Genomic DNA, 57,671 nt, shown 5'->3' with positions numbered 1-57,671 from the left:
CATTGCACCTTCTCCGCCAGGAACAGCTTCTTCCATATATTCCCCACGTTTCCTTACAGCATATACTGCCTCTTCAAAAGTTATTGCACCCGCCGCTACAAGAGCGCTATATTCACCTAAACTATGCCCTGCGACAAAGTCTGGTGTAATATCATACTCTTTTAAAGCTGTCAAAATAGCAAAACTCGTTGTTAATAAAGCCGGTTGCGCATTTGTCGTTAACGTAAGCTTGTCTTGCGGCCCTTCAAAAATCACTTCCGAAAGTGAATCTTGCAATACCTCATCTGCTTTTGCAAATACATTTGCAACCTCTTTATTATTCTCTGCTAACTGTTTACCCATTCCAACTGCCTGTGAACCTTGGCCCGGAAAAAGAAATGCTAGTTTTCCCATTTCAAATCCTCCTCTTATTGGAGTGGCTCTTTCTCCATTACGCTTGAAATAGTAGGAATAACTTCTTTCGCTACCATTTCTCTCGTCTGACGAATCGCACTAAATATCGATTGGTCATTGGAAGAACCGTGAGCCTTAATGACAGGAGCCTTCAATCCAAATAATGCCGCTCCTCCATACTCCGAATAATCCATTTTATCTTTTAATACCATAAGTTTTGGCTTTAATACCGCTGCTGCTAATTTGCTCGTAAACGAGCTCATTAACTGTTCTTTTAACATAGAGAATAATGCAAGCGCTGTTCCTTCTAATGATTTCAGTGCTACATTCCCTGTAAAACCATCACATACTACAACATCTGCTACACCTTGCAATAAATCTCTTGATTCAACGTTCCCAACGAAATTAATTGGGGCATCCTTAAGCATTGCAAAGACTTGTTTTGAAAGCTCGTTACCTTTGCCATCTTCTGTTCCAACGTTTAAAAGTCCAACGCGAGGATTTTTAATTCCTCTTACTTTCTCAGCATATACAGATCCCATTACTGCATATTGATATAAATGAATTGGTTTTGCATCAACGTTCGCTCCAACATCTAACATAACAAAACCTTCTCCATCAACAGTTGGCATTGTAGGGGATAAAGCTGGTCGCTCAATTCCTTCCATACGACCTACAACAAACAATCCAGCCGCCATTAAAGCTCCTGTGCTACCAGCTGATATACAAGCATCCGCTACACCGTCTTTCACTTGCTGTGCTGCTAGTACCATTGAAGCTTGTTTTTTTCGACGAACCGCTCTTACTGGTTCATCTGTCGATTCTATTTTTTCCTCTGTATGAAGTATAGTAATTCGTTCTTCACTCGTTAAGTATTGACGAATTTCCTCTTCTTTCCCTACTAACGTAATATGTAAATCAGAATATTCCTTAATAGCTTTCATTGCTCCTAGTACGACAGCCTTTGGAGCATGATCGCCGCCCATTGCATCTATTGCGATTTTCATAAGTTGTTACCTTCCTCACTATAATTACTAGATCGATACATTTCAAAAGTGCCTGTGAAAACAAGTTCTTCTCCAACAAAGCTACGCACTTTGACAACCGTCCGTCCTTTATCATTCTCTACATCTTCAACGCGCGCTTTCGCAACGACACGCTCTCCTAATTTTACAGGACGAATGTACCGAATGGTAGACTTTGCAGTTAATGCTAATTCTTCATCAATAACTGCAACAGCTAGTGAGTTTGCTTGTGCAAACAAATGATGCCCACGAGCAATTTGATTTCTTTTAAATACGTGTTCTACCTTCACTTCAAAAATAGAAATCGCATGTCTATCTAATTCTATATCGATAATTTCTCCGACAACCTCTTCTAACGGTAAAGATTTCACATCTTCTTCATGTTGCTTTGTAGCTACATGTTTAATTCTTTCTCTTAATTCAGGAATAGATAATTCCATACGATCAAGACGTACGGTTTGTATACTCACCTGAAATTTTTCTGCTAAATCTTCATCCGTAATAAAAGGATTCGTTTCTATAGTTTGTTGTAATAATTCTTGTCTTTCTTTTTTACTTCTTCTTTTTTTCATACCGCACCATCCATTTTTATGACTAGGTACTAACAGTAGTATATAATCATTAAAAGTAGAATGCAACAAAAACTTTCGTTGCCTCCCTTTAATCGAGCTTCTCTCCCTGGAACACACCTGTCCCGTCAAGATACTTACGCAGCGACGCATATTGATCATTATGCCAAAATGCTTCTGAATCTACTAGTAACGCCGCATCTTGTCTAGCTGTTTCTAACGCTCGATAATCATGTACCATATCAGCAACCTTGAATTCTGGTAAACCACTTTGCTTACTTCCAAAGAAATCTCCAGGACCTCTTAACTCTAAATCTTTTTCTGACAATACAAATCCATCATTCGTTTCGGTCATAATACGCATTCGCTCTTTTCCTGTTTCCGATTTCGGATCTGCGATTAATAAACAATACGATTGTTCACTACCACGACCAACACGCCCTCTCAGCTGATGCAGCTGCGATAAACCGAAACGCTCGGCGTCATAAATAACCATTACAGTCGCATTCGGTACGTTCACACCTACTTCAACAACTGTTGTCGATACAAGAATTTGCACGTTATTTTCACTAAATTGCCCCATTATCTCTTCTTTTTCCTGAGATGATAATCTTCCATGCATTAATCCGACTTGACATTTCCCTTGATAATGATGAGTCAACATACTATGTAAGTCGATTGCATTTTGTACATCCAGTTTCTCAGATTCTTCAATAAGAGGACAAATAACATATGCTTGTCTTCCTTTTTTTATCTCTTTCTCTACAAAACCTAGAACACGGTCTAACATATCATGTTTTGCCCAGTATGTTTCAATTACCTTCCTACCAGCTGGCATCTCATCGATTATAGAAACATCCATCTCCCCAAATGCGGTAATTGCTAGCGTACGCGGAATTGGTGTTGCTGTCATAAATAATACGTCTGGACTTTCACCTTTCTCCCTTAAAACTCGTCGCTGCGCTACACCAAATCGATGTTGTTCATCAGTAATCACGAGACCTAACCTATGAAAAATAACTTCATCTTGAATTAAAGCATGTGTTCCAACAAGGATATCTATTTCTCCTTGCTCTAATTTCGCCAAAATCTCTCGACGTCTCGCGCCTTTAACTGAACTTGTTAATAATTCAACTTTCATACCAAAGTGCGAGAACGTCTCTGCGAGCGATTGATAATGTTGTTCTGCTAAAATTTCTGTAGGAACCATTAAAGCACCTTGATAATGTGCTAATTTCGCTGCATAAAGACCAATTGCTGCAACCACCGTTTTACCAGAACCTACATCACCTTGCAACAGACGATTCATTCGATAAGGAGATGTCATATCTTTCATAATTTCATCCACAACACGGCGTTGCGCGCCAGTTAACGGAAACGGAAGTGCATCGATAAACTCTTGCAATTCTGCTGAAGGAATTTCTTTTTTCGTCCCTTTCGAATTTTCTCTCTCCATTTTCCGTAATGTTTGCATTTTAAGCTGGAATAAGAAAAACTCCTCATATACAAAACGGCGACGCGCTTGCTTTAAATCTTCCTGTCCTGCCGGAAAATGCAACGCCCGAAGCGCTTCATAACGTGGCAACAATTTATATCGACTTAGCAATCCATCAGGCAACACTTCGACTATAGAATCTCCGTACTCCTTTAGCGCTTGTGCAATAAAACGGCGCATCTGTTTCACTGTAAGCTTCCCTTTCACTGAGTATACCGGTTCTACTTCTTGTTGACGTACAACTGGTCCAAAGTGAAGTTCTGATACTGCAATCGTTTGACGATGCTGATCCCATTTACCAGTAATCGTTACCGTTTCATCTAAAGTTAACTTCTGCTTATAGTACGGCCTATTAAAACATACAGCTGTAATTAAATAGCGACCAACGAGGACACGAACCGTAAGACGCGATTTTTTCTTCCCATAATATTGTAATAAAGGAGCACTATGAACTTTCCCCTCAACTGTTACACGTTCATCATGCTTTACTTCAGCAAGATCTTTCATCGCATAATCTTCATAACGGTACGGAAAATGCTCTAATAGATGAGAAACTGTATAAATTCCCATCTCGTGTAGTAATTCAGATGTTTCTCCTCCGATTCCCTTTACATCCGTAACAGGAACTTGTACAACTTCATTCAAGATTCTCACGCTCCGTCACATTATTTTCTTTCATTCATTATCCATTAACGCGATTAACATCTGTAATCGCTCTCTTTCACCTTATATATTCTATCATAGGCATTCTAAGAGAAACTACTCAAATCCCTCATAAGCAACACGAAAGAAAAGAGCCTCACTATTAGCAGCAAGGCTCTTTTTTATCTACAATATGCTAGCCTTTTGAATAAAAACTAGTAATAAACTTCATATTACTACTTATTATCCATTAGCAAGTAAATAATCCATTTATTTTCAAAACGAATTTTTTCTTATTCTACAGAGAAGATGAAAGAATACACCGGTTGGTTTCCAGCATGTACTTCTACTTCTGCATCTTCAAAGTTCTCTTCTACAAATTCAACTAACTCAGCTACTTCTTCATCAGTTGCATCTTCACCTTGTAGAATCGTTACGATTTCAGAATCTTCATCAATAAGCGCTTCTAGTAATTGCTTTGCAGCTCCTACTTTTTCAGCATTTGTTGATACGATTTTTCCATCTGCAATACACATGAAGTCATCTTTTTGAATTGCCACACCATCAATTTCCGTATCACGTACAGCATACGTAATTTGACCAGTTTTCACATGAGATAAAGCTTCTTTCATGTTTTCTTCATTTTCTTCTAACGTTCCAACTGGGTTAAATGCTAACATTGCAGCCATACCTTGAGGAACTGTTTTTGAACGAACTACAATTACTTCTTGATCGACAACTGACGCTGCTTGTTCTGCTGCCATCACGATATTCCCGTTATTCGGTAAAATAATGATTTTTTCAGCGTTCGCTTCTTCAATCGCCTTCACAATATCCTCCGTACTTGGATTCATTGTTTGGCCACCTTCGATAACTTTCGTTGCGCCAATGCTCTCAAATAAAGTTTTAATACCAGATCCCATAGCTACAGTTACGATACCGTATGGTTGCTTCTCTTTAGACTGGCTAATTGGCTCAGGCATCATAGCAGGCTCATCTAATAAAGCAGTATGCTGTTCACGCATATTCTCTACTTTGATCTTGATTAAACTACCGTAACGTTGTCCATAGTTCATAGCGTCTCCAGGATGCTCTGCATGAATATGAACTTTTACAATCTCATCATCAGATACAACTAGTAAAGAATCACCATATACACTAATATCTTCACGGAATTTTTGTTCAGAGAAATTATGTTCTTTCACTTTTTCAGCTTCTAATTTCACCATGAACTCCGTACAATATCCATACTTAATATCTTCTGTACTCAATTGGCTTTGTACACTACGGTGATGTTCTGCGCGTACCATTTCATTCATAGACGGTTGCGTCGGCGCATCAGAAGAAATTGTTTCTCCTTTTAAGTCAGCTAAAAATCCTTCGTATACAACAACAAGACCTTTACCACCGCTATCTACAACGCCAACTTGTTTTAATACAGGTAATAAATCCGGCGTACGATTTAACGATGCATTTGCTTCTTTCACAACGTCTTCCATAAACAAAACAAAGTCGCGCTGTTTTTTCGCAACTGTTACTGCATATTTACCCGTTTCTCTAGCAACCGTTAAAATCGTTCCTTCAATCGGTTTCATAACCGCTTTGTAAGCCGCTTCTACTCCAGCTTCTAAAGCTTCAGCAAAATCAACTGTTGTTAATTCTTCTTTTTGCTCAATTGATTTTGAGAAACCACGGAATAACTGAGATAAAATAACTCCAGAGTTACCACGAGCTCCCATTAATAATCCTTTGGCTAAACTTACGCCGACTTTACCAGCATGTTGTGAAGGATTTGCTTTCACTTCACGTGCGCCTGAAGTCATAGATAAGTTCATGTTTGTACCGGTATCGCCATCTGGAACTGGAAATACGTTTAATGCATCAACAAGCTGAACATTATTTGTTAAATTATTCGCTCCTTGAATGATCATTTGTGATAAACGTTTTCCATCAATTTTTTGAATTGACACAGATTTTCCTCCTTAATGCACATTACAAGTTTATTACTTTAACTCCTTGTACGTAGATGTTTACAGAATCTACTGCTAGTCCTACAGTTTGATCTAATGTATATTTCACTTTCGTCTGCACGTTATGTGCTACTTCTGAAATTTTCGTACCATAGCTCACAATAATATACATATCAATATGTACTTCATCTTCATCTTTACGAACGATAACACCTCTAGTGAAGTTTTCTTTTCGTAAAATGTCTGTTAATCCATCTTTTAACTGATTTTTTGATGCCATACCTACGATACCGTAGCAATCTACCGCGGCACCTCCAGCAATTGTTGCAATTACATCTGTACTAATATCAATTTGACCGTACTTCGTTTTAATTTCAATTGACATCTCGTTTTCCCCCTTCATAAATGGTGAAAGTGAGTTAGACTACTTTAGTTACTATCATATAATCTTTTTAAAGAAAATTCCATCGTTCTTTCTTTTCACTCTCATATTTTATGTTTTAAATCACATTTTTTATGATGAGCAAAATAGTCCATTGTTATTATACAACATGTACCACTATAATATGTCAAGCAATTTTTCTTGATTTCAACTTTTCTTCATTGATATGTAGTGTCAAGTAATTTTTCTTGATTTCTTTTTTCTACAGTGTTGCATTCTCTATTTAGTTGTGTTAAATTATAGTAGTGTTTTTAGCATCGCATAAAAGACTAACATTGAAAAATTACGTATGGTAAGGTATCAAGGGAGGGAAATATAAATGGCTCGTGTTTGTGCTATTACTGGAAGAAAAGCTCGTTCTGGTAACTCTCGTTCTCACGCAATGAACGCTACAAAACGTAAGTGGGGCGCTAACCTTCAAAAAGTTCGCGTACGCATCGACGGAAAAGTTCAACGTGTTTACGTTTCTGCTAGAGCATTAAAATCTGGCAAAATCGAACGTGTTTAATAATAAAAAAAAGAGCCGATAGGCTCTTTTTTTACTATACCAATGAAAAAAGCACCGGTAATAGGTGCTTTTTTTAATCTTTTTTGAAGGTATTTAACATGGCACGAACAATTCCACCAAGAAATTTAGGTAACTTAATTGTATAAAATCTCATGGTTTCCCTCCTAATCCCCATTACTCCACTTGTTCACTATATGATGTAAGGAGCAAAATTGTTTCTTTAATCAGTGCTTCTTATCACCATTAATATGCCAGAAGTAAATGAAAAAGTACCTTTTTCCTCAACGAGTTCATTACTAATACAAAGTGTCGATCCCCACTCTATTGTTTTATTTGTTAGAGGATACTTAAAACCAAGTAATGTAATCCCTTCCACTATTTCAGTAACCGGTACAAAAGATACATAAGGGAAATTTTTATTTTCTTCAATTATATGTGTACCCACTTTTTTTACGCTTATTTCATTTTTATTGTCTACAATGCACATTTCTATTCCTACTTCTACCCCTTTTAAAAGCATCTGTATATTTGCTAAACCGTGATCCAACCTTCCGCCGGTAGCACCAAAAATACGAATTAATGCTGGATTTTGTTCTAACGCCCAGTTAATCGCAATTTCTAAATCTGTTTGATCTTTTTCACGAGGAACAATATGTAAGTCATTTGTTTGCTGTCCCATCCATTCTAATTCCTCTTCAGTAACCGAATCGTAATCTCCAAACGCAACAGCTGGAGTAATCCCTCCTTTTAACAAACGATATACTCCTCTATCAACTGCCACCCACACTACTTTCTCATTTTCATATCGAGAAAAATCTGCACAATATTCCGCAGGTCCTCCCGCTAAAATATGAATAATCATGTTTCCTTCCCCTTCTATTGTAAAAAGGCAATCTGCCATTCGGTAGATTGCCTTTTTACATATTTTTTCTCTATCCTTTATAAATAGTGAAAACCTAGTACACTAGAAGATTCACTAGGATAAAGACTCGTTCATTCATTATCCACGAATGACACGAATTGCTTCACCGCGGTCTTTTTGATTGTATACAGCTGATCCAGCTACAAGTACATTTGCTCCTGCTTCCACACAAAGTCTTGCTGTTTCAGCGTTTACACCACCATCAACTTCAATTTCTACGTCTAGATTGCGCTCTTTAACCATGTCTGCAACTTGTTTAATTTTTGGTAATACGGAATGGATAAATTTCTGTCCACCAAATCCAGGGTTTACTGTCATAAGTAATACCATATCGATATCTTCTAATACATGCTCAATCACTGAAACTGGCGTATGCGGATTTAATACAACTCCCGCTTTAATGCCATGAGATTTAATTAACTGAATTGTACGATGTAAATGAGGGCACGCCTCTACATGAACAGTAATAATATCCGCTCCCGCTTTTGCGAAAGTCGGGATATAGTTATCAGGATTTTCAATCATTAAATGTACATCTAATGGTAACGATGTAATCGGACGGATTGCTTCTACAATTAATGGTCCAATCGTAATATTTGGTACGAAATGTCCATCCATTACATCGACGTGAATATAATCTGCTCCGCCCTTTTCTACATCTTTAATTTCTTCCCCTAATTTTGAAAAATCTGCTGATAAAATCGATGGTGCAATTTTAATCATAACTAATACCTCGGCTTTCTCTCTCTAATTTCTTCTACGAATTGTTTGTAATTCTTATAACGATATTCTGTAATCTTCCCTTCTTCAACCGCTGCCTTCACAGCACATTTCGGTTCAGAAAGATGTGTACACCCTCTAAATTTACAGTATTGGCTCGCTTCTTTCAACTCTGGAAAACAATATGTAAGATCTTCTACCTCGATATCTATGAAATCAAGTGAACTAAAACCAGGTGTATCTGCCACTAGTCCGCTTCCAATCGCAATCAATTCCACGTGTCTTGTCGTATGTTTCCCGCGTCCTAAATGCGAGGAAATATCATTCGTTTTCAGTTCTAACTCTGGACGTAAAACGTTTAGCATAGAAGATTTTCCAACACCTGATTGTCCTGCAACGACAGAAACACAACATTCTAAGAATGGTTTTAAAATATCAATACTTTCCGATGTATTTATAGAAGTAAATAATACATCATATCCCATCTCACGATAGTCATTTGCATAAGATTCAACAGTCTCTCTCATTTTTTCATCTACTAAATCCATCTTACTAATGCAAATAATCGGTTTAATATTATGATATTCGATCAGCACTAAAAATCGATCTAACAGTCCCGGATTAAAATCTGGTTCTACTGCGGAGAAAACAAGGATGGCTTGGTCAACATTAGCAATAGGAGGCCTAACAAGTTCATTTTTTCGATCAAATACTTCAAGCACGTATCCTTCAGTTGGATTATCTGCTTGAAAAACAACTTGGTCTCCTACCAGTGGTGTAATTTTATTTTTTCTAAACACACCACGCCCGCGACATTGTGTAATCCCTTCTTCATGCTGCACATAATAAAACCCACTTAGAGCTTTTACAATTTTTCCTTCTGGCATATAATTCTCCTTTATTTTGTATAAAGTGAAGCTGTAATTAAAATTATTAAATAATGATTTCAAAACCCGTCATATATACAAGTTATTATATTTAACCTACCATCAAATTTAAAATATTATTTATAACAGTATCACTTTTATAGCTTTTTGAATCATATATTTTTGCCTGTTATACTTTCTACTATATGTAGACAGCATAACAGGCAAGAGTAATACATTCCATCCCCTTTAAACAGAACATGGAATTCATTATTATTGAGTTGGGTAAGGTACTTCTTTGTCGATAATCGTTACACCATCTCGCACAATTTTATAGTGTCCTTTTGTGCCTTCTTGAATTACAAATTCTAATGAAATAGTTGCCGACTCTGAAATTGTTCTAGTTTCAATTGGTCTATCCATTTTTTGTTGCATATCTTCTTTATAAATTTCTATCGTTTGTGGTTTTTTCTCACCTATTATAGAAGACTCATACGGAATAGAAATATTATCTACTTTCACTGTTTTCGTTACTTTCGGCTTAGGACCTTCTGAGATGACAATCGTCACTTTATCTCCTTCTTTTAACGGCGTTCCCGGTTTTGGAGATTGCGAAATGACAAGTCCTTTATCAACAGTATCGGAATACTCTCGTTTTATATCTGGAGTTAGTTTTCTCTCATTCAAATAACCATTTACGCTATTTTCAGTCCATCCTGAAAAATCACCTGGTCTAATTTGATAAGGACCTTTACTTACCCAAATTTTCAGCTCTTGTTCCGCTTCTACTACCATTTGATCCGGCGTCGGAATTTGCTCAACGATTTCACCTTTTGGCCTATCATTTTCAATATAATTTATTGTAACTTGCTTATATTTTTCTTCTAATTCATTCCTTATACTCTCAAAGTCTTTTCCTGTGAGATCACTCATCTTGTTTTTCTTTTTTCCACCTGATTGATAGATAGTAATTTTAGAGTTTTCTTTCACGACTCTCCCTGCTACAGGGTCTGTTTTTATGACATCACCGACTTCTACATCATCTGTATATACAATATTAGGTTCCGTAACCTCAAAACCCTTTTCAACTAATGTATTTACTGCTGTCGTATATTTCATACCAGCCACATCAGGGACTTTTACATCTTTGGGAATAAAGAATCCTGGAATAACAGTAAGCGCTAACGTTATTCCAATCGCTAAAAGTAAAAATGTTGTAATTAAAATTTTGAGCCATTTATTACTTCGTTTTTTCTTCTTATTTAATTCTGCTTCTTCGTTTCTTGTCTGTTCATCCACTTTACTTCCTTTTAAAACAATTGTTTCATCAGTTACATTTTCGAATAATTGTTCTTGTTGAATAATCGGAATCGCTTTTGTCGCTTCCATATCTTCCGGTATGTAAAATGGCTGCTCATTTATCCTCTCTGGATATAGCGCAGTTTCAATATCTCGTTTCATCGCATTGGCAGATTGATATCGATGAAACGGATCTTTTGCAGTTGCCTTTAATATAATATTTTCCACACTTTGTGGAATATTTTCATTCCATCTTTTTGGAGACGGAATTTCACTTTGTAAATGCTTCAAAGCTATAGCAACAGCAGATTCGCCAGAGAACGGTTGTCTTCCTGTTAACAACTCAAACATAACAATCCCTAAGGAATAAATATCTGATTGTTTATTTGCTATCCCGCCGCGCGCTTGTTCTGGTGATAAGTAATGCACCGAACCGAGTACCGAATTTGTATGTGTAATTGTTGTTGCACTTGTAGCTGTCGCAATTCCAAAATCTGTTACTTTTATTACTCCATCAGTTCGAATTAATATGTTGTGCGGTTTTATATCACGGTGCACAATTTCAAAATGATGGGCGTGTGCCATGGCGGATGTTAACTGCTCCATAATATCAAGAGCTTCTCCTATAGGTAACATCCCTCGCTCGATTATGTATTGTTTCAATGTTTGTCCTGGTACATACTCCATTACAAGATAATATATACCATCTTCTTCTCCGACATCATACATATTCACAATATTTGGATGCGACAACGTTGTAACAGACTGCGCTTCTCGATGGAAACGTTTAATAAACTCTTCGTTATTTGAATAGTCGAGTCTTAATATTTTTACCGCTACATCCCGGCCCAGTATTTCATCATGAGCTAAATACACATTGGCCATTCCACCGCCACCAATCATTTTCAGTAGCTTATAACGGTCATTTAAGCGTTTTCCAATCAGCACGTTGCACTTCACCTACTTTCGTTTGTCGAACCCGCATAATCAATAAGAACAAGGGTGATATTATCTTCCCCGCCACGATCATTCGCCAATTGAATGAGGCGTTGTCCCTTAGCTTCTAGCTGTTCATTTAACTGTAAAATTTGTTGCATATCAGCAATAGAAACTTTGTTAGATAATCCATCAGAGCAAAGAAGTAACTGATCATCTTCCTCAAGCACTAATGTTTTCACATCTAATCCGACTGTTTCTTCTGTTCCTAATGCTCTTAACAAAACATTCTTTTTCGGGTGATATTCTGCGTCTTCTTTTGAAATTTCACCATGTCTCACAAGTTCATTTACAAGTGAATGATCTTCCGTTACAAGCGAGATTTCCCCCTCTGATATCATATAGCAACGACTATCTCCTATGTGACCTATTGTCACAAAGTTTGGCGTACAAATTGCTATTATAAGCGTTGTTCCCATGCCATTACATTCTACATGTTGCTTAGAGTACTCATATACACGCTCATTAATAATCCCCACACTAGTATGTAACCACTCTTCTACTTTTTTTGGCTCATTCATATTATGCGTTTGCTTCCAATAATCATGGAATAATTGAATGGTCATCGAGCTAGCTACATCACCAGCTCGATGACCTCCCATTCCATCTGCTACTACCGCTAAAATATTTCCATCTAAATTGTGAAAAACTCCTGCACTATCCTCATTATGTTGACGAACTTTTCCTTTATCTGATAGAAACACGGCTTTCATCTCGTCACCTCGTCTCTTCTTTGCGCTCCTTCGCACGCAACTGACCGCAGGCTGCATCAATATCATGACCTTGTTCACGGCGAATCGTTACATTTACTCCACGATCTTTTAACGTTTTTTCAAATAAGAAAATTTGTTCACGTGGCGTACGTACATAATCACGTTCAGGTACGTAGTTTACCGGAATTAAGTTTACATGACATTTTACACCTTTTAAGAGCGCAGCAAGCTCTTCAGCGTGCTCAACTTGGTCATTTTCCCCTCCAAATAGTCCATATTCAAAAGTAATACGACGACCTGTTCTATTTACATAGTATTTAATAGCTTCCATTAAATCAGGTAGCTTATAAGCACGGTTAATCGGCATTAATTTTGAACGTAATTCTGAGTTTGGAGCATGCAGTGAAATCGCAAAATTAATTTGTAAGTCTTCTTCAGCGAACTTATAAATTTTCGGGATAATTCCACTTGTCGAAACTGTCATATGTCTTGCACCAATATGAAGTCCTTTTTCATGATTAATAATGCGTAAGAATCCCATTAAATTATCGTAGTTATCAAATGGTTCTCCAATTCCCATAACAACAAGAGAGCTTACACGTTCTTCTGATTCATCAAGTGCACGTTGCACTTCTACTACTTGTGCTACAATTTCTCCAGCTTCTAGGTTTCGTTTTAAACCACCAAGCGTTGAAGCACAGAATGTACATCCAATACGACAACCTACTTGCGTTGTTACACAAATTGAGTTTCCATATTCATGTCGCATTAATACCGTTTCAATAGAATATCCATCATATAATTGGAATAAGAATTTAATCGTTCCATCCGAAGACGTTTGTTTTACTAACGTGTTTAAAGTAGTAATATCAAAGGAATTCGACAATTTATCACGCAATCCTTTAGAAAGGTTTGACATATCCTCATAATTTTTCACACGTTTTTTATATAGCCAGTCAAAAATTTGCCCAGCACGGAACTTTGGTTCTCCTTGTTCCTTTAACCACTCTTGCATTTCATGAAGTTGTAAAGAGTAAATTGATGGTTTTTTCGTTTCTAAATTTTTCTTTTGTTTTCTCACAGTCGTTTCCACGATGCTACACCTTCTTCCTTAAACAAGCAATATAAAAGCCATCTGTTGCAAAATAATGCGGTAAAATTTGTACTTGACCTTCATCAATATACGGACTTAACTTTTCTGGCATACGCTCTTTTATCGTAGTATCCCACTCAAATTCAGGATGCTCTTGTAAAAATTGCTCTATTACTTGTTCATTTTCTATTTTCTCAATTGTGCACGTACTATAAACAAGGCGACCACCTTGTTTTAATAACGGTGCGATTTTTTCTAGTATTGCAAGTTGAATCGTCGATAATCTTTCACTATCGCCTTTATCTTTACCTAACTTAATATCAGGCTTACGTCTAATTACACCAAATCCAGAACATGGGGCATCTACTAATATTTTATCAAACGTTCCATTTGCAAAATGCTCTTGCACTTTTCTAGCATCTAATGCCTTTGTTTCGACATTTTCTAGACCAAGTCGCTCTGCTTGTTGTTTAATTAAACGTACTTTATGTGCATGTAAATCAAGGGACATAACTCGGCCAGTTCCTTTTAATCGCTCTGCAATATGCGTTGTTTTTCCGCCTGGAGCAGCACAGCTATCAAGAACTACATCTCCCTCATCTGGTTCTAGAGCGCGTGCTACCAGCATAGAACTTTCATCTTGAATAGAAAGAAAACCTTTTTTAAACGCATCTGTGTGCGCTACATTCCCTTTTTCAATTTGAATTGCATCATCTGATAAATCGCCACGCTTCGCTTCTATACCTTCACTAGCCAATAATTTAATTGCTTCTTCTACTGTTATTTTATCAATATTTACACGCGCCGTTGGTACAGGCGGTAACATGTTCACTTCACACATTTTCTCAGCAGTTTCTAAACCATATTCTGAAGTCCACTCTTGGACAAGCCAAACTGGATGACTTGTTGCAATTGCCAAACGTTCTACTGGATCTTTGATTTCATCTACAGAAGGTACACCTTCTCTTTGAATGGAACGTAATACACCGTTCACCATACCAGCGATTCCTTTATGGCCGCGACGCTTTGCGATCTCAACGGCTTCATGAATAGCCGCTCTTTCGGGCACTCGGTCTAAATAAATCATTTGATATAAAGATAAGCGAAGCAATACTCTTACCCACGCCTCAACCTTCTTTTTTAAAAAAGGCTGTAAATAGTAATCTAATGTGTCACGACGCTGAATCGTTCCATATACAATTTCAGTTAATAAACCAATATCTTTTCTATCAATTGTACTTTTTTCAATTAGATTATTTAAAAGTAAGTTACTGTATGCACCACTTTTTTCTACTTGAATTAAACCATCAAGAGCTAATTCACGAACATTTTGTCTCATGCATTTTCTCCTAACTTCGTTCCAATTTCAGGTTTTGTGCCACGTAAAAATTGTGAACAACTCATACGCTTTTTACCAGAAGGTTGCAACTCAGTAACTTTAACACCCGTTTCATTACCAGTCGCTACAACAAAACCATCTTCTTCGATCGCAACAATCGTACCTGCTTCAGCTGATTTTGTTACAGGTACTTTTTCTCCCCACCATACTTTAACAACTTGTCCTGCTAAAGTTGTATAAGCAACTGGCCATGGATTCAATCCGCGAATGTGATTGTATACTTCTTCACCTGTTTTTGTCCAATCAATTTTCTCTTGCTCACGTTTTATATTATATGCAAACGTTACTTCTTCTTCATTTTGTTTAATCGGTTCTAGCTTACCTTGAATTAATAAAGGTACTGTTTTAGATAGAAGATGCGCTCCTGCTTCACTTAACTTATCAAATAACGAGCCTGTCGTTTCACGCTCTTCAATTTCCACTTCTACTTGCGTTAAGATGTCACCAGCATCCAATTTTTCTACCATATACATAATTGTAATACCTGTTTTCTCTTTCCCTTCCATAATTGCATAATGGATTGGCGCACCACCACGAAGTTCAGGCAGTAAAGAGGCGTGGACGTTAATACATCCATACTTCGGCGCTTCTAAAATTTCATTTGGTACAATTTGGCCGAATGCAGCTGTTACAATTAAATCTGGCTCTAATGCCAATACTTTTTCATATTCGTCTTTTTCACGAATTCTTAACGGTTGTAACACTGGAATACCATGTTTTTCTGCTTCCACTTTAACAGGTGTAGGTGTTAATACTTTCTTTCTGCCTACCGGACGATCTGGTTGCGTCACAACACCTATTACATCATAGCCATCTTCAATAAGACGACGAAGCACCGGCACTGAAAAGTCCGGTGTTCCCATAAATACTACTTTTATCATTTAAAAACCGCTCCTTTTAATACCTATTCTAATTCGTTTTCCTCATAATATCTCGTCACTTTCGATGTAAATAACACACCATGTAAATGATCGATTTCATGTTGAATTGCACGCGCTAAAAATCCTTCTGCTTCTAGTAAAAATACTTTACCTCGGCGATTTTGCGCACGTACTTTAATATAATCCGCACGTTCCACTTCACCATAAAGTCCCGGGAAGCTTAAACAGCCTTCGGGACCTACTTGTTCACCACGTTTTTCTAGTATCGATGGATTGATTAACTCGATTTTCCCAGTATCATCACCGATATCAACTACCGCCACTTGCAAGCTTACCCCTACTTGAGGCGCAGCTAAACCGACTCCGTCCGCAATTAACATTGTTTCATGCATATCTTTCAACAATTTCACTAACTTTTTATCAAAGTTAATTACTCTTTCACACGGTGTTTCTAACACTTCATTTGGGTGCTTTACGATTTCTAAAACTGCCATATTTCCCTCCGCTACATTAACATTGTTGGATTAAAATCAATTGAGATTTGTAGCTCTTTTTGCATTTCTGCTTGATAATGTTCATTTACCATTTTGAGCACGTTCTTTAAGTTTGGTTCCCGTTTGTATTTTATCATGCATTGATAACGATATCTATCTTTTATCCTTGGAATTGCTGAAGCAACTGGTCCTAACACCATTGTTTGCTGCGAGCAGTGCGACCGTAAATGACCGACAATTTTTTCCGTTACTTGTACTGCTTTTAATAATTCCGGGTGAGATACTGTCACAAGTACAACATAGTAATAAGGTGGATATTGTCTCGTTCGTCTCATTTGCATTTCTTGATCAAAAAACACATCATATTGTTGGTTCTTTGCTAACTCTATACTGTAATGTTCTGGCGTATACGTTTGAATTATAACTTCCCCTGGCAATTCATGTCGGCCTGCTCGTCCACTTACTTGCGTCAATAACTGATAAGTCTTTTCACTCGCCCGAAAATCAGGTAAATGAAGCATCGTGTCCGCAGTTAAAACCCCAACAAGCGTTACTTTTGGAAAATCTAATCCCTTCGCAATCATTTGTGTTCCAAGTAATATATCTGCTTTTTCTTCCCCGAATGCCTTTAATAATTTTTCATGCATTCCTTTACGACTTGTCGTATCTACATCCATTCGAATGACTCGTGCCTCTGGAAATAGTTTTGTAATTTCTTCTTCTACCTTTTGTGTACCTGTACCAAAGAAACGAATGTATGTACTTTGACAAGCAGGACAAGCAGTCGGCATATTCTCTTCGTAGCTACAATAATGACATTTTAAACGATGATTCATTTTATGATATGTCAGTGAGATATCACAATGCGGACATTGGACAACATACCCACAATCACGACACATAACAAATGTAGAATGACCTCTTCTATTTAAAAACAGCACCATTTGTTCTTTCTTTTCTAACCGATCTGCTATTTTTTCATGCAGTGCCTTTGAAAACATGGAACGATTCCCGTCACGAAGTTCTTCACGCATATCAACAATCTCTACTGTCGGTAAAGCTTGTTCATTCATACGCTTTTCCATCGTCAGTAATTCATACACACCTTTTTTTGCTCTTGCAAATGATTCAAGTGTCGGTGTTGCACTGCCAAGAACGATAGGACATTTATGATATTGTCCCCTCCACACAGCTACATCCCTTGCATGATATCTCGGATTATCTTCTTGCTTATAGCTCGATTCATGTTCCTCATCAATAATAATAATCCCTAAATTTTCAAAAGGAGCAAATACAGCTGAACGTGCACCAACTACAACTTTCACTTCTTTTCTTAAAATCTTACGCCATTCATCATATTTTTCTCCAACAGACAGCGCACTATGAAGAACTGCAACTTGCGAGCCAAATCTACCTTTAAAACGATCTACCATCTGAGGCGTTAGTGCAATTTCAGGAACAAGTACAATAGCTTCTTTTCCTTTCTTGAGCACAGCTGCTATAGATTGTAAATATACTTCTGTTTTTCCGCTCCCTGTAACACCATATAGTAAAAATGGATTGTAAGTTTCATTTGTAATTGATGATAAAATCGGTGTAATAACTTGCTGTTGTTCCTCCGTAAGCGGGAATGGTTTCGTTTGTTCAAAATCATCATCGTCATACGGATTTCGGTACACTTCCACATACTTTTCTGAGAGTAGCCCCTTTTTAACAAGTGCTTTAATCGGAGCATCTGTTATTTGTAACTCTTCTGTTATTACTTTCAACGGTACACTTTTATAATTTTCCACAAAATAATAGAGGACATCTTGTTGTTTTTTGCTTTTCAATTCAAATGCTGCTAATTCTAATTTATCTTCTGGCAACTCCGGTTGTACGACTCTTTGTTTCTTCTTTTGCACTTTATCTTTTACTTGATACACAACTTCAATCGTGCCATGTTTAATTTCTTGTTGAATTGTACGATATAGATGTGGCTGCGTCTCAATCGCTTCCCAATCTATCGCTTCTTTATCCTGAAATAAAAACAGTAGTTCAGGTGCTACTTCTTCTTGTTTACGAAGTTGTAGACGCTTTTTATATGTTGCTTTTATCGCCGTTGGAAGCATAACTTGAAAAGCTGAAATCATATAGCATAACGTTTCACTTGTAAGCCAATACCCAAGTTTTAATAATTCCTCGTTTAATACCGGTGTTACATCTAATATTTCATGGATTGTTTTTAACTTCTTACTTTCTACTTCAGCCGAATCTTTAATCCCAATAATAAAACCTTGCAATTTTCTCGGGCCAAATGGAACTACTACACGCATACCTGTTTGGACAATATCTTCCCATTTTTTAGGGATAATATAATCAAATGGTCGATCTGTCTGACGTGCAGGTACATCAACAATTACACTTGCAAATTTCATAGACGATCATCTTCTAACATCATTTCAATTTGCTTTAATATTTCACGAGCGACCTCTTTCTTCGTTAAAAGTGGCAACTCTATAATTTCTCCATCTTTTCTATACATTGTTACAATGTTCGTATCTGTACCAAATCCAGCTCCTTGCGCCTTTACATCGTTCGCAACAATCATATTTGCATTTTTCTCACGTAATTTTTTCGTTGCGTATTCCTCTACGTTTGTCGTTTCAGCCGCAAAACCGATAAGTAACTGTTTCTCTTTCATCTCACCTAATGTTTTTAAAATATCTACTGTTCTCTCGAGTTCAATTACAGCATCACCATTTTTCTTTTTCATTTTATTATCATGAACATATTTCGGGCGATAGTCTGCAACTGCTGCTGTTTTTATGACAACATCTACGTTTTGATAATGTTGAAGAACTGTCTCTAACATATCTTGTGCAGATTCCACTTGCACCGTAGTTACATGTAACGGTGGATTTAGTGCTGTCGGTCCCGAAACGAGTATGACATCAGCACCTAAGTTCGAGGCCACTTCCGCAATCGCATAACCCATTTTTCCAGAAGAAAAATTGGTCATAAAACGAACTGGATCAATCTTTTCGCGAGTTGGACCAGCAGTTATTAATATTCTTTTTCCTTGCAATGGTTTTTGTTCTGAAAAAGCCTCTTCTAGCCGTGCAATAATCGCTTCAGGTTCTTCTAATCTTCCCTTCGCTACATAACCACACGCTAAAAAGCCTTCTCCGGGCTCAATAAATGTATATCCTAACGTTTTTAACGTCATCATATTTTTTTGAACAATTTTATTTTCATACATATGCACATTCATAGCAGGTGCAATCCACACTGGGGCTGTAGTAGCTAACAAAGTAGTTGTAATCATATCATCCGCAATACCGTTAGCTAACTTTCCAATACAATTGGCTGTAGCAGGTGCAACAAGTACAACATCAGCCCAATCCGCTAAATCGATATGAGCAATAACAGCTGAATCTTTCTCATCGAATGTATCCGTATATACATCATGGCGAGAAAGCGCTTGGAATGTAAGAGGTGTAACAAACTTCATTGCCGACTCACTCATCATTACTTTTACAATAGCACCAGCTTGTGTCAATTTACTCGTTAACGCAGCCGCTTTAAAGACCGCAATGCCTCCTGTTACACATAAAAGTATCTTTTTCCCTTTTAGCATATGGCTCGTCCTCTTTCTTTTTCAAACTTATCCATACTGAAACAAAATTCTTATCTCGTCAGTATCAATACTTCTTCCCTACCGTAAAAAAATAACAACCTACTTGTAAATAGGTTGTTACCGTTACATAGAAAATTATAAAGTCTATGTTCTAAATTGTCGAAGACAAAGTCTTATTCAGTTACTTTATCTTCACTTGGTACGTAGCTTAACGCTTCAATATCGATTTCTTCTAATGCTTTACCTACACATTTATGAGAAACCGGTTTTTCTACAACACAGTTATTAGCAAGTTGCATTTCGCGCGCACGTTTTGCAGCCACTGTTACAAGTGTATATTTAGAATCGATTTTTGTTAATAATGAATCAATTGATGGATTTAACATAATTATAGACCCTCCGTCATTTCTTTATAATATTTTGCTACTCTTTCGCGGCGGCAATGTTCGCCAACCACAATTGCTTTAATTCTTTCACAAGCTAGTTCAACTTGATCGTTTTCTACAACGTAGTCGTAAGCGTCCATCATATCAATTTCTTCTTTCGCTACCGTTAAACGATTTTCAATAACATCTTCAGTTTCTGTACCACGACCAACAATTCGGTTCTTTAGTTCAGATAAACTTGGAGGTGCTAAGAAAATAAATACACCTTCTGGGAAAGCTTTCTTAACTTGAATTGCTCCTTGCACTTCAATTTCTAAGAATACATCTTTTCCTTCTTGTAATGTTTTTTCAACATAGTCAATCGGTGTTCCGTAATAATTACCTACGAATTCAGCCCACTCAAGTAATTTTTCATTACGAATCATTTCCTCAAATTCTTCTCTCTCTTTAAAGAAATAATCCACACCATCCACTTCACCTTCACGTGGCTTACGTGTCGTTACTGAAATGGAGTACTGAAAACGTGTATCCTCATGGCTAAACAGCTCTTTTCGAACCGTTCCTTTACCAACCCCAGAAGGTCCTGAAAGAACGATGAGCAATCCTCTTCTACTTCTCATAAATATGTAAAACCTACCCTTCCTCACTTAAATCTTCTTTATTATTCAAACGATGTGCAATCGTCTCTGGCTGAATTGGACTTAATACAACATGCCCATCATCCATAACAATAACCGCCCTTGTTTTTCTCCCATACGTAGCATCAAGCAAAGCATTATGTTCGCGTGCTTCCTGTACTGTTCGTTTAATAGGAGCTGACTCCGGACTTACAATAGCAATAATTCGATGAGCAGATACAATATTTCCGTATCCAATATTTAAAAACCGCATGGCCATAGTTTGCGCCTCCTAGTAAGTCTATCCGATTTCTCCACCACGTATAACTTTATATATTTTTTGAAAGCTACTCAATATTTTGTACTTGTTCACGAATTTTTTCAAGGTTATTTTTCATTTCTACAACATATTTTGAAATTGTTAAGTCATTCGCCTTAGAACCAATCGTATTAATTTCTCTATGCATCTCCTGCACGATGAAATCCATTTTTCTTCCAACAGGCTCTTCAATCTGCAGTGTTTCACGAAATTGCTCTAAATGACTTTGCAAACGAACTAACTCTTCGTGAATATCACAACGCTCAGCGAAGATTGCAACTTCTGTTAGCAATCTTTGTTCATCTAGATCTTGATTATGTAATTCTTTTAAGCGATTTTCTAATCGTTCACGATATTTTTGCGTAACAATTGGTGCATGCGGAATAATTGCATCTACACAATTGTGAATCTCTTGTAAACGATACGCTATATCTTTATGTAATCGTTCTCCTTCGCCATCTCTCATGGTTTTTAACATATGAGCAGCTTGGCGAACCGCCTCATATAAACTGTTCTCAAATTGTTCATTTACATTTTCTACTTCTTCAATCGCTGTTACTTCTGGCATTGCCATTAATTGCTGAAGCGTAATAGAATCTTGTAATTGAAATTTTCCTTTTATATCTTCCATAATCGATTGGTACTGCTCAAGAAGCGACCAATTCACACTTAATTTTCTTTCAACAAGCCCTTCACCCGTTATACTAATAGACACTTCAATACGTCCACGTCGAACTTGTTCTGCAATTATTTTACGAATTTTGTCTTCGAATACCATCATTTGCTTCGGAAGTCGAATACTCATCTCTAGAAAACGGTGGTTTACCGATTTCATTTCTACTGTAATTTGAAAAGTATCATTTTCTACTTTCGACCTTCCAAATCCTGTCATACTACAAATCATTTTTTATCACATCCAAGCCATGAAATAACTCAATGAAAAAGGTAATAGAGACAAGGCTCTACTACCTTCTGTAAATTATATCACATTTTCATATCATTGACTATTTCAAGTTTAATCCCTTCTTATATAATATCGACTTTTCCTTCTGCCCCTTTTTCCTTGTTAATAAAGAACCTACTAGTAAGAAGGTCGGAATTGATGATAAACCTCCAATTAACAACCAATCTCTTGCTTGTATTGGCATCGTACTAAAAATCGGTTGTAACGGTGGATAATATATAACCACTAGCATGAGTAGTAATGAGATGATAACCGCTCCTACTAAATACACATTTCCAAACGGATTGCGGTGGAAAACAGAATGCTCACTTCGGCAATCAAATACATGAATAAGCTGAGCAAGTACCAACGTTGCAAACGCTACAGTTTGTGCATATTTCAGTTCATTTGGATGCTGATTAAATGCTACTATAAACGCTACTAACGTCACTGCCCCAATTAGAAAGCCACGACTTATAATTTTCCAGGCAAGCCCTCTAGCAAATACCCCTTCTTTCGGATGACGCGGCGTTCTCTTCATCACGTCTCCTTCAGCTTTATCCAAACCTAATGCCATCGCCGGTAAGCCGTCAGTAACTAAGTTCACCCATAAAATTTGAATTGGAACCATCGGTAGCGGTAATGCAAGTAACATTGCGAATAACATGACCAAAATTTCTCCAACGTTCGATGCTAATAAATAACGAATAAACTTACGTATGTTCTCGTATATATTTCTCCCTTCTTTAATTGCTGATTTTATCGTAGCGAAATTATCGTCCAGCAATACGAGAGAAGAAGCTTCTTTTGCAACGTCTGTACCTGTAATCCCCATCGCTATCCCAATATCCGCTGTTTTTATAGCAGGTGCATCGTTTACCCCATCACCTGTCATCGCTACTATATGTCCTTTATTTTGCAACGCCTTAACAATTTTCAATTTATGTTCCGGTGATACACGAGCAAATACATACGTATCTTCTACAACATTTTCTAACTCTTCTACATCCATACTTGCGAGTTCTACCCCTTCAACAACGCGTCCACCTGGCGGTAAAATGCTTAATTGTTCCGCAATCGCCATTGCAGTCACTTTATGGTCACCTGTAATCATAACTGTTCGAATACCAGCTTCTCTACACTCTTTTACAGCCTGCTCTACCTCTGGTCTTGGCGGATCAATCATTCCTTGTATCCCGACTAACATAAAATCTTTTTCAACGTCTCTTTCATGTTCAATTGAGTCTGTTACTTTTAAAGGCTTAAAAGCAACTGCAATTGTTCGAAGTGCTTGACTACCTAAGCTATGAATAGCCGCCTGTACTTCTTTTCTATACAACTCACTTAATGGTTGCTGCTTATCTCCCCATAAAATCGTTTGACTCATTTGCAGAAGGACATCTGGTGCTCCCTTCGTAACGACAAACTTTTTCCCTTCTCGATCTCGTACAATAACACTCATCATTTTTCGAGTGGAATCAAACGGAAATTCGCGGATAATTTCAAATTTCCCTTTCAGTGCCTCACGTGTTATCCCCGCTTTCATCGCTGCAGCTACAAGCGCTCCCTCAGTTGGATCTCCGTCCAATACATATATCTTTTTCTTTTGAATTATATTTGCGTTATTACATAGTGAACCAAATGTGAGTAATTGATAAAGTGATTTCGTCTTATCTGGATTAATTTCTTTTTCACCTTTCATAAAAGAGCCATTCGGTTCATATCCTTGCCCTGTCACTTTCCATAACTCTCCACCTGACCACATATGTGTTACCATCATTTTGTTTTGCGTCATCGTTCCTGTTTTATCAGAGCATATAACGGAAGCACAGCCTAACGTTTCTACCGCTGGTAACTTCCTTACAATTGCTCTCTTTTTTATCATACGCTGTACACCAAGCGATAAAGCTACTGTAACAATTGCTGGTAACCCTTCTGGAATAGCAGCAACGGCTAGTGACACGCCTGCTAAAAACATATGATATACTTCATTCCCTTGATACACACCGGCTAATACGACAAGTGCTGTCAAAACAAGAGCCACAATAATTAATATTTTTCCGAGTTGCTCTAATCTTCTTTGCAGTGGTGTTTCCATTTGCTCTGCATTTTGTAACATATTTGCAATTTGGCCCATTGCTGTATTCATACCAGTTGCGACAACGACCCCTGTTCCAGATCCTCGCGTAATCATCGTACCCATAAAAGCCATATTTTTTTGATCACCAATTGAAACATCTTGCCCTTGCAATGCTTCTACTTTCTTCTGCACTGGTACTGACTCTCCTGTCAAAGCTGATTCTTCGATATATAAACTCGATGCCTCAACAAGACGTACATCAGCCCCGATACGATCGCCACTAGAAAATTTAATAACATCACCTAAAACGAGTGCTTTGGACGGTGCCTTTATCCACTTTCCATTCCGCAGTACAGTAACTTGCGGGGCGGCTAGCTCTTTTAAAGCTTCCAATGACTTTTCAGCCTTTCTTTCTTGGAAAAAGCCGAGAATACCGTTGATAATAACAATCGCAACAATCGCAATAGAATCAATGTATTCCCCTAAAAAAGCCGAAACGATTGTTGCACCAAACAAAACAAGTACCATGAAATCTTTAAATTGCGCTAAAAATACCATAAGTGCAGAAGGCCTCTTTGCTTCATCTAATTCATTTGTACCAAATTTCTTTATTCGCCCTTCTGCTTCTTTCTCTGTAAGTCCCATCTTCACATTCGTATTCGTTCTTTCTTCCACTTCATGTGCGCGCATTCCATACCAGTTCATCCTGCTATCGACCTCCTGATTCCAGACATACTCTATTGAAAGCTTATTCAGCCTCGTCCAAAAAAATGCTATAATTAACTTTTAGTTAGAAAGGAGTGTTTTTATGGCATTCGATGGATTATTTACAAGAGCAATTACACATGAAATTGCAAATTCTCTTTACACGGGGAGAATTTCCAAAATATATCAACCTTCAAAATATGAGATTTTATTACATATTCGAGCAAACGGAAAAAATCAAAAACTGATTCTTTCCGCTCATCCGACATATGCACGTTTACACTTAACAAATCAAAATTACGATTCACCTGCACTTCCGCCAATGTTTTGTATGCTTCTTCGTAAGCATTTAGAAGGTGGATTCATTGAAAAAATTGAACAAATTGATTTAGAGCGCATTATTCAAATTACTGTGCGAAGCAGAAATGAAATTGGTGATGAATCGCTAAAAACATTAGTAATTGAAATAATGGGACGACATAGTAACATCATTTTAGTAGACACAAAAACAAATAATATTTTAGATAGCCTAAAGCACGTTTCTTTAGCCGTAAACCGACATCGAACTGTATACGCTGGAGCTGAATATGTTGCGCCACCAGCACAACATAAAATTAATCCACTTCAGGTTGAAACAAATGAGGAATTTCTTAGACCGCTAGACTTTTTATCTGGAAACATGGATAAACAGCTTGTCGGCACCTTTACGGGAATATCGCCGTTATTCGCAAAAGAAGTAGTGAAAAAAGCTGGTATGGTAAATGAAAAAGCATTAGCGGACGCATTTTTCTCCATACAAAAACCATTATTAACTCATACATATTCACCAACGATGACTACTTCAAATGGGAAAGAATTTTTCTACCTTTTCCCTCTTGCACATTTGCAAGGGGAAAACAAGACGTTCTCATCTGTTAGTGAATTGCTAGATCGTTTCTTTTTCGGAAAAGCAGAGCGCGACCGTGTAAAACAGCAAGCCCATGATTTAGAGCGCTTTATGCAAAACGAAAAAAATAAAAATGAGAAAAAACTCATTAAACTACAAAAAACATTACAAGATGCTGGAAAAGCAGATAAATATCAACTATTTGGAGAACTACTTACAGCCAATATGTACGCTTTGAAAAAAGGTGATAAAGATATTGAGGTCGTTAACTATTATGATGAAAACGGCGGAACTGTAAAGATCACATTAGACCCTTTAAAAACACCATCTGAAAATGCGCAACGCTATTTCCAAAAGTATCAAAAAGCGAAAAATTCAGTTGTTGTTGTTGAAGAACAAATCGAAAAAACAAATGAAGAAATTCTTTATTTTGATAGCTTACTTCAACAAATGGAAGCTGCTTCTTCAAAAGATATTGAAGAAATTCGAGAGGAATTAGCTGAAGAAGGTTATATGCGCAATCGTAAAACGAAAAACGCAAAGAAAAAACCTACTAAACCAGTATTAGATAAATATGTAGCAAGTGATGGCACAGAGATTTTCGTTGGTAAAAACAATAAACAAAATGATTATTTAACAACGAAATTTGCCCGTCGTGATGAAATTTGGTTACATACGAAAGACATACCTGGTTCTCACGTTGTCATTCGTTCTTTAGAGCCTGCTGAAGAAACTTTACTAGAAGCTGCCAAAATTGCTGCCTATTACAGTAAAGCAAAAGAGTCTAGCTCCGTACCTGTTGATTTCACCAAAATACGCCATGTCAAAAAACCGAGTGGCGCAAAGCTTGGTTTTGTTACGTACGACAATCAGCAAACAGTTTATGTGACACCAGATGCTGATACTGTAATGAAATTAAAAGCGTAAATACAAAAATGCGTTGCTTATAAGCAACGCATTTTTTATATTCGTACACACTAGTTCATATACCCATTCACTAATTCATAACATCTTTCTTTTGTCATCTTATATTTTTCATCTGCAGCTTCAATATATTTCATCGTTCCATTATTTTCATCCGTAGCAATGGCTTTAACTTTACTTTCCTTTTCTTTAACCCATGCAACTTGTTTCGTTTTTAATGACTGAAACGCATCAGCTGACATCGTATTTTTTAATGTACTGTAAATTTCATTTAGTTTATTATCCCACACTTGATAATTTCCTTCTATTTCATTTACTATGTCATTTGTTGACACGACATTTGTATGTTTTTCTTGATTTTCTAGAGCAGCTAATTCATTTAAAACCTTAGTTTTACCTACTGGTGACGAAGTTTCTTTTTTAGTCTGCTTCTCTTCTTTAGAAATAGCATGCGTACTCATGCTATTTTCCTTAATGTTTTCGTGTTCTTCACTACTATTTTTATTCGCTACCTGTTTTTCTTTTGGGTTATCTGAATTAATTGCAATAACCGATGTTTTTGCATTCACAGTAACTAAACTAGTACTGTCTTTAAAAATATACTTTTTATCACTACTGTTCTCCTCTTTAACAAAAGATACATTCTTAAAACCACGAATTTTAAGAAATTCACTAGCTTCTTCCTTCGTAAGTTTTAAATCTCTCGGTGTATGCGATGACCATTTATCCATTAACCATTTTCCATCTTTATAAACTAAAATAAATTCCCATATCTCTGCTTCATTTCCCATATCATTTGAAGGTATAATAGTTTCAATCGTTAAATTTTTATCTTTCTGTGTATACGTGAATCTCATTTCTGATTCAATATTAATAGGGAATGGCAACATATCTGTCTCTCTAGATCTATTAAATGTTTCAAGCGAATTAGGAAGCTGGTTCTCTACAAATTTTTCTGTAACTAATCCCTTAACTCCTTTTTTCGCTGTCGCCAAATCTCCAGGATTATTTCGACTCCATCCATTTTCTTTTTCCATCTCACTAAATGCATTTGCTATTGCATCTACACTCTTTCTTACAATCTTTTTCGCTTCTTTTTCTGTCACTTCTGGCGCTTCATCAAGCTGTTCAATCTTTTCATTTGCTTGAACTTTGATTTCACTTTTTTCACACCCTGTTACAACTAGCATACTAGCAGCGAAGCAAAATGAAATGACTTTACTTAATTTTTTCATGTACTCACAATCCTTATTCCTATTTATTCGTTACGCACCTTTATCTACAAGAAAACATAACGACCTCTTATTATACTAATTATCACCATTTATTTATACAAAAATATAATATTAGAATTTAAAGATTATAATATGCAAGTTTACATTACTGTATAAATTTTTGACATCCTCATTTTATATTTGTCTAGTTTTTTTGACACAAAACTCCCTCTTCTCTTTTATTGTCAATAAGTATACTGGCACAATTTTTGCTTTATTAAATATAAAAAGGAGGCATTAAAATGAATATAAGAATAACTAACATCCAAAAACAACTACATAAGTACGGAATTGACGGGTTACTTATTACAAAAAAAGAAAATCGCCAATATGCAACTGGCTTCACAGGTAGTGCTGGCGTCGTCTTACTCTCTGCGGATAAGGCTGTTTTTATAACTGATTTTCGCTATGTAGATCAAGCAAAATCACAAATAAAAGATGCTGAAATTATTATGCATAAAGGAAATTTGGAAAAAGAAATTGCAAATCAAGTATCGAAATTAAACATTCAAAAACTCGGAATTGAAGAAAACAACATGACATTGCAACAATATAAAAACTTACAAAAATACGTACATGCGGAAATGGTTCAAGTGTGCGAAATCATCGAAAATATTCGTATTATTAAAGACACGTCTGAAATAGAAATAATGAAAATCGCAGCTAATATCGCTGACGAGGCATTTCAACACATTATTAGATTTTTAAAACCGGGAATAAGCGAAAATGATGTACGAGATGAGTTAGAATTTTTCATGCGAAAAAAAGGGGCTACATCCTCATCATTTCAAATTATTGTAGCTTCTGGCGTTCGTTCTTCTCTTCCTCATGGAGTTGCATCAAATAAAATAATCGAACGAGGCGATGTCGTTACATTAGACTTCGGTGCACTTTACGACGGATATTGTTCTGATATAACTCGTACTGTAGCAATCGGGGAACCATCAGAAGAATTCAAAAAGATATACAATGTTGTACGAGAAGCGTTAAAACGTGGGACTGAAGCAATTAAGCCTGGAGAAACTGCAAAAAGTATCGATGATATAACGAGAAACTACATTACTGAGCATGGATACGGTCAATATTTTGGACACTCTACTGGTCATGGTCTTGGGTTAGAAATCCATGAACCACTTCGCCTATCCCAAGAAAGTAAGACTACTTTAGAAGAAGGTATGGTTGTTACAGTTGAACCTGGTATTTACATACCAAACTGGGGTGGTTGTAGAATTGAAGACGATATCGTCATTACAAAAGATGGATATGAAGTTATTACAAAATCAAATCGGGAACTAATTGTAATCCCTTGTTAATATTTTGAAATTTTCAACTTAATTTTTTCTCTGCACATAGAATTCCTTCTCTGGAGTATTCATTTAAAAAAGGGGGGATTGTAATTGAACTTTGTAATCGATAAAATAGATGGTTTACATCCTGAATTTTCCAAACTTGTTTCCATGATGAATTACGTTCGCTATACAACAATGCAAGCGGTGGAAAATTTAACAATGGCAGAACTTGATTATTTATATGATAAGGAAGCAAATTCAATCGGCATGCTATTATATCACATGGCTGCTGTTGAATTTTACTACCAGATTCATACTTTTGAAGACCGCGAACCAACGGAGGCTGAACTAGAACAATGGTTACCTGGCCTCGAGTTAGAAGATCATGGACGCGAGAAAATAAAAGGAAACTCTATAGAATTTTATATCAATACATTACAAGAAGTACGTTCCAAAACGATTGAAACATTTCAATCGTTACCTGATGAATGGCTATTTAAAACGACAGACTTTTGGTATGACAAACCAGCAAATAACTACTTTAAATGGTTTCATGTATTTGAAGATGAAATCAATCATCGCGGACAAATTCGTTTAGTTAAAAAGATGCAAAAAGCTCATTCAGTAAAATGAGAAAATGCCACCGAATAAGGTGGCATTTTCTTTTATTCATTAGCGAATAGCTTTTCATTTACTTTTTTGGCGACTACCGCTAACAACGTTAAAATGCATATTAAATATATCAATTTTGCAATAAACAGCCACCCTTGAAACATTACAATTCCGTCTATGACCTCATTTCCTTTCAATAACAAAAATGGAATCGTGCTAATGATAATGACAAACTCTATGCTGAAAACAATTTTCTTTTTTCGGCTATATGCTTTCCATTCATTCCAACGATACATAGGTGCAAAAATCAATACTCCTATACATAATATAATTGGTATCCATTCACTTTTAAGAAACTGCCCTGAAATAACTGATAATAGTAAACAAACGAGCACACCATAATAACCTATTTTCTCTCTCATTCTACTTCCCCTTTAATATGTAACTTGCTGTCTTTATAACAATCCTTAGAAAAACAACAACTACAATGACAATATAAAGCCCCTTTGCAGAAGACATCCACTCTTGAAAAATAGACATTTTCTCCATTTGCTTCTGCCCTTCTATTAAAATAAACCCTACGAAAAATGAGCAAACAACAATACTACCTATCATAATTCCGATACTTTTATTATTATATTGTTTCATATCTTCCCAGTTATATAAAAGTATAAATACAAACCCGAAAACAGGTATAATACTGTTCCATTCATTATTTGTAAATAGGTTTAAAATGATTAATAGACTACAAGATATAACGAATCCCCAAAATCCAATTTTTTGCACATAACCCCTCCTCAAATTCCATTTTTAGGATTAATTGTATTGTAACATCCATTTACTATTCTTACCATTGCAGTACATGAAATTTCACCTTTTTTCTGTTCCTTACACTCACATACTTTCACATACTTTCACATACTTTCACATACTTTCACTGCTTTCATACAATAAACTACACGAACGCCTAAGGATGTGAATGTTATGGGAGTTGAATTAACGCTATTACACGCTCTCTATGTTATTTGTTTACTCACTATTATTATCTTTTTTATTCTCCGGAAAGATACGACGATCATTTGTATCGTTTTTATCTTTTTGTTAGCATTAACTGCTACAAGTTCTATCCCTCTTGCCATTAGCGGTATTTTTCAAAGTTTCATTTACGCTATTACTGAACTATTACCAACTATATTAATCATCTCCATTATCGTATCAATGAGTAATCTACTCGTTCATACGATAATGGAGATGATTTCACCATTTACAAAGATGATTCGTACCCCTACCCTCGCCTATTGGATGATCGGCCTTTTAATGATGACAATTTCTTTCTTCTTTTGGCCTTCTCCCGCTGTCGCCTTAATGGGAGCTATTTTATTACCGGTCGCTGTACGCGTTGGTCTTCCCCCAATTGGAGTGGCAATTGCTATGAACTTATTCGGACACGGCATTGCCTTATCTGGTGACTTCGTTATTCAAGGTGCACCGAAATTAACTGCGGATGCTGCTGGCCTTCCTGTTTCTAGCGTTGTTTCTGCCAGTGTCCCTCTCGTAATTATTATGGGCATTGTGACAACTTCCGTCGCATTTTTCTTCTTACGAAAAGAATTTCATACAGGCTTATCGATGCGAGAATCTATTCCATCAACTGCGCCTTCTAAAACGCTCACTTCATTATCCCCTCGGACAAAAAAATGGCTCGCTATTTGCATTCCAATCGTATATGCCATCGATATCCTTTGCATGATTCAATTTAAGCTACAAGGAAGCGATGCAACTGCACTGATCGGCGGAACGACTGTTATTATGATTATCATCATTTCTCTCATCGCCTACAAAGGTAATGGACTAAATAAAACGACCGATTATTTTATAGAAGGGCTCCAATTGGGCTTTAAAATTTTTGGTCCAGTTATCCCAATTGCTGCACTCTTTTATTTAGGAGATAGCGGTTTTGTAAAAATTATCGGGGACTATTTACCGAAAGGTTCACATGGAATCATTAACGACTTAGGAATCGCTTTGTCTCAAACAGTTCCTTTAAATCAATATGTATCAGCGGGAACATTAACCATCGTTGGTGTCATAACAGGATTAGATGGATCTGGCTTTTCTGGTATATCACTTGCTGGTTCGATTGCCAATCTTTTCGGAACAGCACTTGGGCATGGAACAGCTACATTAACAGCACTCGGGCAAATTGCTGCCATATGGACCGGAGGCGGGACTTTAATTCCTTGGGCACTTATTCCTGCCGCTGCCATTTGTAAAGTGGATCCATTTGAACTCGCACGTCGAAACTTTTTACCAGTTGTAATTGGCTTAATTGTCACCACGATCGTTGCGATGTTTATTTTATAACGTAAGCAAGTGTTCTCTTGCTTACGTTTTTTATTGTGAGATCCAGCAATTTATTACTGACTTTCCAAAGGGATTATATACATGTTAGCGAAGTTATATTAAGAGAGTATTTATTTTAAAACGTTTACGAGAAATAGATTACTTCCATTAGAAAAGGAGACATAACTATGAATGAATTGATTTTCGTCTTATTAATTTGTCCATTACTTATCTTTATCATTTCTGTTATTGGAACGCGCAAGACGAAAACGTATTACGTAATGCCGATTGTAACGTTTGCTAGTTTTTTAATAATAGGTGTTATCGCCTTCACTCCAAAATTCTTCTTTTGGGTTGGCATGTACAGCATCTTCTCATTTATTGTTTCTTATATGACACTATTATTTGTAAGAGGATATGAGGTTGCAGAAAACGCTAAATAGTTGTTAGCAAGGAGATTATCATATGATTTTCTTTGATATTGATGGAACTCTACTTGATTATGAGACTGCTGAAAGAAATGGTATTATAGATTTTTTTCAAATATATAATACTATTTTTTCAGGCAATGAATTAGAAGCAACAGAAGTCTGGCGTGAATTATCAGAGGTATATTTCAACAAATTTTTATCCAAGGAATTATCTTTCCCAGAACAACAAAGGATGCGAATGTATCATTTATTTAAAACATATGGAGTAAACTTATCACCCGAGGAATCTCAGCATAAATTCAATCAATATATAGAACTATATAAGAACAACTGGGCAGCATTTGAAGATGTACACTATACATTGCAGACTTTACAGCAAGAAGGGCACTCATTAGGTATCATTAGCAACGGTGAATATGAGCAACAAGTCGAAAAGTTAACTGCCCTAAACATTCTACAATATTTCAAATACATATTTGCTTCTAGTGAAATTGGTATATCAAAACCAGATCCTCAAATTTTTCAACGAACTGTATTACAATCAAATCTTGAAATGAAAGATTGCTATTATATTGGCGATCGATTAGAAATAGATGCAATTAGTAGTACAGTAGCCGGAATGAAAGGGATATGGTTAAATCGGGATAACTTGCAACTCAAGTGTAATGTTCCCACTATCTGTTCTTTACATGAAGTTTTAACAATAATATAAAAAAAAGACCGCGTTCCCCCGCGGTCTTTTTTTCGTGTTACGCTGTGATCCAAGCTTCGTCAGCTGGATTTTTACGCCACTCTTGTAATTTTTTCGTTTCAGCTTGTCCGATCATACCTTTTTCTGCTGCAACTTCAGTTAATGCACTGTAGTCGCTTAAAGAGTATGATGCTACGTTCGCTGCTTCTAGTTTTGTTTTTCCTGCTTCAAGCTCGTATGTGAAGATTGATACGATTCCTAATACTTCGCAACCAGCTTCGCGAAGTGCTTCTACGCATGTAATTGCACTGCCGCCAGTTGAAATTAAGTCTTCTACTACTACTACTTTTTGACCTTTTTCAGCTTTTCCTTCGATTTGGTTCCCTTTACCGTGACCTTTTGCTTTACTACGTACGTAGCACATTGGTAAATCCATACGATCGCTTACCCATGCAGCGTGCGCAATACCAGCAGTTGCTGTTCCTGCAATAACTTCTACAGTTGGGAAGTGCTCTTTGATTAACTCTTCTAATCCAGCTGCAATCGCTTGACGTACTTTTGGATAAGATAAAGTTAAACGGTTATCACAATAAATTGGTGATTTCATACCTGAAGACCATGTGAATGGATCATTCGGTTGTAAAAATACTGCTCCAATTTCTAATAAATGCGATGCGATTTCTTTTTTCATACTGTTACACCTTCCCACTGTTGTTTTACTGTTTTATACGCTTCAAGCGGATTTTCTGCTTTTGTAATACTACGTCCAACTACGATGTAGCTTGAGCCAAGTTCCCTCGCACGTTTCGGTGTTGCTACGCGCACCTGGTCATTTACATCATCGCTTGCAAGACGAATCCCCGGTGTTACTGTTACAAATTCATTTCCGCATACTTCACGTAATTTTGGAACTTCAAGCGTTGAACAAACAACGCCATCAAGTTCACTTTCTTTCGTTAATTTTGCATAATGAGCAACCGCTTCTTCTAACGTTTTCTCAATGCCGATCTCTTTTTTCATCATCGCTTCCGAAGTGCTTGTTAGTTGTGTAACTGCAATACAAATCGGTCTCTCTTTTCCTTCTTGCTTACCTTCCTCTAATCCCTCAATCGCAGCTTTCATCATACTGCTTCCCCCAGCAGCATGAACATTTACCATATCAACATCTAGACTAGCTAGGCTACGCATAGCGCTTTTTACTGTATTCGGAATATCATGAAGTTTTAAATCTAGAAAAATCTTATGTCCTTTTTCTTTTAAGTACGTAATAATTGCAGGGCCTTCTTTGTAAAATAACTCCATACCAACTTTGACAAATAACTCTTCCCCTTCAAAGTGGCGCAAGAATTGTTCTACATCTTGTTTCCCTGGAAAATCTAGTGCAACGATTAGCGACTGTGACATGTTTGCTTCCAGCTCCTTCCTTGACATTCCGAAATGTGATCAAATCCTAATTCATCTAGTAACGCTGGTAATTCTTCAATAATTGTCGGACATACGAACGGATCGATAAAGTTCGCTGTCCCTACTGCAACTGCGCTTGCGCCAGCGTAGAAGAATTCAATTACATCTTCCGCTGTTTCAATGCCACCCATTCCGATAATTGGAATGTTAACCGCTTGGCTTACTTCATGTACCATACGAATTGCTACTGGCTTAATCGCAGGACCTGATAATCCACCTGTACGGTTTGCTAAAATTGGTTTAGCTGTTTTTAAATCTAGACGCATACCAAGCAATGTATTAATCATCGTTAAACCATCGGCACCTGCATTTTCAATCGCTTTTGCAATTTCCACAATGTTTGCCACGTTCGGTGACAACTTCACGTATACAGGTACTTCAGAAACCTCTTTTACTCGCTTCGTTAAATCAGCAGCAATTTCAGGATTTGTACCAAAGGCGATACCACCTGTTTTTACGTTCGGACAAGAAATATTTAATTCTAGTGCATGGACATTAGGCGCTTTAGAAATTTCCTTTGCAACCGCTACGTAATCCTCAGCTTGTGAGCCTGCAACGTTCGCAATGATTGGAAGGTCAAATTTTTCTAACCATGGTAATTCAGAATTCATTACTTTTTCTAACCCTGGGTTTTGAAGTCCGATTGCATTTAACATGCCGCCCGGTGTTTCAGCAACACGAGGCGTCGGATTTCCATAACGTGGTTGTTCTGTCGTCGCTTTAATCATGATTGATCCTAGTACACTTAAATCATAAAACTGTGCATATTCACGACCAAATCCAAAGCATCCAGATGCCGGTATAATTGGATTTTTTAATGATAATCCTGGTAATTCAACTTGCAATCTGTTCATAGTACAACCTCCCCGATTGGAAATACTGGTCCGTCGCTACACACCTTCTTGTAAGAATGTCCACTTGGATCTTCTTGTAAGTGGCATACACATGCGAAACAAGCTCCAATACCACAGCCCATACGTTCTTCTAATGAAATATAGGCTTTTTTCTCTTTGTAACGTCCTTCTAATGCACGAAGCATCGCTAACGGACCACATGAATAAAGAATATCAAAGTCAATTCCGTAATTATCAATTACATCTGTGACAAATCCTTTTGTACCGTGTGTACCGTCTACTGTCGCAACGTACGTATCACCAAGCTCTGCAAATTTTTCTTCATAGAAAACTACATCTTTCGTTTGGAAACCTAAGATGTGAATAACACGTACACCTTTTGCAACGAGGCGCTGCGATAATTCATAAAGTGGTGGTACACCAATTCCCCCGCCTACGAGTAAAGCTGTTTGACCAGCTTCTGCTTCTTCTACAGGAAAACCGTGTCCTAATGGTCCTAGTACATCTACCATTTCCCCTTGTTTTCTAGTTGCTAATGTTTTTGTCCCTTGTCCTTCCGCACGGTATAGCATTGTAAATTCGTTCTTCTCTTGATCTACATTACAAATACTAATCGGGCGGCGCAGAAGGGGCGCAATGCCCTCTGCTACCTTAATGTGTACAAACTGCCCTGGTTCGTTCATTTGCTGTACTAATGTTCCTTGAAGCACTAATTCGTAAATGTTTTTTGCGATTTCTTTTTGATTAACGACGATCATATTTTGCTTTTGCATCATGCATGTACCACCTCGTGACGCTTTGTTTGCGTAATTTCTTTCATTGAATGAGCTGAGAATGTCATAGATTCTAATACTCGTAAGATTGCTCTCGTTGTATCAAGTGATGTTAAGCAAGCTACACCATTTTCTACTGATTCACGGCGAATGCGGAAACCATCACGCGCTGGTTGTTTACCTTTTGTTAGCGTATTGATTACAAACTGTGCTTTTCCTTGACGGATAATATCTAGTAAGTTGTATTCTTCAGAATCAATTTTGTTTACAACTTGTACTGGAATATTTTTCTCTTCTAACGATTGTGCTGTTCCAGCTGTTGCTAATAAGTTATAGCCGATTTCATGGAAACGTTTTGCAATTTCCATCGCCTCTTCTTTATCTTTATCCGCTACAGTAATGATTACTGATCCGTGCGTTGGGATGTTAATTCCAGAAGCAACTAGCCCTTTGTATAATGCTTTTTCAAGCGTTAAATCTTTACCCATTACTTCCCCTGTTGATTTCATTTCAGGTCCTAATGTTGTATCAACTGAGCGTAGTTTCGCGAATGAGAATACCGGAGCTTTTACATATACTTCTTTCTCTTCTGGGTGATAGCCCGTTCCGTATCCTTGCTCTACTAGGTCTTGCCCTAAAATAACTTTCGTTGCAACGTTTGCCATTGGTACACCAGTAATTTTACTTAAGAATGGTACTGTACGGCTCGCACGTGGATTTACTTCAATTACGTACACTTGATCTTTGAATACTACAAACTGGATATTTAGTAATCCAACAATGTTTAATCCTTTTCCAAGTGCAATTGTATGTTCAATAATTTGTTCTTTTAATTTTTCAGATAAGCTTTGTGGTGGATATACTCCAATTGAGTCACCAGAGTGAACTCCAGCGCGTTCAATATGTTCCATAATACCTGGAATGAATACATTCTCACCGTCTGAAATTGCATCTACTTCAATTTCTTTACCAACCATGTAACGGTCGATTAATACTGGGTGATCTGCGTGAACTTTAACTGCATTTTTCATGTAGTGCAGTAGTTCTTCTTGACGGTATACGATTTCCATCGCACGTCCACCTAGTACGTAAGATGGTCTTACTAATACTGGGTAACCAATTTCTTCAGCGATTGCTACCGCTTGTTCTACAGTCGTTGCTGTTTTACCAACTGGTTGTGGGATACCCAGTTTTGTTAAAGCAGCTTCGAATTTATCACGATCTTCTGCACGGTCTAAGTCTTCAAGTAATGTTCCTAAAATCTTCACACCATGTTCTTCTAATTTCGCCGCTAAGTTAATTGCCGTTTGTCCACCGAATTGAACGATAACACCTTCTGGTTTTTCTAAATCAATGATGTGCATTACATCTTCGATTGTTAATGGTTCAAAGTATAATTTGTCAGAAATACTGAAGTCTGTTGAAACAGTTTCTGGGTTATTGTTAATGATAATTGCTTCATATCCAGCTTCTTTAATTGCCCATACTGAGTGAACTGTTGCATAGTCAAACTCAACACCTTGACCAATGCGGATTGGACCAGATCCTAGAACTACTACACTCTTACGATCTGTTACAATTGATTCGTTCTCATCAGCGTATGTGCTGTAGTAATACGGTGTTGCAGATTCAAACTCTGCCGCACAAGTATCTACCATTTTGAATACTGGCGTCATATTATTTTCTTTACGCATATCATAAATTTCGCGCTCCGTTTTGTTCCAAGCTGCTGCAATGTAATGATCACTGAAGCCCATTTCTTTCGCAGTTTGTAGTACTTCCATATTTCCTACATTTGCTTTTACTTCGCGTTCCATATTTACGATGTTTTCAACTTTTTGTAAGAAGAAGAAGTCCATTTCACACCATTCGTTAATTTCTTCTTTCGTTACACCTTGACGAATCGCTTCTGCTACGATAAACAGTCGCTCATCATCTGCTTTAATAATGCGTTTTTTCATTGTTTCTTTATCAAGTTCTTTTAAGTGGTCTAATTCTAGGTGATAAATGCCAAGTTCTAAAGAACGAACCGCTTTTAATAATGATTCTTCTAAGTTACGTCCGATTGACATAACTTCACCAGTTGCTTTCATTTGCGTTCCAAGTGTTCTGTTCGCTGATTCAAACTTATCAAATGGCCAGCGTGGAATTTTTGAAACAACATAGTCTAATGCTGGCTCAAAGCAAGCATACGTTTTTTGTGTTACTGGGTTTACGATTTCATCTAATGTTAAGCCGACTGCAATTTTCGCTGCTAATTTCGCAATTGGATATCCAGTTGCTTTAGATGCTAGTGCAGATGAACGACTTACACGTGGGTTTACTTCGATTACATAGTATTGGAAGCTATATGGATCTAGTGCAAGCTGAACGTTACATCCACCCTCAATTCCTAGTGCACGAATAATTCGTAATGAAGTGTTACGTAACATTTGGTATTCACGGTCGCTTAACGTTTGGCTCGGTGCTACAACGATTGAATCACCTGTATGAACACCAACTGGATCGATGTTTTCCATATTACATACTACAATCGCGTTATCATTTGAATCACGCATTACTTCATATTCAATTTCTTTACAGCCAGCGATACTTTTCTCTAATAAACATTGTGTTACTGGGCTATGTTTTAAACCACTTGTTACGATTTCAATTAACTCTTCTTCGTTATGGCAAATTCCGCCGCCCGTTCCGCCTAATGTGAATGCTGGGCGAACGATTACTGGATAACCAATTTCATTTACAAAGCCATATGCTTCATCAAGGTTATGAATGATTTCACTTGGTGGTGTTGGTTCATTTAAATCTTGCATTAATGTACGGAATAAATCACGATCTTCCGCTTGCTCAATTGCTGATAATTTTGTTCCTAAAATTTCAACTCCGCACTCATCAAGTACACCTGATTTTGCAAGTTCAACAGCCATATTTAGACCTGTTTGACCACCTAATGTTGGTAAGATTGCATCTGGACGTTCTTTACGAATGATTCGGCTTACGAATTCTAATGTTAAAGGCTCAATGTATACTTTATCTGCTGTTGCAGTGTCTGTCATAATTGTTGCTGGGTTAGAGTTAACAAGGATTACTTTGTAACCTTCCTCTTTAAGAGATTGACAAGCTTGTGTTCCAGAGTAGTCAAACTCCGCTGCTTGCCCAATTACAATTGGTCCTGATCCGATTACTAAAATTGTGTTAATGTCTAGGCGTTTTGGCATAACTCTTCCCCTTCTTTCTTGAAGTTTTCAATCATTGTTAAGAAATCTTCGAATAAATCATTTGCATCTTCTGGTCCTGCTGAAGCTTCTGGATGGTATTGAACTGTAAATGCTGGGAACTTCTTATGACGAAGACCTTCTACTGTTCCATCATTTAAAGCAACATGTGTAATTTCAAGTTCTGTATTTTCAACTGATTCTTCTTCTACTGCGTAACCATGGTTTTGAGATGTAATTGCTACTTTTCCAGTTGCAAGATTTTTTACTGGATGGTTTAAACCACGGTGACCGAATTTCAACTTACTTGTATTCGCACCAGATGCTAGAGCGAACAATTGATGTCCTAGGCAAATTCCGAATAAAGGAACTTTACCGATAATGTCTTTTAACATTTCAATTGCTTCTGGTACATCTTTTGGATCCCCAGGTCCGTTACTTAACATAATTCCATCTGGGCTAAGGCGTAAAATTTCTTCAGCTGTCGTGTTGTAAGGAACTACAATTACATCACAATCACGTTTATTTAATTCTCGTAAAATACCATGTTTCATACCGAAGTCTACTAGTACAACGCGATGTCCGCGGCCTGGGCTTGGGTATGGATCTTTCGTTGATACGCGTTTTACATGATCTGTAAATACTGTCGCTTTTAATTGGCTCACGATATATTCTACATCTGCATCCATGTTACAAAGACGTCCGCGTAATGTACCGTATTGACGAATTTTTCTCGTTAATTTTCTCGTATCAATCCCTGCTAATCCTGGGATGTTTCTTTCTTTTAAGTAGTCATTTAACGAAATTTCATTACGGAAGTTTGATGGGTGATCACAAATTTCGTTTACGATTAAACCATTTACAGAAGGGTGAATCGATTCGAAATCGTCTCGATTGATGCCGTAGTTTCCGATTAATGGGTACGTGAATGTTACAATTTGACCGCAATATGATGGATCAGATAATGTTTCTTGATATCCAGTCATTCCTGTTGTAAATACAACCTCACCTGACTTTTCGATTTCTCCTCCGAAACCTGTTCCAATTAATACTGTTCCATCTTCTAAGATAAGTTGTCTTTTCATACTAATGCACTCTCCTTTTGCCATGCGATCTTACCACCAACGATTGTCATTACCGGCCATCCTTGGCATTTCCAACCTGCGAATGGTGTATTTTTCCCTTTTGATAAGAATGTTGTTGGATCAATCTCTTCTTCTTGTTCTAAATCAATGATTGTAATATCAGCTGTTCTACCTTCTTTCAGGCGACCTGCTTCTAAACCGAATGTATCAGCTGGCTTTTCTGTTAAGAATTGAATTAATTGCTCTAATGTAATAATTCCTTTTTTCACAAGGTTTGTGTATAGAAGTGGGAATGCTGTTTCAAAACCAGTAATTCCGAATGGTGCTCTTTCAATTCCTTGTGCTTTCTCTTCCGCTGTATGCGGTGCATGATCAGTTGCAATCATATCGATCGTTCCATCTAATAAACCTTCAATTAATGCTGCATGATCTTCTTTTCCACGAAGCGGTGGGTTCATTTTAAAGTTAGGATCAGCTGATGGGATATCATCTTCACATAATACTAAGTGATGAGGTGTTACCTCTGCTGTTACTTTAATTCCAGCGCGCTTTGCATCACGAATTACGCGTACTGAGCCTTTCGTACTTACGTGACATACGTGATAGTGACAATCTGCCGCTTCAGCAAGCAGTATATCCCTTGCGATATGTACAGATTCACATACTGATGGGATACCGTTTAATCCGTGTTTCTCAGAAAACTTCCCTTCATGTACACAACCTTTATTAATAAGAGTATTCTCTTCACAGTGCGCAACTACTGCCATATTTAATTTCGCTGCACGCTTCATAGCAGCCAACATCATGCTAGCATCTTGTACGCCTACACCGTCATCTGTGAAAGCAAATGCTCCAAGTTCTTTTAATGTTTCGAAATCTGTCATTTCAGAACCCGCTTGGCGTACTGTAATTGCTCCGTATGGTAGTACGTTAACATGCGCTTTTTCTTTAATACGATTTTGCAGATCTTCCATATGTTCTCTGCAATCTGGTACTGGGCGTGTATTTGGCATTGCACAAATTGTAGTGAATCCACCTTTTGCCGCTGCTAGTGTACCTGTTTCAATTGTTTCTTTATGTTCACCACCTGGTTCGCGAAGATGTACGTGTACATCTACTAATCCAGGTGCGATTAACTTTCCGTTCACATCGATTACTTCAGCATTATCTGCCGTAATATTTTCTGCTACCTTAGCGATTTTACCGTCTTGTACGAGAAGATCTGTTGCTACGATTTTTCCTTCTTCATTCATATAACGACCATTTTTAAACAAGTAATTCATGTTTTATTCCTCCTAATACATTTGGTAAGGCGCGTTTTAGTACAGCCATTCTTACGTAAACTCCATTTTCCATTTGTTTAAATATGCGTGAACGCTCACACTCAACCAGTTCACTTGCAATTTCAACATCTCGGTTTACAGGAGCTGGATGCATAATAATGCTTCCTTCTTTCATACGCTGTTCTCTTTCCACTGTTAATCCGTGTTTCTCATGATACTCTTTCATAATGTCTGTTTCATAATGATCATGACGCTCATGTTGTACACGAAGTAACATCATTACATCCACTTCTGGAACAAGCTCATCTAATGGTTTGTATGTTCCAAATGTGTTGTCTTCATCTTTCCACTCTTCTGGACTTGCAAAGTAAATTGTTGCACCCAGTTTCGTTAATGCTTCTGCATTCGAACGTGCTACTCGGCTATGACGAACATCTCCTACTATTGCAATCTTCAACCCTTCAAATCTTCCAAACTCTTGTTTAATTGTAAGAAGATCGAGTAAGCACTGCGTTGGGTGGTTTCCACATCCATCTCCAGCGTTTAAGATTGGAATATTTACCTGATCTTTTAGTTCATTGAAGTAGCGATCTTGCTCGTGGCGGATGACCACTGCTTTTGTTCCGATTGATTCTAGTGTTCTTATCGTATCGTATAATGTTTCTCCTTTTTGTACGCTAGATGCATCAGCTGAAAAATTTAAAACATCAAGTCCTAATCTCTTCTCAGCAACTTCAAAGCTAAATCTCGTTCTCGTACTATTCTCAAAGAACAAGTTCGCAACAAAAGTTTGCCCTGTCGTTTTGCTCTCTTTCCCATTCGCAAAATCTTCTGCATCTTTTAGGATTTCTGAAATTTCTACTTTCGATAATTCACTCATCGTTAACAAATGGCTCATCGTCATCCCTCATCTTTCTGATTTTTATGTTACCACTTTCGTATTTTTATAACAACCCTCGCATAAAAATACCCTAGTCGTGTGAGACTAGGGTGCAAGAAAGAAGCCACCCTTTCCAATCTTACAGGACTGAATTAAAAGGTTATTATTATGAAGCAATCTGCTTAGTTTGTTTTATTTGTTTCGTTTCTGGTAGTAGTAGATTTAACAGTACACCTACAATTGCTGCTAGTGCCATTCCTTCTACTTGGAACGATTCTCCTACGTGCAGTACCGCTCCACCAATACCTATTACTAGTATTACCGATGCAATCATTAAGTTTCGTTTGTCACTTAGGTCCGTTTTATCATCTACCATCATACGTAATCCACTTGATGCGATTACACCGAATAGTAAGATTGATACACCACCCATAACTGGTGTTGGAATCGAATGAATCAGTGCAGAAATCTTACCGATAAATCCGAACATGATTGCGAACACTGCTGAACCGATGAATAAGTATACACTATACGCTCTCGTAATTGCTAGCACACCGATGTTTTCACCATACGTTGTATTCGGTGGTCCACCGATTAGTGATGCAATTAGTGTTGCTACTCCATCACCGAAGATTGAACGGTGTAAACCTGGTTTTTCAATTAAATCTCTTTTAATAACATTTCCTAGTACAATTTGATGTCCAATATGTTCTGAAATTGTTACTAGTGCAACTGGTACCATCAAGAGTACAATCTTCCATGAAAACTCTGGTGTGTATGTTACGAATGGTACTGTGAAATCTGGTACAACAAACCATTTCGCCTCGGCTACCGGCTTTAAGTCTACTAGCCCTTGGAAGTAAGCGAAAATATATCCGCCGATAATGCCAAGTAACACTGGTATGATACTGAAAAATCCTCTTCCGAATATTGAGCAGATAATTGTAATTGCTAATGTTACTAATGCTACTGAAAAGTGTGTAAAGCTATATTTGCCATCCGCACCGTTCATCGCCATGTTAACTGCTGTATGTGCTAATGCTAAACCGATTACCATTACTACCGGGCCAACTACGATTGGTGGTAGTAATTTCATAATCCACTCTGATCCTGATTTCTTAATTCCGAGTGAGATTAAGATGTACACAAGTCCTGCTAGCAAACCACCAAGCATTGCTGCTCCCGGTCCACCTGCTGTTTTTGCTGTTATAATCGGTGCGATAAAGGCGAATGATGATCCTAGATAGGCAGGTACTTGACCTTTCGTTATAAGAAGAAACGCTAACGTTCCTAATCCACTTGATATTAATGCTACTGATGGATTCAATCCTGTTAAAAACGGAACAAGCACTGTTGATCCAAACATCGCGAACAAATGTTGTATACTTAAAAATAACCATTTTCCCGGTTTCGGTACTTCATTAACGTCTAACACTGGCTTTTGTTCCATTGTTACATCCTCCTTCAGTTTAAATCTTTGCAATAAAAAAACTCTTTGTGCCTGTGCACAAAGAGTCCTACACTTTCGTATGCCAAATTTGACATATGAAAGCCAAGACCCTTTGTCAGCCTCACAGGACTACATTTAAAAGGGCTTTACTTATCGTATATGCTTACTCGATCTTGTTGATCTGTCTCTTGCAAATCAACTTCAATACGCTCTTCACTTGATGTTGGGATGTTCTTTCCTACATAATCAGCGCGAATTGGTAGTTCACGATGACCTCTATCAACAAGAACCGCCAGTTGGATTTGAGATGGTCTACCTAAATCCATAAGAGCATCCATTGCTGCTCGAACTGTTCTGCCTGTATATAATACATCATCCACAAGGATAACTTTTTTCTTCGTAATATCTACAGGGATATCAGAACCTTTTACAAGTGGTTCTTTATTTTTTGATTGTAGTGTTAAATCATCACGATATAACGTAATGTCTAACTCTCCAACTTCCATTTCTTTTCCTTCAATTTGACCAATTCGTTCTGCCAAACGTTGTGCAATAAAAATTCCACGAGTTTTAATTCCGACAAGAACACAATTATCGACACCTTTATTTCGTTCCACGATTTCATGACTAATTCGTGTTAAAGCGCGGCGAATCATTTGGTCATCTAAAACGACAGCTTTCTCTTGCATGCTCTACACCTCCAAGCTTTTTTCTTGCGTGAGAGTAATGGTATAAAAAAAGTCCTCTCAGCGTGTGCGAGAGGACTTTTGAAAAAGGGTACAGCATACCCTATGTATTTCAAACCGTTACCTTCTCAACCTCACGGGGCTGTGTTAAAGGATCATTATTTAACTGTTGTCAGTATCTCAGTTTTCTTATGATTTGTCAATACTATTTTCGTAAAATATTTAATGCGTCTTCAAACACTTCTGGAATCGGTGCCTCAAACTGAATATATTCACCAGTGCGAGGATGGTCAAATCCTAAAATACCTGCGTGAAGTGCTTGACCATTCATATCTAATGTTTTCTTCGGTCCATACTTTGGATCTCCTGCAAGTGGATAGCCAATATACTTCATATGAACACGAATTTGGTGTGTACGCCCCGTTTCTAAGCGACATTCTACAAGTGTGAAATCTTTGAATCGCTCTAACACTTGGAAATGCGTAACAGCATGCTTACCATTTTCATCAACCGTCATACTTTGACGTTCTTTCTTATCACGAGCAATCGGAGCATCAATCGTTCCCTTATCGTGTGGAATAACACCGTGTACAATCGCTTTGTAACGTCTTGTTACTGTTTTTGCTACAAGTTGATTTACAAGTGATTCGTGTGCCATATCATTTTTAGCAACCATTAATAGACCAGACGTATCTTTATCAATACGATGTACGATACCCGGACGCATCACACCATTAATGCCTGATAAGTCTGTACAATGGTGCATAAGACCGTTCACAAGCGTACCACTTGTATGACCTGGTGCTGGATGTACAACCATACCACGCGGCTTATTAACAACAAGTACATCTGCATCTTCATAATAAATTTCTAAGTTCATATCTTCTGGTTGAATATCTAACTCTTCTGGCTCAGGAATCGTCACTGTAATTTCATCATTTTCCCTAACTTTATAATTCCCTTTTACCGCTTTTCCATTAACTGTCACAACTTCATCTTTAATCCATTGCTGTACTTGTGTACGTGACCATTCATTATTTATTCCTGCAACGAATTTATCAATTCGCTCATTTTTTTGTTCTTCTGCAACTGTTACTTGTACTACTTCGCTCATTCAATTACTCCTTCGTTTTCTTGCCTTCTAATAATGTTTGAATAATAATTAATACAACACCAATACATAATGCTGAATCAGCTATATTGAATACTGGATAGTTGTACGAGAAAATATACACGTGAATGAAATCCACTACTTCTTGTCTAAATACACGATCAATAAAGTTACCAATTGCTCCGCCTAAAATTAGACCTAATGAAATTCCTAGAAGCTTGTCTGTTTTTGCGTACTTTTTCATATACATTACAATAAATACTACAAAGACAACTGTAATAATGTAGAAAAACCACATTTTATTTTCTAAAATGCCCCAGGCAGCCCCTCTATTTCGATGTGATGTTATGTATAATACATTATCGATAATCGGAATGCTCGTACCCAATTCCATGTTCTTTACAATTAGCCATTTCGATATTTGATCGATGGCAATGACAAATAACGCTATTACATAATATATCATTTTCATTTCCCCCACAAAGACAGTGTACCTCAAAATTTTAGCATAGCTGCAACCTTTTCACAATGAACCTTTATAGAAGAATAAAATAAATTAAAAAAAGGTAATATAATATCGTTGTGTACATTCATACATTTACTTTTTCATAGAAAAATTCATGAATGGTACGGGCAGTCGGCATCGTCTTCATTTGTTTTACCGAAATTACTCTCCCTGTTTTTTCACAAATACCATACATATCTATTTCCATTTTGAATAATGCACGTTCTACATCTTTTAAATCCTCTTTTATATCATGTAATAACAGTTTTTTCTTTATCTCTTCCTTAATTTCATATCCAAGCTCTTCGCTAAACTCTGTATCATATTTGTGCATGACCTCTTTAGCTAGCCTCTCTTGTAACTCTTTTCGCATCAATTGTAATTCTTCTTTAATTTCCATATACATTTCATTCACGTGTACATTCCTCCCAGCTGCAATGTATGATTAGTGTGTCCGAAATTTCTATGCTTACCTCACACACATTTTTCCTTCATAGGAAAGAGAGTGAAAGTTATTTCAATATATCGTCAATAAAAAAACTGACTGCACTTACGCACAGTCAGTTTTTTATTATTTTACATAGTTTTCTTTAACAACTGTTGCACAACGCTCACATAATGTTTCATGTTCAGCATCTTTACCAATTGTTTCTGAAACTACCCAACAACGTTCACATGTTTCACCAGTCGCTTGAGCAACAACAACCGCTGTATGCTCATACTTTGGTGCATCTGCTGGCGCTTCTTCCATCATGCCACCAAGTTTGTACTCAGAAACGATGAATAATTGTTTTAAGTCTTCGTTAATAGACTCTAACATATCTTTCATTTCCGCAGTTGGATATAGCGTAATGCTTGCATTTAATGACTTACCGATTACTTTTTCATTACGAGCTACTTCTAACGCTTTTAATACGTCATCACGCAATGTCATAAATGCATCCCATTTTGTTTTTAATGCTTCTGCGTCATCTAATTGTACAGCTTCTGGCATATCAGTTAATTGTACACTTTCTTCTGTTACACCTGGAATGTATGGCCATACTTCATCAGCTGTATGCGGTAAGATTGGTGTTACAAGTTTCGTCAATGCAACAAGAACATCATATAATACAGTTTGAATTGCACGACGATCTTCATGGTTTGCACCTTCAATGTATAAAATGTCTTTTGCAAAGTCTAAATAGAATGAACTTAAATCAATTGTACAGAAGTTATGAATTGCATGATATACAGCAGCGAAGTCGTATGTCTCATATGCTTCTTTTACTTTTGTAATTAAGTCATTTAATTTCACTAACATGTAACGATCCACTTCACGAAGTTCAGCTACAGCTACTGTATTTTCACTCGGCTTAAAGTCGTCTAAGTTTCCTAATAAGAAACGGAATGTGTTACGGATTTTACGATACACTTCTGCTACTTGTTTTAAAATATCATCTGAAATACGTACGTCAGATTGATAGTCAACAGAAGATACCCATAAACGTAAAATGTCTCCGCCTAATTGATCCATAATTTTCTTCGGTACGACGATGTTTCCAATCGACTTACTCATTTTACGCCCTTCACCGTCTAATACGAAACCGTGGCTTAGTACGCCTTTATATGGAGCTTTACCTGTTACAGCAACTGCTGTTGATAATGAAGAGTTAAACCAACCACGATATTGGTCAGATCCTTCTAAATATAAATCAGCTGGGCGTTGTAAGTCATCGCGCTCTTCTAATACCGCTTGGTGAGAAGAACCTGAGTCGAACCATACATCCATGATGTCTGTTTCTTTACGGAATTCACCATTTGGGCTACCTGGATGTGTAAATCCTTCTGGTAATAGATCTTTCGCTTCACGCTCAAACCATACGTTAGAACCGTGTTCACGGAATAAATCTGCTACATGGTTAATTGTTTCATCCGTAATAATTGGATCACCATTCTCTGCATAGAATACAGGAATTGGCACACCCCATGCACGCTGACGAGAAATACACCAGTCACCACGGTCACGAACCATGTTATGAAGACGAGTTTCGCCCCATGCTGGTACCCATTTTGTTTCCGCAACAGCTTCTAATAACTCTTTACGGAATGCTTCAATAGATGCAAACCACTGTGCTGTTGCACGGAAAATAATTGGTTTTTTCGTTCTCCAATCATGTGGATATGAATGCGTAATGAATGTTAGTTTCAGTAATGCGCCTACTTCTTCTAATTTTTCTGTAATTGGCTTGTTAGCTTTATCATAGAATAAGCCTTCAAATCCAGGTGCTTCATTTGTTAATACACCTTTATCATCAACTGGGCAAAGTACTTCTAATCCATACTTTTTACCAACAACGAAGTCATCTTCCCCGTGTCCTGGTGCTGTATGAACACAACCTGTACCTGCATCTGTTGTTACGTGATCACCTAGCATAACTAATGAATCACGATCGTAGAATGGATGTTTTGCAACTGTATACTCAAGTTCGCTACCTTTTACCGTTTTTACAACTTCAGCATTTTCCCACTCTAACGTTTTTGCAACTGTCTCAAATAGTTCAGAAGCAATAATATATTTTTCATCATTTACTTTTACAATAGCGTATTCAAGTTCTGGGTGAACAGAAATACCTAAGTTTGCAGGTAATGTCCAAGGTGTTGTTGTCCAGATAATGTATTTCTCATCACCTTCTAATACGTTCTTTCCGTCTTTTACAGGGAATGCTACGTAAATAGATGCTGATTTTTTATCTTGGTATTCAATTTCAGCTTCTGCTAAAGCTGATTCACTCGTTGGAGACCAGTAAACTGGTTTTTGTCCTTTATAGATATAACCTTTTTTCGCCATATCACCAAACACTTTAATTTGTTGTGCTTCATAAGCTGGCTCTAAAGTAATATATGGGTTATCCCAATCAGCACGTACACCTAAACGCTTAAATTGCTCACGTTGACGTTCTACTTGTTCATATGCATACTCTGCACATAACTTACGGAACTCAGCAACTGTCATTTCTTTACGCTTTACACCTTTATTTGTTAAAGCTTGCTCAATTGGTAAACCGTGCGTATCCCAACCTGGCACATATGGTGCACAGTAACCAGTCATTGATTTATAACGAACGATAAAGTCTTTTAATACTTTATTTAATGCATGTCCCATATGAATGTCACCATTCGCATATGGAGGTCCATCATGCAGTACAAATAAAGGACGACCTTTCGTATGTTCTTGTACCTTTTCATAAATATTCATTTCAGCCCACTGTTCTTGCATTGCAGGCTCACGTTTTGGTAAATTCCCACGCATTGGGAACTCTGTTTTTGGCATTAGTAATGTATTTTTGTACTCCATGCTCATTTCCTCCTTACATGTATAAAAGAAATACTTAAAAAACGGAATAAAAAAGAGACCTTCTCATCCCAAAAAGGGACGAGAAAGTCTCCCGCGGTACCACCCTAGTAGATCCTATACATATGTATACAATCCTCTTTATATTCTTAACGCGAATATACGCCTACGCTTACTCTATTTGTTCAGCGAGGAACTCCAGGGTGATATTCCCATTATCTCCTTATCCTGAGCTTACACCATCCTCAGTTCGCTATATAAGGTATGAAAAAGGTACTTATCCCTATCTTCGTTTTTCTTAATAAATATGTTGTTTAAAATTATATGTAATAATGAGAAAAACGTCAAGCTTACACTGTTTCTTCTTTTTTCAACAGCTCATCTACTTCGTCTTCTAACTCAATTAGTTTATCCCAATCATCGTTGTTTAACATTTCAAGCTGCGTTTCTAGTAACATACGGAAACGAGTGCGGAATACTTTCGCTTGTTTTTTAAGCTCTTCAATATCAAAAGCAACTTTTCTTGATTTTACTAACGCTTCGTTAATAATACGGTCTGCATTCTTTTCAGCTTCACGTACGATTAATTTTGCTTCTTTTTGCGCATTACGTTTTACTTCTTCTGCTGCTTCTTGTGCAACAACGATAGATTTGTTTAACGTATCTTCAATATTAGAGAAATGATCTAACTTCCCTTCTAATTGCGCAACTTTTTCTTCTAAAGCTTTTTTCTCACGAATGACTAATTCATAATCTTTGATAATTTGATCAAGAAACTCATTTACTTGATCTTCATCATAGCCACGGAATCCGCGACCAAATTCTTTGTTATGAATATCTAATGGTGTTAACGGCACAACGCCACCTCCAAGTAGTTATCTAAATTTCCTCTTTCAATTATATCTTTTCTTCGACAAAATAGGAGGATTTCCTTCTAAAAAACCAATCATTTTAGTATACCATACAAAATTCTCCATTTGTCGCGCTTTGTTCTACCTTCTACAGAAAACAATTTACTTCGTCCATACCCTCTCACTGAAAAAACATCTCCTGGATAACATTCGTATGAGGTTTGCTCCACAGTTTTCCAATTCACTTTTACTAGTCCATTTTTTATGAAAGGTTGTACTTTTTGCCTAGATATATGTAACATTTCAGCTAACATAACATCTAAACGAAGTGAAGAAACCGTTCCAGATTTCTCTCCCCACGTTTCTTGTATCTGTAGAATTTTTTCTCCTTGCACTGGCGATAAGGAGACTTTCACTTTCCCTATAGATTGTAAGTTCATCTCAATATAAGATACAACTTCTTTTGCGACTACGATTTGGGCACGATCTTCTTGAAGCAAAATATCACCACATTTTTCTCTCGTTAAACCGAGAGACATGAATGTTCCTAATATTTGCCTATGTTCTAGCGTATAAAACTTGGAAGGATAGTCAATTTCCAATACTTCTACTTGAAATTCCTCTTCATTTACTACTAGATAGTCCGGATAAATGAGTGCTCTTTTGCGTTCTGCATGAGGCGTTGCACCTTCAAATTGTACAGCAACATCCCCTTGTCCTATTACCATAGTGACAATTTGTTGTTGTCTTGGATCAAGAAAGTCTGTTAACTTCACTTGATGGTACTCCGCCGCCCGCTTCCACTCTAACACCTTATCCACAAAGACCTCTTCATCGGGTCTGAAATGCTCATAGATGCTCATTCACATAACCTCTTACTATAAGAAATAGCCGAATAAAGTTACTAAACCACTTGTAGCAAGTCTCAACGCAAAAATCGCAACGAGTGGTGAGATGTCAATCATACCAAGCGGTGGAATAAATCTGCGAAATGGTTCTAAATACGGTTCACAAATACGGGCAAGAAAGTCTCCGAAAGTTGATTCCTTTGCACCTGGGAACCATGATAGGAGAATGTAAATAATAAGTGCCCACGAGTATATCTCGATAGCAGTAACTAAAATCCTTAAAACTGTATCCATGGCGTATTACCACCTCTTTATATTTGTGTCTTCTTCTTCACCGAATAACTCTGAAATTGCACCAACAATATCTACATTTTCAGGCGTACACATAAATGTTTTCGGTCCTATTTTTTGAATGTCCCCGCCTATAGCGTATACAGTACCACTTAAAAAGTCAACGATACGTACAGCCTGATCCGTAGACATTCGTTGTAAATTAATCACAACAGCTCGTCTACCTTTTAAATGGTCCGCAATCCCTTGCGCTTCCGAATATGTGCGTGGTTCTAATAAAACAACTTTTGAAGATTGCTTTGCTGTTTCAATGCTCACAACATTTTGTTTCGTTTGCGCTTTTGGAAACGTAACATCTTGTTGTTCTGGCGGATCTTGCTGCTTCTTCATGTCTGTTTGCTCCTTTTCATAACTATATTGAGCTGCTTCTTTTTCTTCAGGTGTATCAAAAAAGAAGTATTTTACTTTTGACCAACTCATAATAAGATTCTCCTTCCTTTTACGCTTTTCCTACTAAAATCGTCCCCAAACGAATATATGTAGCACCTTCTTCAATTGCAATCGTGTAATCATTAGACATTCCCATTGATAATTCTTTACATGGCGCATGTAATAATTCTAGCTCCTGCACCTCTGTTTGTAGCATACGTAACTCCTTAAAACAGCGTCTGATTTCTTCCTCTTCTTCTGTAAACGGAGCCATTGTCATTAGTCCTACCACTTCAATCTTATCCAATTCTTGCAAACTTTGAATAAAAGGAACGGTTTCTTCTATTGCCAACCCTTGCTTTGATTCTTCAGATGATGTTTTCACTTGAATAAAACATTTCACTTTCTTATTCGCACGTTTTTGAATTTCTTTTGCAAGTGAAAGACGATCTAACGAATGTAAGTAATCAATTTCATTAATGATTTCTTTTACTTTTCTCGTTTGTAATGACCCAATAAAATGCCAATTTACTTTTGAACCGAAATGTTCGTACTTCTGTAAGAAACCTTCATTTCTATTTTCACCTAAATCGATAATTCCAGCTTCAATTACTTCGTTTGTTTTTTCAATTCCTACCGTTTTTGTAACCGCAACGAGTTTAATATCTTGCAAAGAACGTCCTGCTCGTGCACAAGATTGTTTAATTGCTTCGTTTACAGTTGTTAATTTTTTTTGTACTGTCACTTGCTTTCTTCCTCCTTAAAACCTATGAAACTCAACATTCTCCCTGTCTTACCTTGATCACGGCGATGCGAGAAAAATAGTTGCTCTTCACAGCTTGTACAAAGAGATGACATTACAATATTCTCTTCTTTTATGCCTGCTTGTACACATAATATACGATTAATTTCTTTTAAATTAATTGCGTACTGTCCATCAGAAATTTTTTTATAAGGGACAGAACCGTTTACTACTTGCTTTGCTGCTGTTAACACTCGATCATCAACAACGTAACAACAAGATCCAATTGCTGGTCCGATTGCAACATGAATTTCATCATTCGAAATGCCTTCTGCATTCCATTTTTGAATCATTTCCTTTGCAATTTCTTTTACAGTCCCTTTCCATCCAGCATGCGCAAGTCCTATCATACCATGTGATGGCGCATAAAAATAGAGTGGAACACAATCCGCGTAACAAGATGTTAAAAGAACATCATTATTAGTCGTATAAATGCCATCTGTTTTTGAAATGCCGTCTTCATATGAATAGACGCCACTTCCTTTTTCCTGTTGTCCTACTTTTTCAACATGATGATCATGAACTTGTTCAGAGCAAATCCAGTTTTCTAATGGCTTCTGTAACTTATTTGCTAAAATGCGTCTATTTTCATGAACGTTCTCCACGATATCATTCACATGTAATCCTAAATTCATCGCATGAAAGGAGCCCGTACTTACCCCACCATCTTTTGTCGTAAATCCAGCAGTAATGTTTCCAAGTTCTTTCCACGCTTGTAAATACAGTATACCGTCCACATATTTAAATGGTTCTATCATAACAGCGGCTCCTTTTAATTAAAATAACATAAAAAAGTATGGTACTTCCTGTCTATTTTACCATACTTTTATTTTTTCATAATGCCAACAGAAAAAAAAGAGGAATTTGTAATATTCTTTATGAAATTGTCGGTGTTTGTATTGTTTCTGTTACAGAATTAACAGTATTTACTCTAACAAGTATGACATCCTCCCCAATTTTCACAATTTCCTTCCAAGGAATTACAATTTCTACATCTTTCCCAAAAATACCTAACATACGTGCCTGTTTGGAAATAATTATAGATTCGATTTTCCCTGTGTTCATATCAATTTCAATATCTCCAATATTCCCAAGCCTTTTTCCATTTGAGACATTTATTATATCTTTCATCTGCAATTCCGAAATTCTTATCACTTTCATCCTCTCCCTTATATATGACGAATTGAAAAACTGTTTCTCAAATGAACAGGAAGTACCCTCTACTAACCACATATTATTTTCAATATATGAACATCTCTCCCCTACTATGAGCCAAAAAAAACTATGTTACATATAAAAAGGTTTCACCATAAATGGTGAAACCTTATCCTTGAATCGTCTTATTCATTTGTTTAATAGCTGATTTCTCTAAACGTGACACTTGCGCTTGAGAAATCCCAATTTCTTCTGCAACTTCCATTTGTGTTTTTCCTTGGAAGAAACGTTTTCGAATAATCATTTTCTCACGATCATTTAAACGCTTCATTCCTTCTTTTAGTGCTAACTCTTCAACCCACTGCTCGTCCTTTTGTTTTTCATCACTTAACTGGTCCATAACAAAAATAGGATCTCCCCCATCGTTATAAATCGGCTCAAATAATGAAACTGGATCTTGAATCGCATCTAAAGCAAAAACAATTTCTTCATGAGTTACTTCAAGCACTTTTGCAATATCCATCGCTGTTGGTTCTTTGGAATTTTCTGCAATCAACTTTTCCCTTACTTGTAACGCTTTATACGCAATATCTCGTAAGGAGCGAGATACGCGAATCGGATTGTTATCACGCAAATATCTGCGTATTTCCCCAATAATCATCGGCACAGCATACGTTGAAAATTTTACATTTTGGCCTAAATCAAAGTTATCAATGGATTTCATAAGTCCGATACAACCAACTTGAAATAAATCGTCAACATATTCTCCTCTGTTATTAAATCTTTGGATGACGCTCAGTACAAGACGTAAGTTTCCATTCACTAATTTCTCTCTTGCGCTTATCTCTCCACTTTGCATTTCACGAAATAATTTACGCATTTCATCATTTTTTAGTACGGGAAGTTTAGCTGTATCAACACCGCAAATTTCTACTTTGTTTCTCGTCAAAGTGTTCCCTCCTATCGGGAGTTGCTGTACAGTGTAAAGTATTTCCTTTGAAGGGGATTTTATGCATGCGGTTTTCTCTTCATTTTTCATTTTAGTTGTCTTTCCTCATACAACTAAATAGAATAAGACCAGCCTAGATAACGGCTGGTCTTATTCTTTACACCATTTTATTAAATTCTTTTCGTAATCTTTTTATGATTCTTTTTTCTAAACGCGAAATGTATGACTGTGAAATCCCAAGCATATCCGCCACATCTTTTTGTGTCTTTTCTTCTCCTCCAGCAAGCCCAAATCGAAGTTCCATAATTTGTTTTTCACGATCATTTAATTGATGTAATGCTTTCATTAGAAGATGACGATCCACAGTCGCTTCTAAATCTTTTGTAATAATATCATCGTCTGTACCTAATACATCTGATAATAAAAGTTCATTCCCATCCCAATCGATGTTAAGCGGCTCATCAAAAGAAACTTCTGAACGATTTTTATTATTCCGGCGTAAATGCATTAAAATTTCATTTTCGATACAACGTGAGGCATATGTTGCTAATTTTATTTTCTTTTCTGGATTAAATGTATTCACCGCTTTAATAAGACCGATTGTTCCAATACTAATCAAATCTTCAATATTTATCCCTGTATTTTCAAATTTTCTTGCTATATATACGACTAGCCGTAAGTTGCGTTCAATCAGTAACGATCTTGCCGCCTGATCTCCTTTTGGTAATTTATTTAAAAGAACTTCCTCTTCTTCTTTCGTTAACGGCGGTGGTAACGCTTCACTTCCACCAATGTAATAAATTTCATCGGTCTTAATTCCTAATTTCAGCAATACTTTATACCAAAGGTATACTAAATAAAATTTTAATTTCATCATATTATCCCGCCTCCCATTATTAAGCAATCACCATTTTTTGTGAAATCAACATTTTCGGATGCACAATACATTGATACTCTCCATTGGTTGACAACTGTTGTGTATTTAATCCAATCAATACTTTGTTCACGACGATAGAACTTCCTTCATGATAAATTTGTACACTGTCTGGCTTAATTGCCCATAAGAATTGACTCTCTACTCCCACTGCTCGGAAAGGAATTAAGCGTAATTTTGTCGCCCATCCAGAATCATTTTCTGGTATTTGAGGAATCTCTGTTTTGGAATAAATTTGTTCTGTTAACCAAGCTGGCAAACAATGTTCTAATGATGAAATATGCATAATCATAACAGGTGTTTTCGTCAACGGGTCGTAAAGTTGGTTCCCACTATCAATTAAACCTGCGAGTTCCAACTCCTCTTCAGCTAATTGAACTTTTAATTTCACAATTTGATCATAGTGTATTTTTGTAACCTCTACGCTTTCAATACGCTTTTTAGAAAAATAATAAATTACTGGAAAACCAAAAATAACAAATAACCAGCTAATGGGGTCACCATAAGAAATTGATTGAGATTGAACCAACCCATTTACCATTTCATTCGTTTGCAAAAAGAAATGAGTGCCCATTAACCCTCCGCCAACCATAAAGGTAACAAAGTAAAAAGTAAAAACAGTTTGTGCATAATTTCTAAACGTTGTAAACCCAAATGCTGTATACACAATAAGTAACGAGTACAGTAGTTTCATAATTGGATGTGTCATCATAGAAGCAAAAGGAGTAAAGGCAAAAATAACAATGGTTGAACCTATAAATGCCCCTAACACAAGCCTCCATCTTTTGATCTTCTTTTTTAACACGGTGGCTGTTAATAAAAGTAAAAGAAAATCAATGCAGGCGTTTAACAACCAAACAACGTCGGCGTAAACAACCAAACAATTCACCTCTTTTTTTAAGTTGAGACTAGTATAATGCATATCCAATAGGAAAGTGTGTCAATTTGCGGAGGTGTTTTTTTGTTATTTTGTGCTTTCTAGACATAATCTGTCGGTAAAAAATAAAAGTATATGTTTCATAGAATACTATACTTTTTTGCTTACATATTAATTGAAATATATAAAATAAAAAAAGACCTGCTTAGCAGATCTTTTCCCTGTATAAAGTGAAACTTTAATCAGTGGGGGTTTTGTTCATCCCCCACTGATTATTAGCACTCACCAATCGGACTTTTATGGGCAGCCCGACCCCCACCTAAATTCTTTGCTTTCGCTGAATTTTGAG

Annotated in this window: 57 protein-coding genes and 1 other annotated feature (1 of these 58 running past the window's edge); of the genes, 7 read left to right on the top strand and 50 right to left on the bottom strand. The window is 37.0% G+C overall.

The genetic code is table 11. The features are described from left to right. The 6 genes from fabD to COL05_RS04345 form a co-directional block, all read right to left on the bottom strand. Positions 1–393, bottom strand: partial view of an ACP S-malonyltransferase gene (gene fabD, locus COL05_RS04370; RefSeq protein ID WP_098667726.1) — the 5' portion only. It extends 552 nt beyond the left edge of the window; the window shows 393 of its 945 coding nt (coding positions 1–393); it begins with the start codon at positions 391–393; the stop codon falls past the left edge of the window. A gap of 14 nt (positions 394–407) precedes the next feature. Beyond that, positions 408–1,400: a phosphate acyltransferase PlsX gene (gene plsX, locus COL05_RS04365; RefSeq protein ID WP_098667725.1), complete on the bottom strand. Its 993-nt coding sequence runs from the start codon at positions 1,398–1,400 to the stop codon at positions 408–410. Continuing rightward, on the bottom strand, positions 1,397–1,990 hold the full coding sequence (gene fapR, locus COL05_RS04360; RefSeq protein ID WP_000747352.1) for a transcription factor FapR: 594 nt from the start codon (positions 1,988–1,990) through the stop codon (positions 1,397–1,399). The genes plsX and fapR overlap by 4 nt, the downstream gene beginning before the upstream one ends. Positions 1,991–2,078: 88 nt before the next feature. After that, positions 2,079–4,127 carry an ATP-dependent DNA helicase RecG gene (gene recG, locus COL05_RS04355; RefSeq protein ID WP_098667724.1) on the bottom strand — a complete coding sequence of 683 codons (2,049 nt, stop codon included), beginning with the start codon at positions 4,125–4,127 and terminating at the stop codon, positions 2,079–2,081. Positions 4,128–4,417: 290 nt separating this feature from the next. Continuing rightward, entirely contained in the window at positions 4,418–6,094 is a 1,677-nt protein-coding gene (locus COL05_RS04350; RefSeq protein WP_098667723.1) for a DAK2 domain-containing protein, read from the bottom strand. Positions 6,095–6,116: 22 nt separating this feature from the next. Beyond that, a complete protein-coding gene (locus tag COL05_RS04345) occupies positions 6,117–6,479 on the bottom strand; it encodes an Asp23/Gls24 family envelope stress response protein (protein ID WP_000021109.1) in 363 nt (120 codons plus the stop codon). A 376-nt stretch (positions 6,480–6,855) separates the two neighbouring features. Here COL05_RS04345 and rpmB point away from each other — a divergent pair, with 376 nt between their 5' ends. Further along, positions 6,856–7,044, top strand: a complete 189-nt coding sequence (rpmB, locus tag COL05_RS04340; protein WP_000124776.1) for a 50S ribosomal protein L28 — start codon at positions 6,856–6,858, stop codon at positions 7,042–7,044. Between the two features lie 73 nt (positions 7,045–7,117). Here rpmB and spoVM read toward each other — a convergent pair whose 3' ends face one another. The 17 genes from spoVM to COL05_RS04255 form a co-directional block, all read right to left on the bottom strand. Further along, a complete protein-coding gene (gene spoVM / locus COL05_RS04335) occupies positions 7,118–7,198 on the bottom strand; it encodes a stage V sporulation protein SpoVM (RefSeq protein ID WP_001213599.1) in 81 nt (26 codons plus the stop codon). Between the two features lie 66 nt (positions 7,199–7,264). Then, complete coding sequence (locus tag COL05_RS04330; RefSeq protein WP_142337350.1) at positions 7,265–7,945, bottom strand: thiamine diphosphokinase; 681 nt, start codon at positions 7,943–7,945, stop codon at positions 7,265–7,267. A gap of 99 nt (positions 7,946–8,044) precedes the next feature. After that, complete coding sequence (rpe, locus tag COL05_RS04325) at positions 8,045–8,689, bottom strand: ribulose-phosphate 3-epimerase (protein ID WP_098667721.1); 645 nt, start codon at positions 8,687–8,689, stop codon at positions 8,045–8,047. Between the two features lie 2 nt (positions 8,690–8,691). Then, positions 8,692–9,573: a ribosome small subunit-dependent GTPase A gene (gene rsgA / locus COL05_RS04320; protein WP_098667720.1), complete on the bottom strand. Its 882-nt coding sequence runs from the start codon at positions 9,571–9,573 to the stop codon at positions 8,692–8,694. Between the two features lie 252 nt (positions 9,574–9,825). Further along, positions 9,826–11,799, bottom strand: a complete 1,974-nt coding sequence (prkC, locus tag COL05_RS04315; protein ID WP_098667719.1) for a serine/threonine protein kinase PrkC — start codon at positions 11,797–11,799, stop codon at positions 9,826–9,828. An 8-nt stretch (positions 11,800–11,807) separates the two neighbouring features. Then, positions 11,808–12,560 (bottom strand): Stp1/IreP family PP2C-type Ser/Thr phosphatase, encoded by a 753-nt coding sequence (locus tag COL05_RS04310; RefSeq protein WP_098667718.1) that lies wholly within the window; start codon positions 12,558–12,560, stop codon positions 11,808–11,810. A 4-nt stretch (positions 12,561–12,564) separates the two neighbouring features. Then, positions 12,565–13,653, bottom strand: coding sequence for a dual-specificity RNA methyltransferase RlmN (rlmN, locus tag COL05_RS04305; protein WP_048530542.1), 1,089 nt, complete (start codon positions 13,651–13,653; stop codon positions 12,565–12,567). Positions 13,654–13,657: 4 nt separating this feature from the next. Continuing rightward, the gene (gene rsmB / locus COL05_RS04300; protein WP_098667717.1) at positions 13,658–14,992 is read right to left on the bottom strand and encodes a 16S rRNA (cytosine(967)-C(5))-methyltransferase RsmB; all 1,335 of its coding nucleotides are present in this window, start codon (positions 14,990–14,992) and stop codon (positions 13,658–13,660) included. Then, complete coding sequence (gene fmt, locus COL05_RS04295) at positions 14,989–15,933, bottom strand: methionyl-tRNA formyltransferase (protein ID WP_000598791.1); 945 nt, start codon at positions 15,931–15,933, stop codon at positions 14,989–14,991. The genes rsmB and fmt overlap by 4 nt, the downstream gene beginning before the upstream one ends. A gap of 23 nt (positions 15,934–15,956) precedes the next feature. Further along, a complete protein-coding gene (gene def / locus COL05_RS04290; RefSeq protein WP_000279468.1) occupies positions 15,957–16,427 on the bottom strand; it encodes a peptide deformylase in 471 nt (156 codons plus the stop codon). Between the two features lie 11 nt (positions 16,428–16,438). After that, a complete protein-coding gene (priA, locus tag COL05_RS04285; RefSeq protein WP_098667716.1) occupies positions 16,439–18,844 on the bottom strand; it encodes a primosomal protein N' in 2,406 nt (801 codons plus the stop codon). Continuing rightward, positions 18,841–20,046 (bottom strand): bifunctional phosphopantothenoylcysteine decarboxylase/phosphopantothenate--cysteine ligase CoaBC, encoded by a 1,206-nt coding sequence (coaBC, locus tag COL05_RS04280; RefSeq protein ID WP_098667715.1) that lies wholly within the window; start codon positions 20,044–20,046, stop codon positions 18,841–18,843. The genes priA and coaBC overlap by 4 nt, the downstream gene beginning before the upstream one ends. Positions 20,047–20,219: 173 nt before the next feature. After that, entirely contained in the window at positions 20,220–20,432 is a 213-nt protein-coding gene (gene rpoZ / locus COL05_RS04275) for a DNA-directed RNA polymerase subunit omega (protein WP_000933969.1), read from the bottom strand. 2 nt (positions 20,433–20,434) lie between these two features. Continuing rightward, entirely contained in the window at positions 20,435–21,052 is a 618-nt protein-coding gene (gmk, locus tag COL05_RS04270) for a guanylate kinase (protein ID WP_001257738.1), read from the bottom strand. 13 nt (positions 21,053–21,065) lie between these two features. Further along, on the bottom strand, positions 21,066–21,329 hold the full coding sequence (gene remA, locus COL05_RS04265; protein ID WP_001251456.1) for an extracellular matrix/biofilm regulator RemA: 264 nt from the start codon (positions 21,327–21,329) through the stop codon (positions 21,066–21,068). Between the two features lie 67 nt (positions 21,330–21,396). After that, entirely contained in the window at positions 21,397–22,272 is an 876-nt protein-coding gene (locus COL05_RS04260; RefSeq protein ID WP_098667714.1) for a YicC/YloC family endoribonuclease, read from the bottom strand. A gap of 100 nt (positions 22,273–22,372) precedes the next feature. After that, on the bottom strand, positions 22,373–25,096 hold the full coding sequence (locus tag COL05_RS04255; protein ID WP_098667713.1) for a calcium-translocating P-type ATPase, SERCA-type: 2,724 nt from the start codon (positions 25,094–25,096) through the stop codon (positions 22,373–22,375). A 103-nt stretch (positions 25,097–25,199) separates the two neighbouring features. Between COL05_RS04255 and COL05_RS04250 the strand changes: the two genes are divergently transcribed. Then, positions 25,200–26,909, top strand: coding sequence for an Rqc2 family fibronectin-binding protein (locus COL05_RS04250; RefSeq protein WP_098667712.1), 1,710 nt, complete (start codon positions 25,200–25,202; stop codon positions 26,907–26,909). Between the two features lie 50 nt (positions 26,910–26,959). Here COL05_RS04250 and COL05_RS04245 read toward each other — a convergent pair whose 3' ends face one another. Beyond that, positions 26,960–28,141 carry a lysozyme inhibitor LprI family protein gene (locus COL05_RS04245; protein WP_098667711.1) on the bottom strand — a complete coding sequence of 394 codons (1,182 nt, stop codon included), beginning with the start codon at positions 28,139–28,141 and terminating at the stop codon, positions 26,960–26,962. A 281-nt stretch (positions 28,142–28,422) separates the two neighbouring features. Between COL05_RS04245 and COL05_RS04240 the strand changes: the two genes are divergently transcribed. Together COL05_RS04240 and COL05_RS04235 are read left to right on the top strand one after the other, a co-directional pair. Then, positions 28,423–29,493 (top strand): M24 family metallopeptidase, encoded by a 1,071-nt coding sequence (locus COL05_RS04240; RefSeq protein ID WP_098667710.1) that lies wholly within the window; start codon positions 28,423–28,425, stop codon positions 29,491–29,493. Positions 29,494–29,577: 84 nt separating this feature from the next. Next, complete coding sequence (locus COL05_RS04235; protein ID WP_098667709.1) at positions 29,578–30,102, top strand: DinB family protein; 525 nt, start codon at positions 29,578–29,580, stop codon at positions 30,100–30,102. Positions 30,103–30,134: 32 nt separating this feature from the next. On the opposite strand, the gene COL05_RS04230 is transcribed toward COL05_RS04235, so the two are convergent. Beyond that, positions 30,135–30,503 carry a YoqO family protein gene (locus tag COL05_RS04230; RefSeq protein ID WP_098667708.1) on the bottom strand — a complete coding sequence of 123 codons (369 nt, stop codon included), beginning with the start codon at positions 30,501–30,503 and terminating at the stop codon, positions 30,135–30,137. Position 30,504: 1 nt separating this feature from the next. Beyond that, a complete protein-coding gene (locus tag COL05_RS04225; protein WP_098667707.1) occupies positions 30,505–30,867 on the bottom strand; it encodes a YoqO family protein in 363 nt (120 codons plus the stop codon). A 198-nt stretch (positions 30,868–31,065) separates the two neighbouring features. On the opposite strand from COL05_RS04225, the gene COL05_RS04220 reads away from it, so the two are divergent. The 3 genes from COL05_RS04220 to COL05_RS04210 all read left to right on the top strand — a co-directional run bounded on the left by COL05_RS04220 (position 31,066) and on the right by COL05_RS04210 (position 33,567). After that, positions 31,066–32,445, top strand: coding sequence for a hypothetical protein (locus COL05_RS04220; protein ID WP_098667706.1), 1,380 nt, complete (start codon positions 31,066–31,068; stop codon positions 32,443–32,445). A gap of 167 nt (positions 32,446–32,612) precedes the next feature. Further along, on the top strand, positions 32,613–32,867 hold the full coding sequence (locus COL05_RS04215; RefSeq protein WP_048546061.1) for a YbeF family protein: 255 nt from the start codon (positions 32,613–32,615) through the stop codon (positions 32,865–32,867). Positions 32,868–32,889: 22 nt separating this feature from the next. Beyond that, positions 32,890–33,567 carry an HAD family hydrolase gene (locus COL05_RS04210; protein WP_098667705.1) on the top strand — a complete coding sequence of 226 codons (678 nt, stop codon included), beginning with the start codon at positions 32,890–32,892 and terminating at the stop codon, positions 33,565–33,567. Between the two features lie 37 nt (positions 33,568–33,604). Here COL05_RS04210 and pyrE read toward each other — a convergent pair whose 3' ends face one another. The 24 genes from pyrE to spoIIGA all read right to left on the bottom strand — a co-directional run bounded on the left by pyrE (position 33,605) and on the right by spoIIGA (position 57,325). Then, positions 33,605–34,237: an orotate phosphoribosyltransferase gene (pyrE, locus tag COL05_RS04205; RefSeq protein ID WP_098667704.1), complete on the bottom strand. Its 633-nt coding sequence runs from the start codon at positions 34,235–34,237 to the stop codon at positions 33,605–33,607. Then, on the bottom strand, positions 34,234–34,950 hold the full coding sequence (pyrF, locus tag COL05_RS04200; RefSeq protein WP_098667703.1) for an orotidine-5'-phosphate decarboxylase: 717 nt from the start codon (positions 34,948–34,950) through the stop codon (positions 34,234–34,236). Before pyrF ends, pyrE begins: the two co-directional genes overlap by 4 nt. Beyond that, positions 34,935–35,864: a dihydroorotate oxidase B catalytic subunit gene (gene pyrD / locus COL05_RS04195; RefSeq protein ID WP_098667702.1), complete on the bottom strand. Its 930-nt coding sequence runs from the start codon at positions 35,862–35,864 to the stop codon at positions 34,935–34,937. Before pyrD ends, pyrF begins: the two co-directional genes overlap by 16 nt. Beyond that, positions 35,861–36,640, bottom strand: coding sequence for a dihydroorotate oxidase B electron transfer subunit (gene pyrK, locus COL05_RS04190; RefSeq protein WP_000983359.1), 780 nt, complete (start codon positions 36,638–36,640; stop codon positions 35,861–35,863). The genes pyrD and pyrK overlap by 4 nt, the downstream gene beginning before the upstream one ends. Then, a complete protein-coding gene (gene carB, locus COL05_RS04185; RefSeq protein ID WP_098667701.1) occupies positions 36,637–39,855 on the bottom strand; it encodes a carbamoyl-phosphate synthase large subunit in 3,219 nt (1,072 codons plus the stop codon). Before carB ends, pyrK begins: the two co-directional genes overlap by 4 nt. Beyond that, the gene (locus COL05_RS04180; RefSeq protein WP_000828682.1) at positions 39,840–40,937 is read right to left on the bottom strand and encodes a carbamoyl phosphate synthase small subunit; all 1,098 of its coding nucleotides are present in this window, start codon (positions 40,935–40,937) and stop codon (positions 39,840–39,842) included. The genes carB and COL05_RS04180 overlap by 16 nt, the downstream gene beginning before the upstream one ends. Further along, the gene (gene pyrC / locus COL05_RS04175) at positions 40,934–42,220 is read right to left on the bottom strand and encodes a dihydroorotase (RefSeq protein WP_001108374.1); all 1,287 of its coding nucleotides are present in this window, start codon (positions 42,218–42,220) and stop codon (positions 40,934–40,936) included. Before pyrC ends, COL05_RS04180 begins: the two co-directional genes overlap by 4 nt. Continuing rightward, complete coding sequence (pyrB, locus tag COL05_RS04170) at positions 42,204–43,118, bottom strand: aspartate carbamoyltransferase (RefSeq protein WP_098667700.1); 915 nt, start codon at positions 43,116–43,118, stop codon at positions 42,204–42,206. The genes pyrC and pyrB overlap by 17 nt, the downstream gene beginning before the upstream one ends. A gap of 148 nt (positions 43,119–43,266) precedes the next feature. Beyond that, positions 43,267–44,550: a uracil permease gene (gene uraA, locus COL05_RS04165; protein WP_142337349.1), complete on the bottom strand. Its 1,284-nt coding sequence runs from the start codon at positions 44,548–44,550 to the stop codon at positions 43,267–43,269. Between the two features lie 146 nt (positions 44,551–44,696). Continuing rightward, positions 44,697–45,239 carry a bifunctional pyrimidine operon transcriptional regulator/uracil phosphoribosyltransferase gene (pyrR, locus tag COL05_RS04160; RefSeq protein ID WP_001156491.1) on the bottom strand — a complete coding sequence of 181 codons (543 nt, stop codon included), beginning with the start codon at positions 45,237–45,239 and terminating at the stop codon, positions 44,697–44,699. A 202-nt stretch (positions 45,240–45,441) separates the two neighbouring features. Next, entirely contained in the window at positions 45,442–46,350 is a 909-nt protein-coding gene (locus COL05_RS04155; protein ID WP_098667698.1) for an RluA family pseudouridine synthase, read from the bottom strand. A 4-nt stretch (positions 46,351–46,354) separates the two neighbouring features. Then, positions 46,355–46,813, bottom strand: a complete 459-nt coding sequence (gene lspA, locus COL05_RS04150; RefSeq protein ID WP_001980603.1) for a lipoprotein signal peptidase LspA — start codon at positions 46,811–46,813, stop codon at positions 46,355–46,357. Between the two features lie 124 nt (positions 46,814–46,937). Next, a complete protein-coding gene (locus COL05_RS04145) occupies positions 46,938–47,267 on the bottom strand; it encodes a TraR/DksA C4-type zinc finger protein (RefSeq protein WP_098667697.1) in 330 nt (109 codons plus the stop codon). A gap of 156 nt (positions 47,268–47,423) precedes the next feature. Then, on the bottom strand, positions 47,424–50,189 hold the full coding sequence (gene ileS2 / locus COL05_RS04140) for an isoleucine--tRNA ligase (RefSeq protein WP_098667696.1): 2,766 nt from the start codon (positions 50,187–50,189) through the stop codon (positions 47,424–47,426). Positions 50,190–50,260: 71 nt separating this feature from the next. Further along, positions 50,261–50,485 (bottom strand) — a binding site (T-box leader). Between the two features lie 51 nt (positions 50,486–50,536). Further along, a complete protein-coding gene (gene divIVA / locus COL05_RS04135; RefSeq protein ID WP_001131611.1) occupies positions 50,537–51,043 on the bottom strand; it encodes a septum site-determining protein DivIVA in 507 nt (168 codons plus the stop codon). A gap of 89 nt (positions 51,044–51,132) precedes the next feature. After that, positions 51,133–51,900, bottom strand: a complete 768-nt coding sequence (locus tag COL05_RS04130) for a YlmH family RNA-binding protein (RefSeq protein ID WP_098667695.1) — start codon at positions 51,898–51,900, stop codon at positions 51,133–51,135. Between the two features lie 15 nt (positions 51,901–51,915). Next, complete coding sequence (locus COL05_RS04125; RefSeq protein ID WP_029439626.1) at positions 51,916–52,179, bottom strand: YggT family protein; 264 nt, start codon at positions 52,177–52,179, stop codon at positions 51,916–51,918. A gap of 6 nt (positions 52,180–52,185) precedes the next feature. Continuing rightward, entirely contained in the window at positions 52,186–52,656 is a 471-nt protein-coding gene (locus tag COL05_RS04120) for a cell division protein SepF (protein WP_000119138.1), read from the bottom strand. A 19-nt stretch (positions 52,657–52,675) separates the two neighbouring features. Beyond that, positions 52,676–53,350, bottom strand: a complete 675-nt coding sequence (locus COL05_RS04115; protein WP_098667694.1) for a YggS family pyridoxal phosphate-dependent enzyme — start codon at positions 53,348–53,350, stop codon at positions 52,676–52,678. Continuing rightward, positions 53,347–54,165: a peptidoglycan editing factor PgeF gene (gene pgeF / locus COL05_RS04110; RefSeq protein ID WP_098667693.1), complete on the bottom strand. Its 819-nt coding sequence runs from the start codon at positions 54,163–54,165 to the stop codon at positions 53,347–53,349. Before pgeF ends, COL05_RS04115 begins: the two co-directional genes overlap by 4 nt. Before the next feature lie 118 nt (positions 54,166–54,283). Beyond that, entirely contained in the window at positions 54,284–54,568 is a 285-nt protein-coding gene (locus COL05_RS04105; protein WP_098667692.1) for a YlmC/YmxH family sporulation protein, read from the bottom strand. A gap of 163 nt (positions 54,569–54,731) precedes the next feature. Then, complete coding sequence (gene sigG / locus COL05_RS04100; RefSeq protein ID WP_000197753.1) at positions 54,732–55,511, bottom strand: RNA polymerase sporulation sigma factor SigG; 780 nt, start codon at positions 55,509–55,511, stop codon at positions 54,732–54,734. A 157-nt stretch (positions 55,512–55,668) separates the two neighbouring features. After that, positions 55,669–56,388 (bottom strand): RNA polymerase sporulation sigma factor SigE, encoded by a 720-nt coding sequence (gene sigE, locus COL05_RS04095; RefSeq protein WP_000976948.1) that lies wholly within the window; start codon positions 56,386–56,388, stop codon positions 55,669–55,671. 19 nt (positions 56,389–56,407) lie between these two features. Further along, positions 56,408–57,325, bottom strand: a complete 918-nt coding sequence (gene spoIIGA / locus COL05_RS04090; RefSeq protein ID WP_141527410.1) for a sigma-E processing peptidase SpoIIGA — start codon at positions 57,323–57,325, stop codon at positions 56,408–56,410. Between the last annotated feature and the right edge of the window lie 346 nt (positions 57,326–57,671).

The organism is Bacillus sp. AFS059628, assembly GCF_002571225.1.
GTDB lineage: Bacteria > Bacillota > Bacilli > Bacillales > Bacillaceae_G > Bacillus_A.
This window is presented reverse-complemented; position numbering and strand designations above follow the sequence as displayed.

Excerpts from the sequence above, each read along its gene's own strand:
- plsX (WP_098667725.1), bottom strand. The coding sequence starts at position 1,400 with ATGAAAATCGCAATAGATGCAATGGGCGGCGATCATGCTCCAAAGGCT.
- fapR (WP_000747352.1), bottom strand. The coding sequence starts at position 1,990 with ATGAAAAAAAGAAGAAGTAAAAAAGAAAGACAAGAATTATTACAACAA.
- COL05_RS04345 (WP_000021109.1), bottom strand. The coding sequence starts at position 6,479 with ATGTCAATTGAAATTAAAACGAAGTACGGTCAAATTGATATTAGTACA.
- rpmB (WP_000124776.1), top strand. The coding sequence starts at position 6,856 with ATGGCTCGTGTTTGTGCTATTACTGGAAGAAAAGCTCGTTCTGGTAAC.
- spoVM (WP_001213599.1), bottom strand. The coding sequence starts at position 7,198 with ATGAGATTTTATACAATTAAGTTACCTAAATTTCTTGGTGGAATTGTT.
- COL05_RS04330 (WP_142337350.1), bottom strand. The coding sequence starts at position 7,945 with ATGGCAGATTGCCTTTTTACAATAGAAGGGGAAGGAAACATGATTATT.
- rpe (WP_098667721.1), bottom strand. The coding sequence starts at position 8,689 with ATGATTAAAATTGCACCATCGATTTTATCAGCAGATTTTTCAAAATTA.
- rsgA (WP_098667720.1), bottom strand. The coding sequence starts at position 9,573 with ATGCCAGAAGGAAAAATTGTAAAAGCTCTAAGTGGGTTTTATTATGTG.
- COL05_RS04310 (WP_098667718.1), bottom strand. The coding sequence starts at position 12,560 with ATGAAAGCCGTGTTTCTATCAGATAAAGGAAAAGTTCGTCAACATAAT.
- rsmB (WP_098667717.1), bottom strand. The coding sequence starts at position 14,992 with ATGAGACAAAATGTTCGTGAATTAGCTCTTGATGGTTTAATTCAAGTA.
- fmt (WP_000598791.1), bottom strand. The coding sequence starts at position 15,933 with ATGATAAAAGTAGTATTTATGGGAACACCGGACTTTTCAGTGCCGGTG.
- def (WP_000279468.1), bottom strand. The coding sequence starts at position 16,427 with ATGGCAGTTTTAGAAATCGTAAAGCACCCAAATGAAGTGTTAGAAACA.
- priA (WP_098667716.1), bottom strand. The coding sequence starts at position 18,844 with ATGAAATTTGCAAGTGTAATTGTTGATGTACCTGCACGTCAGACAGAT.
- coaBC (WP_098667715.1), bottom strand. The coding sequence starts at position 20,046 with ATGCTAAAAGGGAAAAAGATACTTTTATGTGTAACAGGAGGCATTGCG.
- rpoZ (WP_000933969.1), bottom strand. The coding sequence starts at position 20,432 with ATGTTAAATCCATCAATTGATTCATTATTAACAAAAATCGATTCTAAA.
- gmk (WP_001257738.1), bottom strand. The coding sequence starts at position 21,052 with ATGAGAAGTAGAAGAGGATTGCTCATCGTTCTTTCAGGACCTTCTGGG.
- remA (WP_001251456.1), bottom strand. The coding sequence starts at position 21,329 with ATGGCCATGCGGTTTTTAAATATTGGATACGGAAATATTGTATCTGCT.
- COL05_RS04260 (WP_098667714.1), bottom strand. The coding sequence starts at position 22,272 with ATGATTTGTAGTATGACAGGATTTGGAAGGTCGAAAGTAGAAAATGAT.
- COL05_RS04255 (WP_098667713.1), bottom strand. The coding sequence starts at position 25,096 with ATGAACTGGTATGGAATGCGCGCACATGAAGTGGAAGAAAGAACGAAT.
- COL05_RS04250 (WP_098667712.1), top strand. The coding sequence starts at position 25,200 with ATGGCATTCGATGGATTATTTACAAGAGCAATTACACATGAAATTGCA.
- COL05_RS04245 (WP_098667711.1), bottom strand. The coding sequence starts at position 28,141 with ATGAAAAAATTAAGTAAAGTCATTTCATTTTGCTTCGCTGCTAGTATG.
- COL05_RS04240 (WP_098667710.1), top strand. The coding sequence starts at position 28,423 with ATGAATATAAGAATAACTAACATCCAAAAACAACTACATAAGTACGGA.
- COL05_RS04230 (WP_098667708.1), bottom strand. The coding sequence starts at position 30,503 with ATGAGAGAGAAAATAGGTTATTATGGTGTGCTCGTTTGTTTACTATTA.
- COL05_RS04220 (WP_098667706.1), top strand. The coding sequence starts at position 31,066 with ATGGGAGTTGAATTAACGCTATTACACGCTCTCTATGTTATTTGTTTA.
- COL05_RS04215 (WP_048546061.1), top strand. The coding sequence starts at position 32,613 with ATGAATGAATTGATTTTCGTCTTATTAATTTGTCCATTACTTATCTTT.
- COL05_RS04210 (WP_098667705.1), top strand. The coding sequence starts at position 32,890 with ATGATTTTCTTTGATATTGATGGAACTCTACTTGATTATGAGACTGCT.
- pyrE (WP_098667704.1), bottom strand. The coding sequence starts at position 34,237 with ATGAAAAAAGAAATCGCATCGCATTTATTAGAAATTGGAGCAGTATTT.
- pyrF (WP_098667703.1), bottom strand. The coding sequence starts at position 34,950 with ATGTCACAGTCGCTAATCGTTGCACTAGATTTTCCAGGGAAACAAGAT.
- pyrD (WP_098667702.1), bottom strand. The coding sequence starts at position 35,864 with ATGAACAGATTGCAAGTTGAATTACCAGGATTATCATTAAAAAATCCA.
- pyrK (WP_000983359.1), bottom strand. The coding sequence starts at position 36,640 with ATGATGCAAAAGCAAAATATGATCGTCGTTAATCAAAAAGAAATCGCA.
- carB (WP_098667701.1), bottom strand. The coding sequence starts at position 39,855 with ATGCCAAAACGCCTAGACATTAACACAATTTTAGTAATCGGATCAGGA.
- COL05_RS04180 (WP_000828682.1), bottom strand. The coding sequence starts at position 40,937 with ATGAAAAGACAACTTATCTTAGAAGATGGAACAGTATTAATTGGAACA.
- pyrC (WP_001108374.1), bottom strand. The coding sequence starts at position 42,220 with ATGAATTACTTGTTTAAAAATGGTCGTTATATGAATGAAGAAGGAAAA.
- pyrB (WP_098667700.1), bottom strand. The coding sequence starts at position 43,118 with ATGAGCCATTTGTTAACGATGAGTGAATTATCGAAAGTAGAAATTTCA.
- uraA (WP_142337349.1), bottom strand. The coding sequence starts at position 44,550 with ATGGAACAAAAGCCAGTGTTAGACGTTAATGAAGTACCGAAACCGGGA.
- pyrR (WP_001156491.1), bottom strand. The coding sequence starts at position 45,239 with ATGCAAGAGAAAGCTGTCGTTTTAGATGACCAAATGATTCGCCGCGCT.
- COL05_RS04155 (WP_098667698.1), bottom strand. The coding sequence starts at position 46,350 with ATGAGCGAAGTAGTACAAGTAACAGTTGCAGAAGAACAAAAAAATGAG.
- lspA (WP_001980603.1), bottom strand. The coding sequence starts at position 46,813 with ATGATATATTATGTAATAGCGTTATTTGTCATTGCCATCGATCAAATA.
- ileS2 (WP_098667696.1), bottom strand. The coding sequence starts at position 50,189 with ATGGAGTACAAAAATACATTACTAATGCCAAAAACAGAGTTCCCAATG.
- COL05_RS04130 (WP_098667695.1), bottom strand. The coding sequence starts at position 51,900 with ATGAGCATCTATGAGCATTTCAGACCCGATGAAGAGGTCTTTGTGGAT.
- COL05_RS04125 (WP_029439626.1), bottom strand. The coding sequence starts at position 52,179 with ATGGATACAGTTTTAAGGATTTTAGTTACTGCTATCGAGATATACTCG.
- COL05_RS04120 (WP_000119138.1), bottom strand. The coding sequence starts at position 52,656 with ATGAGTTGGTCAAAAGTAAAATACTTCTTTTTTGATACACCTGAAGAA.
- pgeF (WP_098667693.1), bottom strand. The coding sequence starts at position 54,165 with ATGATAGAACCATTTAAATATGTGGACGGTATACTGTATTTACAAGCG.
- COL05_RS04105 (WP_098667692.1), bottom strand. The coding sequence starts at position 54,568 with ATGAAAGTGATAAGAATTTCGGAATTGCAGATGAAAGATATAATAAAT.
- sigE (WP_000976948.1), bottom strand. The coding sequence starts at position 56,388 with ATGATGAAATTAAAATTTTATTTAGTATACCTTTGGTATAAAGTATTG.